The sequence below is a fragment of the Peribacillus saganii genome, assembly GCF_003429095.1.
GTDB lineage: Bacteria > Bacillota > Bacilli > Bacillales > DSM-1321 > Peribacillus > Peribacillus saganii.
This window is the reverse complement of the sequence record NZ_QVTE01000034.1, coordinates 1-57,671: the sequence shown is the minus strand read 5'-3', so window position 1 is coordinate 57,671 and position 57,671 is coordinate 1. Positions and strand designations below refer to the sequence as shown.

Sequence of the window (57,671 nt, the reverse complement as noted above, 5' to 3'; positions counted from 1 at the left end):
AACTGCAGGTGCAACTATCTATTACACAACCGATAACACGAATCCTACAACCAGCAGCCAGGTTTACGGAGGTCCAATTGAAATTTCGAAGGACACTGTAATAAAGGCCATTGCTGTAAAAGAAGGGCTAACCGCTACTGATGTTTCAACTTTCAATTATATCATTCAAAAGGATGTTGTCCGCATTCATGACATTCAGGCGGCTGCTCATTATTCTCCTTATGAAGGCATAAATGTAGCAGACATTGAGGGCGTTGTAACGAAGGTTGTAGATGCAAATAACTTCTATATGCAGGATACTCAGTCTGATAATGATGAAAAAACATCTGAAGGAATTTTAGTCTATAAAAGGCCTCATGGTGTAAAAGTGGGCGATGCAGTGAAAGTAAGCGGACAAGTGAAGGAGTATGTGCTGGAAGGCTATGCTGAAAAACAGCAAACTGATTTGCCGGTAACTGAAATTAATGCAACCGCCATTATGGCTACAGCCAGCGGACAGACGCTCCCTGCTCCGGTAGTGATTGGACAGGATCGGATTCCTCCTGCTGAGGTTATTGATAATGATGGGTTATCAACATTTGAACCCGAACAAGACGGAATCGACTTTTTTGAAAGTCTGGAAGGCATGCTGGTTCAAGTGGACAATGCAAAGATAGTAGCACCACAGAAATACGGAGAAGTCATTGTGGTTCCTGGAAATTTCGATACCAATACGGATGCAGGCGGCCTAAGGATTACCGAAACAGACTTCAACCCGGAACGGATTACGATTGATATGAATGATGAGAGCTTTGTGGCAAAAATGGGTGACAGTTTTGCGGGATCGATTAAGGGTGTTGTCAGCTATGGCTACAGCAACTTTAAGGTTCTCAGCAATAAAGCGGATCTGCCGCAGCTTGTGGAAGGTGCTAATACACGTGAGACAACGACAATTTCAGCAGCTGCTGATAAGCTGACGATCGCTTCTTATAACGTGGAGAATTTTTCAACGAAAACACCGGATGCCAAGGTAACCAATTTGGCTGAGGCCATTGTCAATAACCTGAAGCAGCCTGATATTATCGGACTGACGGAGGTTCAGGATAATGATGGCCAGACAGACAGCGGCAATACGGATGCAAGCCAAAGCTTTGAAACGTTAATTGCAAAAATTAAAGCGCTTGGCGGAGCAGATTACCTATATACGGATATAGCACCATTGGACAAGCAGGATGGCGGAGCACCGGGAGGAAATATCCGTGTTGGCTTCCTTTATAAACAGGACAGAGTAACACTTGTGCCTGGAAAAAAGGGAACAGCAACCGACGCAGTTAGTTTTGAAAATGGGAAGCTTACATTGAACCCGGGCCGAATCGATCCGACGAATGCCGCTTTCAATTCATCCCGCAAGCCTCTGGCAGCACAGTTCGAGTTTAATGGAAAGAATATTATCGTTGTTGCGAACCACTTTAACTCCAAAGGCGGTGACCAGCCGTTATTTGGGAAGGTTCAGCCGCCAGTGTTACAAAGTGAAGTACAGCGTATGAAGATTGCAGAAATCGTCAACAGCTTTGTAAAAGATGTAAAAGAAAAGGATCCAAATGCGAATATCGTTCTGCTCGGTGACTTTAATGACTTCGAATTCTCCAATCCTCTACAAACATTAAAAGGAAACGAACTAACAAATATGATTGAAAAAGTTCCGGCAGATCAGCGGTATACTTACAACTATCAAGGAAATGCCCAGGTACTGGATCATATTTTAGTATCAAATAACCTGGCAGCGAATACTGAAGTGGATATTGTTCATATCAACTCAGGGTTTATGGAAGAGCACGGACGGGCAAGCGACCATGACCCGGTACTGATTCAAATGAGCTTGAATAAAATCGAAGAACCAAAATACGACAAGGTGTACAATCTTAGTGGCTACACAGCTGGCAAATTAAAAATAAAAGAGGACAATGCATTAGTCAGCATGGACAGCACTTCAACTATAAAAGATGGCATCTATCTTATGAAATCAACAGCAGCATTGAAAGGGGAAGGGTTAAAGGATACTAGAGTCATTATTACCCCATCTTCAAAAAATTCTGTTATAGATTTCACCGGTGCCGAAGTGAAAGAAGTGGTGATTGAGAGCAAAAATGTAAAAGAAATAAGAGGTGCAGAAAACATACAGCTGTGGAAGGTGAAGAAAAACGTGGATACTTCTGCGATTACATTTTATAACTCTGAAGGTGAAGAAATGGATTCACCTTTTGCTTCTAAAAACAAGAAGTCTGCCTAATCGAAGGTGCCGGGATTCCCTATAATATGGGAATCCCGGCACTTTTTTCTTTTTCAATCAAACGATTGATTAAATCATACTAATCAATCGTTTGATTAAACAACAGGTTCTAGGCAGCATTGGCCGAAGAAGATTTAGTAAATACAAACGTGATTGTTTGCAAAACCCCTTCTAACCTTTTGAAGAACCCCATAAATTAGATATGAACTCCTGTAATTATGCGGTTTTGAAAGGGGGATAATGTTTGAAAAAAGTAAGAAAAGTAATTATTCCTGCGGCTGGGTTGGGAACACGTTTTTTGCCTGCGACGAAGGCAATGCCCAAGGAAATGCTCCCAATAGTGGATAAGCCGACAATTCAGTATATAGTCGAGGAGGCGGTTGCTTCCGGAATTGAAGACATCATCATTGTGACTGGAAAAGGAAAGCGCGCCATTGAGGATCATTTTGATCATGCTTTTGAATTGGAAGCCAACCTGATGGAGAACGAGAAGTTTGAAATTCTTGAAAAGGTAAAGGCATCTTCTTCTGTTGATATTCATTACATCCGCCAGAAGGAGCCGCTGGGTCTGGGGCATGCTGTTTGGTGTGCCCGAAAGTTTATTGGCGATGAACCGTTTGGGGTGTTATTGGGCGATGATATCGTAAAAAGCGAGAAGCCCTGTATGCTTCAGCTTATTGAGCAGTATAATGAAACCTTTTCAAGTATTATTGGCGTTCAGGAAATACCGATGGAAGAAACGTATCGTTATGGTGTCATTGATCCTGTCAGCACTTCATCACGCTTGATGCAAGTAAAGCAATTCGTTGAAAAGCCAAAGGTAAATGAAGCTCCTTCTAACTTGGGGATTGTAGGCCGCTACATTTTAACGCCAGAAATATTCCGTTATTTGGAGGAAAAGAAAAAAGGAAAAGGCGGAGAAATTCAACTAACGGATGCCATTGAACGTCTCAATACCATTCAGCGTGTTTTCGCATATAAATTTGAAGGAAATCGTTACGATGTGGGTGAAAAATTAGGCTTTATTGAAACCACGATTGATTTTGCTCTTGACCGTGAAGATTTGAGGGAGGGTGTCCTGCGCCTGCTCGAGAAACAATTATTCAATCATAAGAAACTGAAACCTGTAGAATGAAAAGGCTGCCTCCAATGCTGTGAGGCTTATCTAATCATAATATCCAAATCTGCTTTTTGAAAGTTTTAATAATCGGTGTTCCATATCATTACAAAAAAACTAAGGGAACTCTTGGCTATAAGCCCAAGATGATAGACTAATAAACTTCCTTTTATCATTCTCTTTTTGGAATAGTAAATAAAACCCAACATATATTTCTACTACTAATCATTCCTTTTAAACAATATGCTGAGGGGTTGAGTTTGTGGAGAAGTGTATGAAATATCTGTGGTTTTTAGGAATACTATTCATTTTATTTTGGCCAGAAAATGTGCAAGCCGCCCAAGCAGAAACAAAAGTGAGAGTTGCCGTTAATGATAGAATCTGTACTGACATAAAACATGGCTCCATGATAATGAATGGAAGGGCATATATCGCCTGGGATGATTTTGTCAAAATAACAGGGGCAATGATTCAGAATAACAGCATTTCTAAAACGGCCACGATTAAAAAGGGAAACATTACGGTTAGCATTGATTTATATAATGGTACCTTACAGTTAGGCAATAACAGCTTTAAGGGTGAGGTTGTAGAAAAAGACGAAATAACATATATTCCAATCAGACTGGTTTCCGAGTATCTGGGTTACAGAGTCTATTATCTTTCTGATGAAAGAATTGTCCGTCTGGTAGATGGAAACCACAAATATAGTAATGGTCAATTTATTAAGACACTCCATAAGGCTGCTGCAAAAAAGGTATATCTAACGTTTGATGATGGCCCAAGGGCGCATACAGCGAAGCTCCTGAAAATTTTAGCTGAAAAGAATGCGAAAGCAACTTTTTTTCTTGTTGAACCGAATATGAAACAATACCCTCAGTTTGTAAAACAGATTGTAAAGAGCGGGCATTATGTTGGGTTGCATAGTGTCAGCCATGATAAAAATAAATTGTATGGAAATCCGAAAAACGTTGTGGCGGAAATGGATCAAACACGAAAAACATTATATTCATTAACTAATTTGAACAGCCGTTTGGTGAGAGTTCCGTATGGAAGTAAACCATTTATGACTGCTCCGTTTCGGAACGGATTAGTTAGCAGCAATTTTAAAATGTGGGATTGGGATATTGACACACTGGATTGGAAATATCACAAAAATAACCCTAGTGAAATTATAAAAAAAGTGAAGTCTGGATTAGAAACATATAAAAACCAGGATCGAGTGGTTATTTTACTTCATGATGTAGAAGGAACCATTAATACATTGCCAATTATAATTGATGTAATCAAAAAAGCTGGCTATTCATTGGAAACCTATAACCCTGAGGAGCATTTTACGGTGAATTTCTGGAAGGATAAGAGATTATAGAAATTAAACATAGATATACAATAATGGAAAGAATTACTGTAGTTATTCTTACCTATAATAGCAGAAATATATGTTTATGGAAGCTTTTCCCCGGATATATAAGTAGGAGATTACTATATTTCAGGGGAGGATTTTTATAAATGGCCAAATCATATCGGAAGTTTACAGCTACCGCGGCAACGGCGGTATTAGTGGCAAGTGCGATTGCTCCTGCCGCATCAGCGGCAGGCTTTACAGATGTACCTGCCCGATACCAGGATGCGGTGGATTTCGTCGTTTCAAAAGGAGTCAATGGTTTAACAACAACTACTTTCGGGACCGGCGATGACATCAAGCGCGTGGATGCAGCGGTAATGATTGCGAAAGTGCTGGGGCTTTCCATTGACACAGCTCCACCATCAGGCTTTACCGATGTTCCTGAACGTGCCGCAAAATATGTTAACGCAATCAAAGCGGCGGGCATAACCAGCGGGAAAACAGCTACCAGCTTTGATTCAAACAGCAAAATTACCCGTGGCGAGCTGGCCATTTGGATTCAAAGAGGATTTGAACTTGAAGGATCAGGCCAATTGAAATTTACAGATGTGAGCGACCGTTACGAAACTGCAGTCAGGGCATTAGTAAGCAATAAAATCACAAACGGGGTTTCTGAAACCAAATTCGGAGTGGAACAATCCGCAAAGCGTGGAGACTATGCCATCTTCTTACATAGGGCTGCTAACGCTACAGCAACACCAGGTGTAGTCGAAATCTCAAGTGTAGAACCGACCAATGCGAAGACGATAACTGTGCATTTTAATGAGCCATTAGATCCTGAAACTTTATCAACGAATGATAATTTGAATCTTATTACATTGGATAGAGGCGAAGGAGCAGAAAACCCTGGTCAGGTATCACAGCAATTAAGTTCTGACGGCAAAACGCTAACATTCAAAGCAGCAACTTTTTTTAAAGGTGATTACACGGTCAGAATTCCATTTGAAACGGTAAAAGGAACTAACGGAGAATATGTTAGCCCTGCCAATCAAATCGTCACAGTAAATGACGTGGCTGGACCTGATCTTGTATCAGCTGATGCAATGGCAAGAGCTACAAATGAAACCATTAAAACTGTAACATTACATTTCGATGAAGAGGTAACTTCAATCGATAATGTAAAAATTAATAACGCAAATTATACTCCTTCAATTACCGGAAATACAGCAACCTTCACTGTCAACCTGGATGCGTCCCAGCCGTATGAAGTAACAGTAGTAAATGCAAAGGATGCTGCCGGAAACATCAAAGAGGTCCAAACAGCACCGCTGCGAATTGGTCTAGATAACACGGCACCATCAATTTCTGCCGTAGAAGCAACAAGTGAAAATACGGTGAAAGTCACACTTGATGAAGAACTGGAAGGCAACTTGCCGATTACTGGCAGGGTAGGTTCATTTACTGCCAATATTGTTACTGAGGTTAAGGTTAATCCGACAAATAACAGAGAATATTTTGTTACTTTAAACAGGGATTATTTATTCAGAAGCGGCAACACAGATACGGTTACATTAACGGTTGCAAAGGATGCGCTTGAGGACAGGTTTGGGAATACAAACGCTTCCGAGGTTACAAAAACAGTGACAGTTACCAGGGATACCGCTGCTCCTGCAGTAGCAAGAGTGGAAACAAACTCTACAAATGGTGATGTAACTGGATTTACTGTAACCTATAATAAAGAGGTTGAAGACCTGGACACCTCCAAGATTTCCGTTGTTAACTCCAGAGGTGAAATCCTGCCATTCGCCAATGTTATCCAAAGCGCGACCATTTCGGATACTAATCAAAATCAAGTCACATTTACACTTAAATCCGGTGTGGCAGCCGACCAATATGGTTTTAACTTTGCTGAAGGTGTTGTAACCGATAGATCGCTCTCTCCTAACCAAGCTGGGAATTATTCCTTTACAGTGGATGTTACGGATGCCGACACACCGGTTGAAACAAACTTTAAAATTGAGGATGCAACAGTTTCAGAGAATGTTATCACTGTCGATTTTGGTACGAAGGTTAAAGGATCAGGTACAGGTTCGGCCTTTAACCCGGCAGCCTACGAGATCAATGGTGCAAAACTGCCGGCCGACACTGACATAGAGTTTAGTCGCACTGGAGGAACGCTGGACCAAACAACAGTCAATATTACTCTTCCAGCCGGTTTTATTAGCGCGAATGATGAGAAAGCTGTATTCCGAGTTACTGGCGTTCAAAACCTGGATAACAAGGTAAACAACTCCTTCATTGCTTTATTGCCAGTTACAGACAATAAGGCACCAGAACCAGCATCATTTACAGCAACTGAATTAAATGAATTGACAGTCACTTATTCAGAACCAATCGTAGCTCTTGGGACAGGAGCAGATGTAACCGACGAATTAAAGCTTGTCAACAGCAATGGTGCATCACTTCCAATTACCGGAGCAACTGTAGAAGCAGGCAAACTAGTTCTCAACGTTGCTGATGCCTCAACCGTAAGCAGACTGACAACTCTGGAAGTGGCTTCCGGTTCAACTGCAGATATTAAAGATGCGGAAGATAACGTTCAAAGTACAGGTATAACTATTAATAAATAGTAAAAGGCAATAAGGAGGGGCAGAAAGCTGGTTAGCTTCCTGCCTCTTATTATGTAAGCCTATATCCCGACGGCCAAATAAATTCGAAAATGGCAAAATTAATTGCCACTTTGGCGAAATAAATTTTAAAACGGCGAAATGAATGGAGCTTTCGGCAAAATTAATTGGATAGCAGTTAGTTATCATGGTACATAAATTGTATTTTTAAGAGAAATTAGTGTTTAGTAAGTCGAATGCATATTTTTGATGAAAAATACTTGTCTAAATCTTAAAATATATGAGAAATTACATAAACAAAGGTAAAATTTACTCATATATCCAAACTAAAATTTTTGTTAAAATCACAGAGAAGATACGGTCAATGTATCCTCTATTTCTAAATATTAGGTTGCTATTAAAATATTAAAAACAAATCGTACATTAGAGGAGAAAAATTAAATGGCAAAGTCTTTTCAAAAGTTCTTAACTGTCAGCGCTACTGCTGCATTGGTTGCGACAGCTGTTGCACCGGCTGCTTCTGCAGAAGGCCATACTTTTACAGATGTAAATGACCGTTACGATGAAGCGGTTAGCTTTTTATATGCAAATGGAATGATTTCAGGGAAAACTTCTACAAAGTTTGGCACAGGCTTAAACCTTACTAGAGGTGATGCTGCCGTTATCCTTGCTAATGCGCTAGAGCTTGATACTGAAACTGCTCCAGATGCTGGATTTAAAGATTTAAACTCACGTGTTAAAGGTGCGGTCAATGCCTTGGCTGCAGAAGGGATCATTTCAGGCGTAACAAAGGATACCTTTGCACCTAATCAGCTTTTAACACGCGGGGCTATGGCAAAGTTTTTGGTAACAAGTTTTGGTCTGGAAGATTTTGCGGAAGAAACTCCATTTACTGATGTAGGCGGTGTTTTTGCTCCATATATTGAAGCTCTTTACGGAACAGGAATTACTTCAGGTAAAACACCTTCTAAATATGGAACTTACATTGAAATCACTCGCGGTGACTTTGCAAATCTTCTCTATAACACTATTATGTTCGTTGAGGAAAACATTTATTTTGCAGTGGCTGAATCTGCAGCCATTACAAATTCAAAAACGCTGACAGTAACGCTTGATGAAGCAGTACCTCAGGAATTTACCGCACAGGATGCAGCTGATACGCTATATCTTGGTGTCGAATATAAAGATGGTACTGTTGAAGAATTAATACCTTCAAAAGCAACTCTATCAAATGACCGGAAGACGTTAACCTTTGAGCATAAAGACTTGGCCGGTAAAGAAGGAACCCTTTGGATTGACGATGTGGAACTGGCGTTTGACCATGCTGCCCCAGTTGCAGGTGCAGGAACCATCACCCTTGAAGGCGGGTCTGCAGTAAACTTTGATTTTGCTGGCAAAAACACTGCTTCAGCTACCCTGCCTGCAACAAATGGTATAGCCAACTTAAATGGAATTGTATTAAATGTAGCGGACTCATCATTTACGGCTAACCAAACTGTGAATGTTATTCTTAAAAGCACAGATGTAGAGGCTGCCAAAAGCGCGGAGGGCAAACCGTGGGGAGTACTTGAACTGAAAAATGGTAAATGGAACCTTGTGGATAAAGAAATATACAATTTTATTCCAACAGGAAACTACACTTTTGAAGCCCAATTTAAGGATTCTAACAATAATGCAACGAATCTAACATTTGATTTTAAAGTTGGGGAATAATATGGAAGAAGATAGCTCTGATCCAATACGGATTGGGGCTATTTTTTATGTTCTAAAAAAGGGATTTAATTCTTATAAATATAAATAAGACATTTTATTTTCTATAAATTCCCAATTCTATTTATGGTACATTTTTACTTTTCTATCCAATTTTATATGCTATAATTCTCAAATAATAGTTCTAAAGAAATAGGAATAATGGTAGAAAATTAGATTGAAAGGAGAAACTTGAGTCATTCTATCACTTCCAAATATCAAGGCGGGGAAATGAAAAGTGCAAATATATATAAAGAGAATTATGCTGATTGTTACTGTTGTCCTGGGAATTTCTTTTATGCCAGAAGCTGCAAAGGCGGCAATCGTTAAGAACATAATGGCAGGACAGGATGCACCGGTATATAGTTTAAGCGGTAAAACTAAAGTAATGGTAGGTAATTTAGTAAAGGGACAGGAATATGCTCTCATAGGAGAGGATAGCGGAAACTACCATATTACATTTGGGAATGGACGGGCTTATGTCAGCAAGCGGAATATGGCTATTACTGCCAGGATGGCAAATCAAACAAACGAGTCCCGAATTGGAACAGTGAAATCAGGAGTCATCACACTACGAAAAACGGTAATCTATGATAAGACCGATAAAAGCAAAAAGGCTATTGCTGTCATAAACACAAATATAAGGTTTCCTGTACTTTCCAAAGCAGGTGAATGGTATAAAGTTGGTATTGGTAACAGGATTGGGTTTATTCCATCGGGAAATGTGAAGGACGATCAGGGAATCCCGGTTCTGATGTACCACCATATGCTGGAAAACCCGGCACTTACTCCTTTCAAGAATAATGATATGGTAATCACTGTTTCAGCTTTCGAGGAGCAAATGAATTTTCTGAAGGCGGATGGCTGGAAAGCGATTGATGGACAGGAATTAGAACGATATCTCAATTCTGAGCAAATTTTAACAGGAAAAGCAGTGTTGATAACCTTTGATGATGGATATACCTCGTCTCTTAAATATGCTTATCCAATCCTGAAAAGGAACGGATTAAAGGCAACTCAATTTGTAATTGGAGGACGTACCTATCCGGCCGCCAATCCCTGGGATGAGAACAAACTTCAATATATAGGTTACAAAGAAATGCTGGAGACGTCAGATATTTTTGACTATCAGCATCACACATTTGGCATGCATCTTCGCGAATCTGAGAGTCTCATACCATATTTAATCTCCAAAAACTATGAACAAATTAAAGCGGATGTTGAAAGAGGGAGACGGCACCTCGGGGAGGGAGTTCTTGATCCTGCCAGCATCAAATACTTAGCTTATCCATGGGGCCAGTATGATGAAGAAACAATGGCAGCTGTAAAGGATGCAGGCATAACAATGGCATTTACAACCGAGACCGGAAATGTCAAACTGGGTGACAATCCGCTTAAGCTAAAAAGGCAGGGTATCGCTCCAAGGCACAGCGTTGCTGATTTTGTTAATAAATTGAACGGAACATATGTTGACCCTAGGATAAAAGTGAATAAACCCGTTCAGAATGTTGTGGAGAATCCCCAGCAGAATGGCAAGACGCCAAGCAAAACTGGAGCAGCTTCCTCTAAAGGGAAGTAATGAATAAATAGCTTAATAAGTTCCTAAACATAAAACCGCCTTCAGGATTAGTATCCGGAAGGCGGTTTTACTAGCTAAGAATATAACCTTTTTTAACCAGCACGGATGTCTAGCTCGAGCGCCCAGCCTCGACGCACAGGACGTGCTAGTGCCGACGCTGCCACAGGACGTGGCGAACTTAGCCGACGCTTTCGCTTTTCTTAATTAGTTTCCAGTAACCGTCACTGGCGCAGCTGCTGCAACATCTATGATCCGTCCTTCGACCTTAGGATCGACTGTTGTTTGAGTCTTTAAATAGTCTCTGAACATTTCGTAGTCTACATATCCAGGTTCACTTACACGGCCTTCTTCATATGCTTTCTTGAATACTTCATAGCCGTCGCCGCCTTTAGCGGTAAATGTGTTGGTAGCTACAAAATACGAAGTTTCGTCATTGATAGGAGCAAAGCTGCCGTCAGCGCCTTTTACTTTTACTTCGAGAACCCTTTGGCCGGCTGGCTTGCTGCTGTCATATGTGAAGGTTAAGCCTGAAACCTGAAGGAATCCGCCAGAGGCTGCCGGAGCCTGGCTGACACTGTGCTCAAGTGCTGCTTTCACTTCAGAGCCCTTCAGGTTCATAATGCCAAGCGTATTTCCAAATGGCATCGTTGTTAAAATTTCGCCTAACGTAATATCTCCTGCTTCAATGGAAGCGCGGATTCCTCCACCGTTTGTTACGGCAATAACTGTATCAGGATTTACTGTTTTGGCTTTGGCTAGCATTCCATCCGTGATCAGGTTTCCTAGGTTCGTCTCTTTCGCGCGGACATTTTCCCTGACACCGTCTAAAACAGCTTTTGCTTCTACTCCAATAGACTGGCTTTGCAGCGCTGCAATTTTATCGCTGTATGGCTTGAGCATCTCAAGTACTGCTGGATCATCAGCTTTTTTAGTAATGTCAATAAGCTCGCCGGCATGGCCTATCACTTTTCCATTTTCATCGAATTCTACATCAAGAGTGCCAAGAGAATTGCTGTATTCACCGGTCTGGACGATTACAGTAGACTCATTGCCCGCTTCAACCACTGTAGGTGCTTTTAGAACCGTATGTGTATGGCCGCCGACAATGACATCGATCCCTTCGACCTTCTTAGCCAATTCCAGATCGTTATCAAATGCAATGCTATCATCATAGCCAAGGTGGGTTAGAGCAATGATTTTATTAATTCCCTGTTTTTCAAAAGCGTCCACCGCATTTTCTGCTTGTTCAAGATAATTACTAAACTCAATTTTTCCCGTACTTGAAATGGTCGGCGTTTCCTCGGTAGTTAAACCAAATATACCAATTTTCTCGCCATCAACCTCTTTGACAATCCCATTGTAGATATTGCCATCTTTAGGGGAGCTTGAAATGGTACCCTGGTACAGTCCGTTAAACAATGAATCTTTGGAGAAATCCACGTTCGCACTAACGAATGGGAATTCAGCTTTTTTCACGAAGTCGGCAAGCCCTTTATGGCCGTCGCTGCTTGAGCCAAGGTCAAATTCATGGTTTCCGAAGGTCATAGCATCATAGCCTAAATAATTCATGAATTCAAGATCCTGCTGTCCCTGGAATTCATTGAAGTAAAGTGTTCCGGAAAAAACATCCCCTGCATCAAGAAGGAGCGCATCAGGCTTCTGGCTTCGTACTTCCTTAATCGCTGTCGCACGCTTGGCAATTTTTTCGGTATGTGAATGAGTATCATTAGTGTGCATGATCGAAAGCTTGAAATCTTCATCTTTCTGGGCAAGTGATGCTTTATATAAAAATATCGCGAAATCCCCGCGCTTGGCAGGCTGGTTAACACCGAACTTTGTTTTGTTAACACCATTAGTGATATTATTGGCGACCATTGCTTTAACAGCAGCATCATAGCGTGCGTTCACATCCGTAAAGGCATGCTCGGCAGAACCTTCCAGCTTAAAGCCTTTTTGAAGCCAGATAGCTAATTCTCCACGGGTTACAGGGCTATTTGTTCCAAATGCTGTTGCGGTTTTGCCGGAAATGATTCCAGCAGCTTTAAGTGCGTTCACTGCACCTTGAGCCCGGGCGGGAACATCTTTAAAGCCTGAGGCTGGAGCATTCTTTGTATCCAAACCAAGGACATTGGCTAATAAAACAGCAGCATCAACACGCTTGATTGTCTGGTGTGTGCCAAAAGTCGTTGTATAGCCATTTGCGCCTTTTGAAACTAAAAAGTCTACAGCATCCTGATAATGAGGGGGTACATCTGTAAATTTGGCGGCAGCAGAAGCAGCAGGAACGGCAATAGAAGCAGTAATAGCAGCAGTTGCAGCAGTAGCAATAAACTTGCGGGAAACTTTTGAAAGGTAAGCCATCTGGTTCTTTTCCTCATTTCTTTTTAAAATTTTTTTATGTAATTAGTAAAATAATAGACTACCAAGTTATTATAACAAACATTGTTATTTCTCATTCTAGAAAAATAAAATTATTGCAATTATTTAACAACAATTTACATACCAGAATGCAGCAAGCATGGTATGCCAGTTCACAATCAGAATGACAAATAATTTACATTTTCTGAGTGATATCTTCACTAGTAATATGTTACTATTAAGTCGTCTTGCAATTCAAAAGAATTACATAGGGGGAAATATTTTGAAAAAGGTTATTACTAAAAAATCTTTAGCAAGTACAGTGCTGGCATTAGGAATTTTGGTGCCGCAGGCTGCTCCTTCCATTACATACGCTGAAGTGATGGATAAGGACGTTGTAAAGCTTCGTATTATGGAAACAACGGATACCCATACAAATCTGTTAAGCTATGATTATTTTAAGGGAACTGCAGCAGATAAAGTTGGACTGGTTAAGACTGCCCAATTAATCAAACAAGCGCGCCAGGAATCCAAAAACAGTGTTTTAGTCGATAACGGTGACACGATCCAGGGAACTCCGTTAGGAACATATATGGCAAAAATTAATCCATTGAAGGATGGACAAGTACATCCTGTCATTCGGATTATGAATGAAATGGGCTATGATATGGCGACTCTGGGCAACCACGAATTTAACTACGGTTTGGACTTTTTAGATGAGACATATGATGACGCTAATTTTGGCTATGTGAATGCCAATGTATACGTAGACGATAAAGATAATAACCCAGATAACGATCAAAATAAATTTACCCCATACAAAATCGTGGAAAAGAAAGTAGTAGACGAAAATGGTGTGGAACAAACAATCAAGATTGGTTATCTTGGCCTTGTTGCTCCTCAAATCACTGATTGGGATAAAGCCCATTTAGATGGAAAGGTTATCACGAAGGATATCGTGGCTACTGCAGAAAAATTTGTTCCTCAAATGAAGGCGGAAGGGGCAGACATCGTCATTGCGATGACTCACTCCGGCTTCAATGGTGCAGCTGAAGCGAATAAGAATGCTGAAGATGCAATTTATCCATTGAGCAAAGTTGCTGGAATCGATGCTATTACTTTCTCCCATACGCACAAAGTGTTCCCTGCCGCTGATGAAAAATCACTTGATGCACTATTTAAGGACAAAGATGGAAAAGTACTCCCAGGCGTTGATAATGTTAAAGGAACTATCAATGGTGTAGCAGCTGTTCAGGCTGGCTTTGGCGGAGAGAAACTGGGCCTGATCGATTTAACTTTGAAAAAAGAGGACGGTAAATGGAAGGTTCTTGATTCTCAATCATCTACAACGCAAATTTATGATGCGGCTGCAAAAAAACCTACTGTGGAAGCTGATCCAGCATTAACAGATTCCATCAAGGCTGAGCATGAAGCAACAATCGCATACACAATGGGTAAGTTGGGTACAACAACCGCTCCAATCCACAGCTATTTTGCTTTAGTCCAGGATGATCCATCTGTCCAAGTTGTGACTGCAGCTCAAAAATGGTATGTAGAAAAGTATGTGAATACGAATGCTCCTGAGTATAAAGATACTCCTATATTATCCGTTGGTGCGCCTTTTAAAGCAGGCCGCAACGGTGTAGAAGAATTCACTGAAATTAAACAGGGCGACCTTACAATCCGCAGTGCGGGTGACCTTTATTTATATGACAACACACTAAAAGCTATCCTTGTAAAGGGATCTGTAGTCAAGGAATGGCTTGAAATGTCAGCGGGTAAATTTAATCAAATCGATCCAGGCAAAAAGGAAGAGCAAGCATTACTTGACCCGTCCTTCCAGGTGTTCAACTTCGATGTTATTGATGGTGTTACTTACCAGGTTGATGTAACAAAGCCTGCTAAATACAAGCCGGACGGAACGATAAATAATGCGGATTCCAGCCGTATCGTAAACCTGCAATACAACGGAAAAGCGGTTGATCCTAACCAGGACTTCATCGTGGTTACAAACAACTATCGTGCCGGCGGCGGAGGTAACTTCCCTGGCGTGAAAGGAAGCAAGTATATCGTTGATTCAGCTGATGAAAACCGCCAAATTTTGATGGATTACATTGCTGAAAATAAGGAAATTAATCCGACTATCGATAAAAACTGGTCTATCGCGCCGATTAATGGCGATGTGAATGTAACGTTCACATCCAGTCCAAAAGCGGAAGAGTATGCGAAAATAACGGATAATATTTCTTATACTGGCAAAACGGATGACAAAGGCTTCGGTATCTTCACGCTTGATTTAAGCAAGGGGCAGAGCCCAGCATCAGGTCAGGACACACCGGAATTTACAGATGTAACTGATAATCATTGGGCAAAGAATTATATTGATTCCCTGGTAGGTAAAGGTGTTATTAAGGGGAAAACAGATACAACATTTAATCCCGAAGGCATCATCACTCGCGGACAATTTGCCGCATTGCTTGTACGCAGTCTTGGCCTCAGCGATGGCACACTTACTGTTGAAAAAGAAATTGAGCTGGCTTATAAAAATGGACTTACGACAATGTCTCCAGCCAAATTTGCTCCAAATGACGCAATCACAAGAGAGCAGATGGCATATATGACCGTTCGCGCATACGAAAAGAAGACTGGCAAACCATACAAAGCAACGAAGACAGTGACTTATAAAGACAGCAAGAACATTCACAAAGGTTTGGCTTATTCTGTAAGTGCCGCTAACGAACTGAAGCTGATGAACGGATACACGAATGGCAAGTTCGAACCGAAAACCTCAGCAACTCGTGCCCAAGCAGCAAGAGTAGTGTATGATTTTTTAAATAAATAAATTTCCTGCTTGATTGATTACCTCCACTGCGGAATGCGGTGGGGGATTTTTTATATTGAGATTGAATCCGTTATAAAAACTCAAAGGGAAGAGTGAACGGGGTTTGTGGAGACAGTTATTAGGCTTATAAAAAGGAAACACCATTCACCGGCATTATGATGAATGGTGTTTTTTAGCTATGTATTATTATTATCATAAATTGCCGACATACAATAATCATACGGAAAACATAAATCTTACAATCTCTTAAAACCAGCCAAACGCTGCTTGTAATAGGAGGTGCTTAAAGAGTTGATTTCAATTCCGTTACTGCTGCTGGCGTGGATAAATTGATTATTGCCCAAATAAAATCCCATATGTGTTATCAGAAATCTATTATCAGGGCTTGGGTTGAAAAAGACCATGTCGCCTGGCTTGGGATTGGATGTTGGTTTTCCCATGTCGAAGTATGTGGCGGAATTAACTCTGGCAATTTCATACCCGGCTTGTTTATAGACGTAATAAATAAATCCGCTGCAATCAAATCCGCTAGGAGAAGCTCCCGCCCATAAATACGGAACTCCGAGTAACGACTTTGCTGTCTCAACGACTGCATTTGCTTCTTTATTACCAGTGACGGAGGATTCTGCCGGAACTGGATTGGCAGCAGGTTCAGCAGGAGTTGCTGTCCCGGATATCTTTAGTGACTGGCCGACTAAAAGGGATTCACTCGTGAGATTATTCAGTCTGACTAATCCCTGAACAGACATGCCATACTGATTTGCTATTTTCCAGAGGCTGTCCCCTTTTTTAACAGTATGTTGATTTGAAAGAGGTTTTACTTTAGGTTTAGCCACCGGCTTTGCAGCAGGTTTAGATGGTTTTGTCTTCGGCAGTATTACCGTTGTGGTGTTTTGGGACATAGAGACTGTAAGCTTTTGTCCGGGATAGATCAGAGAGTCAGTCAGGCTGTTCCAGATTTTCAGTTCTGACAGGGTGATGCTGTGCTTATTTGCAATGTTAATCAAGGAATCTCCGGCAACAACTGTATAAGTAGAAGAATTTGTTTTCTCTATGGTGATTGTTTGAGGCATGGGGGCATGTTTTTTGTCATCAGAAATTTTTAGCACCTGGTTGACGAAAATAGCATCAGAGGTGAGGTTATTCAGCTTTTTTATGGCTTCTACCGTTGTAGAATGCAGTTTTGCGATAACTGTTAAATTGTCTCCGCTTTTAACGGTATGCGTGCTTGCAAAGGCGGGTGAAGCGATGGCAGCCGATACAATTAGGGCGCCAGACACAGTCATGACATTCTTATTCATATTATTTCCCCTCTTGGAATACTTTGTCATTATTTTACCAAGCAATTGCAGGATTTGTCATTGCAAATTTTAGTGTTTCCCTCCTAATACTAAAGTCCAATTTTTTAGTTAAGAGGTTTCTAACTTGCCTAAAGCGGATAAATTACCCAGAAAAGGTTTATTGATACAGGTTAAGGAAGAATCTAACTATCCAGGGGGATTACATGAAGAAGACCGCTTACTTGCTTATGCTAACACTATTCCTGGTTGGATTGCCGGTGATAAATGCCAGTGCAGAGCCAATGGTGGACGTTCAAGACCATTGGGCAAAAAATGAGATAAATGCTTTGCAGGAAAGAGGGATTATCAGCGGGTTTGAGGATGGAACCTTTCGTCCATATGCCCAAGTAACACGAGGCCAATTTGTTGCCTTTCTGGTACGGGCATTAGAGCTGCCTAAAGGAGACTCGGCATTTAGGGATGTACCTAAAACAAGCAAACTATATAATGATATATCCGCCGCAAAAAAAGCTGGACTGATCATGGGTACGGTGGAGGGATACGCAAAAGCCGATGAAAAGATAACTCGAACCGACGCTGCTGCATTGCTTGACAGGGCTGTTCAGCATGAAGGAGACTATCCCGAAAAAGCTCAGCTGGTTTATACAGATGCCAGGCTAATCTCTAAATATGCATATGAATCTGTTCAAAGGATGACCTATTATAAATTAATTTCCGGAACACAAGATAATAAGTTTCAGCCATTGAAAATTGCGAACCGCGGGGAGTCAGCAGCACTTATCTACCGGATGCTTTCTTTTATCGGCAAACTGGAAGGCTCTACACCAGTTAAGCCGGCCACCTCCAATCCCTCCATTACTTCCTTGGACCTGGGCGATGGAAACAAAGTGCAGATCCGATTGAATACAGCGGGTTTACCCTTACAATATATCAGGCAGGATTCTGTTACTCATATCCGGGCTACGGACAAAAACTATTATTATCATATCGGCAGTGCACAAAACTCTGAAGGAACGTTAAAGGTTACTTTAAGGAAACTGGATAACAGTGATACTTTTATTTACACACAATTCCAAAATAAAGGTAACAGTGCACATTCAGCCTCTATTATTCTTCCATTTGCAAATGCGACTTCCTATGATGTATCCCGAATCGATTCCTATGGAATGGTAGATCGTAAACACAACGATACATTTGGCATTGATCCTTCATCACACCCCATCGGTCTTTTATCTGTGAAAAACGGAGATCAGCCTGCGGGAAACGTTATGATGGGAAAAAACTACATTTCCTTAAAAAGGGAACATTCATATCCGAATGGCCAAAAGTCGGTATTGAGGGAATTCCTTGAAGAATATGAGAGCTATAAAATCCTGCAAAATAAAGAGTCCGCCTCTATGTCCATGGAGCTGGACATGAAGGTGCCGGCAAATGCGGTCTCTGAAAGCTGGGCTTTATTGTCGAATCAACAGCTATTTGAAAGTAAGGAAAATAAGGATCACTGGTTTAAGAGAAGCATAGAGGAATACACCACTATCAATTCCTGGCTAACGGCAGAAGGTGCTTATACGAAGCTGCCGTGGTCTGTTGAACCAGGCTATAAGATGGCGTTTGGCCGCAATCTCGGTAATATGCAGGGAGGCATTTACCTTGAGGAATTTCAGGGTTTGAAGGAGAGGTATTTTTATGACCTTGTCCTGAACTCTGTTGCTGATTTGAATATTTTTTCAAATGGTGCGCTCCGAACGGGAAATGTTCCTGTGTTTAAAACGGAATATACAAGTACGTGGCTGAAAAAAGAGTACGGAACGACTGCACCATATATTGATACCCGGCATAATGAAAACACGGCTTTATTTTTAAAACATACCGGGGAGGAATTTGGAATTGAGCAATTAGCGGCGGCTAATCGAAAGTATGCAGATTTTCTAGTGCAGCAAAAATCGGTAGGGAATATCATACAGGTAACCCCATCCAGCCATTTAATCGCGGATTATTATGCGCCTGGAAGCGAGAAAACACATGTATCCCTAAATCATGCGCTTGGAGAAATGCGCTTCCTGATAGAAACATATCAGCAAACAAAAGAAGAGAAGTATCATAAAACGGCCAGGGAGATACAAACGGCTATTGAGTTTTTACATCCCCGCTGGATCAGGGAGGATGGGGACTTATGGTACCAAGTAAATGGCAGGATGGAGTTTAATGGCCGTGATTACCCCTGGCTTACGCTCGCCGACCTGCTGTTAAGCCAAGAGCGCTTTGAGGAAATCGGGCAGGCGCGGAGTAAAGTTTTTGACGAAATGATACGTTCCAAAACAAAGTATTTAGTAGACACGAAGCAGCCAATAAAAGGAGAGATTGTTCAGATGCTGCGTGACCAAGGATTTGGCGATCTTGTGGAAGGTTATGGGTCAGTACGTACTGCAGACGCCCTTGAAAAGGACACCTTGGACTTATTGGCGGAATGATAGACAGAAGTAAATTCTTGCAGCCACAAACAGTCATTAGGTAATAATGGCTGTTTTTTCTTTTACAAAGCTACTTATGATCATAATCTGGTAAAATTACCAATGGATAACACAATATGGGAGGAGAAACTAGAAAACTATGAAAACCGCAAAAACAAAGCTAGGTTTGCTGCTGCTATCCGGGTCCTTGTTGCTTCATCCCGGTACATATTCAGCAACCCAAAACGCAGTTTCTCAAAATGGGAATCTTGTCGAAACTGAGCAGCCTGAAGGTGGGAATATTGCCGAAATTGAGCAGCAAACAGGCGTGAATAAAAACGCTATAGAGGCTGTTCAGACACAAAGCGGACAGGCTGTCAACCAAGGTGCAAGCGAGAATAACGTCAGCCAAGCTTCAACAAACCAAGTTAGCGCAGTGCAAACAGCTTCTGACCAATCTGAGGTCGTTTATTTTAAGGCGGCAAAACAGGAAACCCTCGTATATATTCGAAAAAATGACCGATTGGTTTCTATTGCAGCTTTACAGGGGAATCAGGAGTTTGTATCAAAACAGCAGATGGAAAATTGGCACATCATCCAGCTTGGTGATAAAGATGTATTTATCAAGAAAGAGGATACTGTCCTTTCCGATGGTTCTTCTATTACAAATACGATTTCTCTACCAAATTCAGCTGAAACAATAACTTTAGTAAATGAAGTTCCTGTCTATGAAAATGAAACAGGAAGCGTCCCTTTTGCAAAACTGTTTGCAGGAGATACATATCAGGTTATCAGCAGCACGGAAACAGGTTATTTTGTTAATGTTGGCGGCAGACCAGGCTTTATCAAAAAAACGGATTTAGTACGTGAATTCACGGATCAGGATAAATTTTTTACGATACTTAATGAAAAGCAGCCAGTTTATCTCAAACAAGGAAGCAAGATGATTCAGAAAGGCTTTCTTTTAAAAGGCAAAGAGTTTGTGAGATTAAAAGGTGACGAAAAGTGGCACTTTATTTCCTACGGCAGCCAGATTGGCTATGTGTCAAGGGAGGGAACGGTGCCTTCCACGGGAAAAACAATTGTTAAAGCTGAGCCAAGCAGCAGGGTTTCTTTGACTATTAAAAATGATGCATTCATTTATGAGGGCACTAGTTTGAACACAGCTCGAATTGCTACACTAGCTAAGGGTGAAAAGTATCCAATTGTTGCACGTGCAGGTGACTGGTTTAAGATCAGTTATGCTGGCCGTACCGGATATGTCCACCCACACTTGGCAAGCACGAACTATGCAGAAGTAGCAAACACGAAAGGTGTTTATACATATGCACAGCTCGGCACGGATGCCAAGACATTTGAAATTATGTATCCAGGGCTTGTGAAAACTGAGGTGATCGGCAAGTCTGTGGATGGAAGAAACCTTTATGCTATAAAGCTTGGGAAGGGTAAAAAGGAAATCTTCTTTAACGGCGCACATCACGCAAGGGAGCATATGACTACTAATGTATTGATGGAAATGGTAGACCAATATGCCTTATCCTACGCAAAGGGAAGTGTTTATGGAGGGTATAACACACGGCAGGTACTGAACAATGTGAGCATCTGGTTCGTACCAATGCTGAATCCCGACGGCGTGACGCTGGTTCAAAAAGGACATTTAAGTGCAAAGAATCCAGCCCAAGTGTTGAGACTTAATAATGGCAAAAAAGACTTTTCTGCCTGGAAAGCAAATATCCGCGGTGTGGATTTGAACCGCCAATATCCGGCGAACTGGGCTAAGATTGATTATGATGCCAAAAAACCTGGCCCTAAAAACTTTAAAGGCTATAAAGCGCTTAGTGAACCTGAAACAATTGCGATTGTGAATTTTGTGAAAGAGCATTCATTCAAAACGGCAGTTGCCTATCATTCTTCAGGGAACATCCTTTTCTGGCATTATGGCCAAACGGGAAGCAGATATACTAGAGACTATAACCTCGCGAAAAGGTATAGCAGCCTAACTGGATATAGTTTAGTAGCACCAAGCAAAAACCCGTCAAAAAGCGGCGGAGGTTTTAAAGACTGGTTTGTGATGCAAACAAAGATGCCAGGCTTTACTCCTGAAATATCAAAATATGTCGGGGAAAGACCAGTACCGGTGTCGTACTTCCCATCGGTCTGGAGTAAAAACTATAAAGCCGGGCTTATGCTGGCTAGTGAAGCATCTGGAAGATAGAAGCAAGAAGGCCCGATATGGCGGGGGCCTTCTTGTTTTTTATATAAATACGGCTCTGTCGGGATTTTGGAATAGTCGACGATAAAATCGGCGAGTCGCTGATAAAAATTGAAAGTTGATGATAAAATTTGAAAATTCGCTGATAAAATCGGAAAGTTGACGATAAATTAGCCAAGTCGCCGATAAATAGTTTTGTGAGCATTCCCCCTGGGGGTATAAAAGCCTTCTGAATGAGGATACCAATCGAAAAGTTGATGATATCCCTATTAAAAAACTACTTCATTTCTACAATAAAACCCTTCACAATCATTTGCAGAACAGAAATGTTAAAAATAAATAGAATTCCCCTTAAAAATGTACCTTATTAGTTATAAAAGACAGATCATTCTTAATGGAGATTGTATATACCCCCATGGCAGGCTAGATCCCGCACACCTCAAATCCCTCTTCGGTATGAGCTGCTTATCAATAGCTTTTTGTATTTAAACAGTTGGAGTAAAAACTATTATGCTGGGTGAAGAATAGGGCCTCCAGTATTGGTAGTCCTTCTTTTATAAATACCTTGGAAATTAGTTTGTTGGCGGATCCGAATCTGTCGAGAAACCGATATATTTGAAAAGTTGCCGATAAAATCGGCGAGTCGCTGATAAAAATCGAAAGTTGACGATAAAATTGGAAAGTCGCTGATAAAAATCGAAAGTTGACGATAAAATCGAAAGTCGCTGATAAAAATCGAAAGTTGACGATAAAATTGGAAAGTCGCTGATAAAAATCCGAAAGTCGACGATATATTTGCCAAGTCGCCGATAAAAAGTTTTGATAGCATTCCCCCTGGGGTATAAAAGCCTTCTGAATAAGGATACCAATTGAAAAGTTGATGATATCCCAATTAAAAACTACTTCATTCCTACAATAAAACCATTCACAATCATTTGCAGAACAGAAATGTTAAAAATTAATAGAATTTCCCTTAAAAATGGACCTTATTAGTAATAAAAGACAGATCATTCTTAGGGAAGATTGTATATACCCCCATGATGCAGGCTAGATTCCGCATAAATCCCTCTTCGGTATAAGCTGCGATTAAACGATTCTTTTAAAGAGTTGTGGAATACCACCTATATCCCATTTCGAAATTATTCCGGACTCCCCTCCCCCTGAAAACTTAGTTTATTGTCGAAAGATATCCCATTTTCAGGAACGGAATTTATTACCAATATAATCCTATTCTGTTAAACTTAACAAGTGGCATATAAAGAACTAAGGGGGAAGAGCATGAAAAAGCTGTACAAGCAAGCTGCTGCGATTGGCCTGACTGCCGGTTTACTAGCTTCAACCATATCGCCGGCGTCATTTTTAGCGGAGACTAAATCTATCAAAAAAGCTAAAATAGCGTCCATTCAAACAGGGAACTCACCTTTCCAGGATTATAAATCACGTGACAAACAAAACAATGTGAGTGACGACACATTAGTAGTTAAGTATAAAACACCTCTCACAGCCTCTGAGCATAGAATCGCGGGAGGTACTGTTGTTAAACAGTTCCCGGATCTACAGTATGCGGTAGTAAAGGTGAAGGATAAAAAGAATTTTCACAAAGCCATTCAAAATTACCAGCGGATCGGCAAAGTTGAATCTGTAGGGCCGACCGTATTTTATACCACCTATGGAGCTGTTGATCCAAAAGTGGCCGATCAATATCATTTATCGATGCTGAACATCGCAAAAGCGCATGGGTTAGCCGGTAAAAACAAGGTGACCGTTGCTGTCATTGACACAGGTATTGATTCCCGCCATCCAGATTTACAAAACGTCTTATTGCCTGGATATAATGCCGTAAGTCCGATGAACCAGCCGGCAGCTGATTTTCATGGAACGCATGTGGCCGGAATAATCGCAGCCAATAAAGAAAATGGGATTGGCGGTTATGGTGTTAGTCCAAATGTTAAAATCCTGCCTGTTGATGTATTTGATAGAGGGTGGGGGGCAAGTGACTACAGCATAGCCCAAGGAATTTTATATGCTGTTGAAAAGGGAGCCGATGTGATTAACATGAGTATTGGCGGACCATTTTCGTCTCCCATGATCGAAGACGCGGTAAAGAATGCTATTGACAAAGGGGTAGTGGTGGTGGCCGCTGCCGGAAATAACGGGGATGATTGGGTGAACTACCCGGCGGGCTATGAAGGGGTTATCAGCGTCGGTTCTGTGAACGAGAAGCGCAGCCTTTCCGAATATTCAAGTTTCGGAGTATCTGTAGATATTGTCGCTCCTGGCGAAGAAGTATATAGCACGATGTACGAAGCGGAGAAAAAGTCGAGTTTCAGGAAACTGAGCGGAACATCCATGGCGTCTCCTGTAGTAGCGGGGGCTGCGGCTCTATTGCTCTCAAAATATCCTAACCTTACCCCGGTCCAGGTTGAATACATCTTGGAACAGACGGCAAACGACATGGGAGAAACAGGATTTGATGGAAAGTTTGGAAACGGCCTTGTTAATATTGTTGCCGCTTTACAATACGACATTAAGAAAGTTCCTTCATTCATTAAAGAAACGTGGACTCAAAAAGAAATTTTGGCGCATGCAGAAGAGGTACAGGTTTCCGGTTCCTTGACGAAGAATGGTGAATTCACGAAACCATATGAGCAGAAGTGGATTAAGTTTCCGGTTAAGGAAGGCGATTACATCCAGGCAGTATTGGATGGATCTGCTCAATATGACTATAAATTAATGGTCCATCTGTATGGCGAAAAAGATACCCAGACAACGGAAGTGAACAATGTAACGGCCGGTAAACAGGAGGGTAAATTCATAAAGGCGCCATTTACAGGAACAGTCGCAATCGGCGTGAAGGATGTTCATAGCAGCTATGATTCTTCAGCTAAAAAACAATCAGCATATAAGCTGACTGTCAATAAAACGAACACATTAACTGCCGACGATTCCACTGTTGAAAAGATGGTTCCCATTGACCAATTGCCTTTCCAATCCAAAGACGGGTTCACCTTCATTGGCGAGGGCGGCGATAACGATTACTATACTTTTAAATCAGCAGCAGACCAACTGATTAATATCTCTACAACCGGGGTTCCAGGAGTTAACTCAAACCTGAGCGTCTATAGTATGGATGGAATCGTGCCGCCTGCAGACATTGAGTCAAGACCACCAGCCGCCGGGGACGGGAAGCTGACTGAAGAAGCAAAAGCACAGATGCTGAAAGAAATGCTCGAAGGAAAGCAGCCAATCGAGCCGATGTTCTATTCAAACAGCGGCGGAACAAGTGACGGAGACGTACTGACCTTTACGGCAGGTGCAGGCCAGGAGTATATTTTAAAAGTATCCAACAAACCGGATAACCGTTATGGTTTATTTGAATTTTTTATGATGGGTATGAGGTCACTAAGCACTGAGACGAAAGCTGAACAATCACTTATTCCATATCAGATCAAAATGGACAGCAAGGTGTTCCCTCCGGATGAAGATAAGTACCCAATGAATGAAGAAGAGGGCAAGGGGAACCCGGAAGCCACTAAAGAGGCATCAACGAAGCTTGCACAGCTAAGGGAAACTGTATATGCTGCGGCCGATCCTTATATTGAGGAACAAAATAGTTATATTGAAGGAATATTAAAGAACGCATTGCCCTATGAAGCAGGAAAGCAAGCAACAGCCTATCTGCAAAGTACAGCCGATGAAGATTGGTATGTTGTGAAGCCTTCTGAAACAGCGATTCTCGAAATGGAACTTACTAACAAAGAAAAGAAAATTCCATACATGGAAATCTTTCAGCTTGTTGAGGACAAAACAGAGGATGGAGAAAAAGTATTAAACCTGAATTATTTAGGAGAAAACATTAATTGGGGCATGGGTGCCATTACCACCAAGGAGAAGGTGTATACAGGGTTTAAGAAGGGAGAAACCTACCTGATCGCAATCAGGCCGAATTTCTTTAATGAAAGTGACAGCATTTCCTTTGAGCCATATGAGCTGAGCTCCAAAGTGGCAATCGTTAACCCGAGTGACCAATACGAGGATAATGACAAATTAGAAAACGTGAAGAATATTCCGGGTTCAGTTTTTACAGGTAATTTTTCAATGCCTGGAGACAGAGATATCTTCTATTATGAAGCGAAGGAGACAGTGATAAATGGCATTACCATTTCTGCCAACCAGAAATCAAGTGAGCTCGCCCACTACCCGAAGGAGCTGGTAAACGAATTTATGGGCTTGGCAGCAATCATCGAAGACCGAAACAACAATCGGAAAATTGATGATGAGGAATTCAATTATGCCCATTATATTCAAAAAGGTGGTCCTGGCTACACGCACGGATCAATCAAAATGGAAAAGGGAAAAAACTACTTTATCGCACTTGAAGCATATGTAAACGGACCTTTAACATTGACTCCTTATACATTCACAATGGGAGCTGCCAAGCTGAAGGATGAAGACGCAGGCTCCGTTGTAAAGAACAATATTCCTTCCAAGCCGCTAAAAATGAAGCAGATGAAAGCTCAGCTTCATAAAGCAACAGGTTACTTTAATACCGGAGTAGCAAATGGAGATGCCGATTGGTACGAGTACAGCCTAAACAGAGATACTTCAGGGGTCATTAAGCTGTCAGCCGAGAAAAATATTGATAGTATCATCAATGTTTATCAAAATGGCAAGCTGGTCGCCACTGCAGACTACTACCCTGAAGGTGATGAGGAAGCCTTATACCTCAGCCTGAAAAAAGGGAAATACCATATCGAGGTAAAAGAAGCGTATGGCAATGCCAGCCTTCAGCCATATACGCTACAGATATATATGAACTAAAATGAAAGAAAAAAGCGGTTTCCAGTGGAAGCCGCTTTTTTCGTATGGAGATTCAATTTTCATCTGATAGCATTCGTGCGAATTATTAGTGTCATTGAATTAATGTCTCCAGATCTTTTATTACTTACCCTCATTTGACTTTACAAGCTCAGCAGCTTTCTTCCTGATCATCTGTAAGTGTGCCGGAAGTTGTTCTTTTGTTACATACATTCCGAAATCTTTAGGAACATCGCCGGTTTCCCCGCTCAAGCGGTGGGCAATGAGTGTACCGGTTTCAGGATAAAAGTGGTGTCCGTCAAAGTAGTTGTTTATATCATTTGTCACTGTGTTTGGATACATGAAATTATGAACTCCGCCAAACACATCGGTTACATCTGTAAGCCAGCGTTCATATGCAGGCAGCCTGTTTTGGGCGACCAGCTCCTTGAATAATGGAGTGGAGATAGGTGTTGTAAAAATAATAAATTCTGTGTTCGGATTGTTCTTTTTCAGCTGCATCAATATATTTTTATACTGGGGATTGTATGCGTACGTTTTCCCGTAAAACATTTCCCTGAACTTTTCAATTTTTCCTTCTGTTTGCTGCTTTACTTTTTCCGGAGAGATCTTACGTGCCGATGCTGCATTTTCACGATTATAGTTACGCTCTTCTAAAACAGTGTTGTCTCTGGACATTTTATAGTTCTGATATGAGTACTCCAGCAAATCCCAGGATAATAGATTTTTGTATCGGTAAAAGCGTTCGTTGCTTTTTGTGATATAACGGTCCAGGGATAGCGTGGTTGTGCTTTGATCCCTGCTCGTTTTAAAGAAGTCGATTCCAAGAATGACTCTGTCGAATTCCTTGCCGCGTCTTTTTTTCGCATATTCAATAAAGGGATTATATTCACGAACTGACAAGTTGCTGGCTGAAAAATTATATACATTCATCCCTGAAAAATCATGCTGATTGATATATGTGCTGCGGCTGCTGCCAATCAGCAGGGTATCATATTCAAATGGCTGAAAGTGAATCGTATTGGTTTTCTGCTGCCTTTCATCAACGACAGTTTGGACATCGTTGTATGCATTCGCGTGCCCGAACGTCCACATCGGATCGATAAAATATATAAAGGATGCCGACGAAAGTACACAAGCGAGTACAATCGACATTACAGTGATTACAAAAGATTTATGTGACATAAGGATTCACCCTAAAAGTTGAAGTATAGGAATTCTGAAACCTGCTGCAGCTGGAATACTGAATATATCAGCAGTATCGCAATGTATAGAGCAGAAATAATATTTGGTTTCAGTTGATCCCTGAGCTGGATTGAGTTTTTTGCAAAAACAGAAATAATAAAGCCGATTAATAAAGCAATGGCCACCCATTGGAAGCTTTCTGCGATTGTAAAGTTATAATAAGGAAGATTCAGGCTGCTTAATACGGTGTTTTGAAAACCGGAAGGCAGACTAAAGCCATTCAAACCGACCATTCCCTTTAGAACATTTACAGCTGCGTCCACAGAAGGAGCTCTAAAGAAGACCCAGGCAGCATTGACGAATTGGAAGGTGATAAACCAGGCTAAAAGCTTTGGCATCTTAAATCCGGCCCTGCTCCAATAACGGTTAATCACACTGGCCGCTCCGTGCATAACGCCCCAGATGATAAATGTCCAGCCGGCACCATGCCAGATTCCGCTGATAAAGAATACAATGGCGATATTAATATAAGTCCTGCCGGGACCTACTCTATTCCCGCCAAGCGGGATATAGATGTACCTTGTTAAGAAGCTTGATAGCGTCATATGCCATCTTCTCCAGAAGTCCTGGATATTAAGCGCCTTGTATGGTGAATTGAAATTGATTGGCAATACAATATTGAAGAGTAATGCCGCGCCAATGGCCATATCTGAATATCCGCTGAAATCAAAGTAGAGCTGGAAAGTATATGACAGCGCGGTAACCCAAGAATCAATAAAGTTCAACTCACCGTTTGTGCTATACCCTTTATTTGCCCATTCGGCGAACGTATCAGCAATGCCGACCTTCTTAAAGAGGCCGATTCCGAAAATAAACAGCCCAGCTGCTATGTTGCGATAGTTGATTTTCCGGTTTTCTTTATTTAAAAATTGCGCCATGACATCATTATGCTGCACGATAGGACCGGCGATTAATTGCGGGAAGAAAGATACGAACAAACCGTAATTAAGGAAGTTGTATCCGCGGGTTTCCCCGTGATAAGAATCCACCAGGTAAGGGATCTTTTGAAACGTGTAAAAGCTGATCGCAAGGGGCAGGATGAGATTTAACACATTAAAATCGGTATTGAACGCAGCGTTTACATTGGAAATGAAAAAATCATAATACTTGAAATATCCAAGCAGCCCGACATTAAAAAGAATCCCTGCTGTCAAAAGCGCCTTTTTCTTTCGGCCAGCTTCCATTTTTCCAAGGGTTGTCCCTATGATAAAGTTAACGATTAAAGAAAAAAGAAGCAATGGCAAGTAGATCGGGTTCCACCAGCCATAAAAAAAGAGCGAGGCTGCCAGAAGCCATGCTTTTGATAAAGTGAAATTAATTTTATTTAAAATGAAATACACCACAAAAACGGTGGGAAGGAATAAAAAGATAAATTCAAAAGAATTAAAGATCAAAAGGCTCTCCTCCATTAGGAAAACTATCAAATATATAAATCATACTATACAATAATGAGAGATACAACTTAACGCTGATAATGGAAAATTGTTTTATAAAAAAACGAATAAAAAGAGGTTTTATTATAATAAAGACTGGGTAATAATATATAGGTAAGTTTCAATGTATGGAAAAAGGTGGGTTTATTAAATAAATTACCCAACATAGGAAAATTTACATAATTTTATCTTGTATTACATTGCCGATGTGATAAAATATTTATTGTAATAACACATTCCGTTTTGTATTGCATATTTGTTGGAAAATGGTTGGTCCTGGCTGAAAAAGCTGCCTGCTAAATATATATTTAGCAGGCAGCTTTTTTTTTGTCCGGGATTTTAGTAGAAAAAAATGCCAATAGCTAGTTTTCTCTTGGAATAAAATACTAGTAGTATATAATTTAGAAGATGAAACTGTTGCCTTTTAATAGATTAAAAAAGAAGAGAAAGGTTGTTTGTTCTTTGAAGAGATATACAAAAAGTATTGCGTTTGTATTAAGTTTTTTTGTTGCGGCACTATTATTTGAAAGCTCTGTGCTGGCTGCTCCTATTAATTTGACACCTGGTGTCCAATTAAATAAGACAAAGCCAATAGTCGCGAATAAAACTCAATCGGTAAACATATTAAATGTCAATTTGAATGATCCTTATACCACGATTGACCTCGGTGTTGCTTCACCCCTTACAAAATTAACTGCACTAACGAATCTAGCAAAGCAGCATACATATGAAAACCATCATGTGGTCGGTGCAGTAAATGCTTCTTTCTTTCATTTTGATACGGGCAATCCGTCCTTCTTGCTAGCCCGGAATAATCAAATTATGAATTTAGGCACCGGGGCGGAGGCGGACACGGGCTTTATGCATGTTCCGGCTGCCTTTGGGATAAATGAGAAGGGCCTAGGTTTAATAGACAGATATAACCTGAATATGTCGATTACCCATCACAATCAGACCTATACACTCAGCGGAGTTAATAGAAACCGTGAAGCAGATGAAAGCATTCTGTACACTTCAACCTGGCGTTATGACAATACCAGAACCAATTCAACCGGGATGGAGATTGTCGTAAAGAACCTTTCTAAAAATATCAATTCATCAGTAGGTTTTGGTGAATCCATTGAAGGGAAGGTTGCATCGATCAGGCCATATGGACAGACAACAAGTGCCACAATCCCTCCGGACGGTTATGTTATTTCTGCAGCTGGACTATCTGTAGATCAAATTCGAGCCCTGAAAATTGGTGACCCTATTTCATTGAAAATAGATGTTGATGCAAAATGGAAGAATGCTAAGTTTATCCTGGCAAGCGGCCCATTATTGGTCCAAGGCGGGAAAACAAATATGACCATTGCGCCAACAAGTCCACGTGCAACGGCCCGGACTGCTCGCACAGCGGTTGCGATTGATTCAACCGGCAGAAAGGTGTTTATGGTAACAGTAGACATTAAATCAGGTGTCAGCGGCGGCATGACAATGAAGGAGTTCGCCGATCATCTTGTAAAGCTCGGTGCTTACCAGGCGATTAACCTGGATGGCGGCGGATCTACCACCATGGCCGCAAGAATTCCTGGAGACCGTTATGCTTCTTTAGTCAATATGCCTTCCGGAGGTTCTCAGCGTTCCATTTCAGCTATATTAGAAGCTGTTAGCACGGCACCATATGGGGCACCTGTAAAAATATCAGCAAGAAAGACGACGGAAGGAAATATCATTCTCGGATCTTCAGCTCAGTTTGAAGTTACCTCTGCACTCGATAACTACAATAATCTTTTACCAATCAATAACCAAAATATTACTCTTGTGGCAGACAGCAGGATTGGAAGAATAGAAGGAAACAAGTTTATTGCAGAGAAGGTTGGCACGGGCAATGTAATCGTTAAATACGGAAATGTCCAAGCAGCAGTGCCTGTTACGGTAACATCATCCGTTGCCCGTTTAACAGCTTCACCTTCACCATTGTATATTGGAAAAGGCAAAAGCCAGAAGATTACTGTGAACGCATATGATGCAGGCGGAAAGAGTCTGGCAATTGATCAGGGATTAATTAATTGGAGCGTTCAAGGCAGTATCGGGACAATCCAGAATGGCATCTTCACTGCATCCGCTGCAGACGGTACAGGAACATTGGCAGCTGAATTTGGCGGGAAAAAGGTTTCGGTGCCAGTTACAGTTAGTGATAAACCAGTTACCATTCAATCGCTTGATTCCACAGGCGGATGGAGAGCGGAAAGCGCTAAGTCCAAAACAGCATTCTCGGTTATCCAGAATGGTACTCAAAAAGAAGGAAATGGTGCTGTTCAACTAAGCTATGATTTCTCAGGAACCGGAACGGGAACATCAGCATCCTACTTGGTTGCGCCAAATCGGATTGCTGTTCCAGGCCAGCCAATGAAAATTGGTGTTTGGGTACATGGCGATGGCAAGAAGCACTGGCTGAGAGGGAAGCTGTTTGATGCTGCAGGAAAAGCAGTTACAGTTGACTTTACAGTTCCAGGCGGTTTGAATTGGTATGGCTGGAGATATGTTGAAGCTGCAGTTCCATCAAATGTCACCTATCCATTATCACTGGAGAGAGTCTATTTTGCTGAAACGGTAGAAGTCAACAAAAACAAAGGTTCTATTTATCTGGACCGGCTGCAGGCTATTTACACGGATAATCACTCCGAACGGTATTTTACAGCTTCAAATCCACCGGCAGTAGCAGCAGAGAAGGAATGGACAGTCAAATTTAATATGGAAATGAATAAAGCATCCATCAATAACTCAACAGTCTATGTGGAGGATGAAACCGGCACACGCCAGCCTGTTAGTGTAAGTGTCACAAGCGACCTAAAAGCCGTAAAAGTGAGCGCACCGGCAGAAGGATATGAAGCAGGCAAAAACTATCAGCTAGTTATCACAAGACATGTTGCATCATCAAAAGGAAAACCGATGACAAAGGATGTTTATAAAGTCTTTACAGTTAAATAACATTTGCTAAATACGAAATTCAGCGTTTATCAAAGTGAAAAGCCCTTATCCAAGCGGATCAGGGCTTTTTACTGATTATTTTTACTGTACAGGCGCAACTTTCCACTTTGATAAATCAATCGTCTCTTCCAGAACCAGACTTTTAGGGAAAATAAACGTCCATGGTTTGGTAGTGTGAGCTTTGACTTCAAAGTTGTCTAACGTAAAGCCGCCTTTGGCAATTAACTTGTCAGTCGCATCGAACACTTCCAAGGGCAGCTGTTGGATTTGAATGTTCTTGTCGCTGCCATTTCTGATAAGTACGGTCACATGAAGGTCACCGGTCTCCGCTACAACAGCACGCAGCCCCATGAAGTTAACTTCGCCTTCTTTAGGAGGCTCCAGGCCATTAACAAGCTGTTCGAGCTTTGTTTTATCTTCTTGTTCAAGACTATTTTGCCAAGACTCATCCAGCTCCAGCCGGTGCTTTGGCTTTATCTCAAAAGCCAGCGTCCAGTCTTTAGTGGTGATATCTGTAGTTAACAGTGTTTCAGAAGGGAAAACAAACATCCATGGCCGGCTGCTTTTAGCTGGAATTTCTCCCAGCTCTGCGAAGTTAAAAGTGTGTCTGGCGATTGGTGTTTGATTTGAATCCAAGAGCAGTAGCTTAACGTCATCCATTTTAATTGGTTTGTTTAAGCTGTTCCTTACAAAGGCAATGACTGCAACACCATTGTTTTCCGGGCGCAGTTCAATGCCTGAAAGGGAAATTTGATTTGGTTTTAATGGTTCCAGTTCGTTATTTAAAAATCGGTACACATACTGCTGTTCACTTGGAATATCCCAGTCTGGATGCAGTGACAGTTCAGTATCTATATCCTCATCCTTAGATTCTTCCGATTCATTTAAAAGCTCTTCCGAGGAGATGGTACTGTCGTTTCCTTCTTTTTTTAATTTATCTTTATTCTTTCTGCGAAATATGGAAAGCATGGTCAGTCTCCTTTCGTTACATACCGTTTGTATGCGCTCTTACCAGCCGGGCCGTTTGCAGCGCGATATCTTTTTCTATTTTTCTGAATGCAATGGTAAACAGCTCCAGGCCTTCTCTTTGATATAGACGCATTGGATCTTCCTGCTGGTAGTGCCTTAAGCCGATTCCTTCTTTAAGCCGCGTCATATTTTCGAGGTGAAGTACCCAGTGTTTGTCTATCACAGCTGCCATTAAATACTTCAGTGATTTTTGCAATTCAGCATTATCGATAAGCTGTTCTAAGTCTGCAAGATAATTTTTCAAAATTGGACGAACTGCATTTTCAACGGCTTTCACGTTTTCTATATCGTTTGAAATTGCAGCTGTGTGGCCCGGCATTAGATCATCCAGCTGGGATTTAAGCCGATCAATTGTCCATTCTTCAGGATCCTTTTCTTCCGGACATGCATTATAGATGGCCTCATCCATTGAGGAAGAAATCATCGGCATGGCTAGTGTAAGCACATCATTCTCAGATAAGACGTTATTCCGCAGCTTATAAATAATTCCACGCTGTTCATTGATTACATCATCCAGCTTCAGGCTAAATTCACGCATGGAATAATTGGCACCCTCAACAATCCTCTGAACTCTATCAACAAACTCATCTACTTTGCTGTATTTTATAAGTCCGTTTTCCGCATATTGCAGCTTTTTGTTTAATTTCTCTAGATCATCCTTGGCAAATCGGCGGAACATATCGTCTTCCAGCGAGATAAAGAACTGGGAAGATCCCGGATCGCCCTGGCGTCCGGAGCGTCCGCGAAGCTGGTTATCAACCCGCCTGCTTTCATGCTTTTCGGTACCAATAACATGAAGGCCGCCAAGTTCAGCAACGCCTTCTCCCAGTAAAATATCCGTTCCTCGTCCAGCCATATTTGTCGCAATGGTAATCTGGCCTCGCTGGCCAGCAATGGAGATGAGCTCCACTTCCTGTTCAACGCTTTTAGCATTTAGAATTTCATAGGATAGGTTTTTTTCATCAAGGTATTCTGCAACTTTTTCAGATTGCAAAATCGATGTAGTTCCAACCAGTACAGGCTGTCCGGTAGAGTGTCTCTTTGCAACTTCTTCCGCTACTGCAGAGTATTTATCACTTACTGATTTGAAAACCAGATCAGGCATATCCACTCTAATTTTTTCTTTGTTAGTCGGTATCTGGATAACATCCATTCCGTATACCTGCTGAAATTCTTTTTCCTCGGTCTTGGCTGTTCCAGTCATACCCGAAAGTGTTGGATACATTCTGAAGTAGTTTTGGATAGTGATAGAGGCTTGAGTTTTATTTTCATCTGTGATTTCTAAGCCTTCTTTTGCTTCAATAGCCTGATGAAGACCATCACTCAGTGTACGTCCTTCCATAATTCTTCCTGTGAACATATCAACTAGCATAATTTTGCCATCTTTTACGATATAATCAACATCGCGTTCAAACATGACATGGGCACGTACAGCCTGAATCACATAATGGTATAATGTCTGGTGTTCCAGCTCATAGAGGTTTCCAACACCAAACGCTTTTTCAACTTTTTCAATTCCTTCGTCGGTAAGGCTTGTAGCCTTTGTTTCATCATCGAAAGAATAATCCGTATCTTTTTTAAATCGTTTAGCAAGGCGGGCTGCAATATAATGTAAATCGGCACTGGACTGCATTTTGCCAGCAATAATGAGCGGTGTTTTAGCTTCATCAATTAATACGCTGTCGACTTCATCAATAATGGCAAAATGGTACGGTCTTTGTACCTTGTCTTCATTGCTTCTTGCCATATTGTCTCGCAAATGATCAAAACCAAATTCTGTGCCTACACCGTATGTGATGTCGGCTTGGTAGGCAGATCTCTTTTCATCTGCTTGCATGAGCGGCAGATTCAACCCAACGGTTAAACCCAGAAATTCATGAATTTGGCCGATGATGTTTCGGTCTCTGTTCGCCAGATAGTCGTTGACCGTAATAACGTGAACGCCCTTACCCTCAAGGGCCCTTAAATAGCTCGGCAAAGAGGCCACAAGGGTCTTTCCTTCCCCGGTCGCCATTTCTGAAATATTTCCTTCAGATAAAACAAGGCCGCCAATTAATTGAACATCAAAATGCCTCATGCCCAGCACGCGCTTGGAAGCCTCGCGAACAACAGCGAAAGCATCGTTGCGGATATCCTGAACAGTTTTTCCATTGTTTAGTTCTTCCTTAAAGGAGACGGTCATATTCTTAATCTGGTCATCCGTATATTTTTCATATTTAGACTCGAGTGAGTTGATTGCTTCTACATCTTTGTAATACTTTTTTAGCCTTTTCTGATTGCTGTCTCCAAAGGTATTTTTGAGAAACGAAAACATGAATTAAACGCTCCTTAATGGCTTTCGCATTATTTCTATCATTATAATATCTTACCAAAACTCGTGTTTATTTACTATACTTTGGAGAACTAGAAAAATATGTAACATTAATATGGGTTAAGATGTCTTACATAGTGGGTATATTTTGTGTGTTACTAGTTCTAGGTAAGTGGGTAATATAATTTTGACGAAATTAGTAAAAAATAGTTTGAAAGAATGTGAGGTTTTAAGTAAAATAAGCTAGAATGATACGAAAATGTGGGCTGCCATTTTTTCAGTGCGGTCAGTTTAAACACGGTAAAAAGAACTTTGATGATAACTGCCACGGATTATGTCCCTAGGGATGGCCCCAGAAACTGGGGTGCTTGAATTGTTTTACCTAACTACTCTGTATGAAATCTGGTTATGATAATTCTTAGGAGGTACTTCATGGTTTACCTTACCTTGTTAATATGTTTTATCGCATCAATAATTATTACACCAATCGTAAAAAAATTCGCCATTAAAATCGGGGCAACTGATAAGCCGAACCATCGCAAGGTGCATCAAAAAATCATGCCGAGACTTGGCGGACTTGCCATATATATCAGCTTTATCATCGGGCTTCTTATTCTGAACCCGTATAATGCAAGTGCCATTCCCATCATAATCGGAAGTGTTATCATAATTGTTACAGGAGTGTTGGATGACCTATTCGAGCTCTCTGCAAAAATTAAGCTTCTGGGACAGGTTGCAGCTGCATTGGTAGTAGTTGTTGCTGGCGGAGTCCAGGTTGACTACATCAACCTTCCGTTTGACGGGCAGATCCATTTTGGGATTTTCAGCATACCGCTGACCATTATTTGGATCGTAGGGGTTACGAACGCAATTAACCTAATTGATGGATTGGACGGTCTGGCTGCCGGCGTTTCATCTATCGCGCTGATTACCATTTCCGCAATGGCGTTCCTAAAAGGGGATATATTCGTTTTAAGTGTTGCATTAATTGTGCTTGGAAGCACATTAGGGTTCCTTGTTTATAACTTCCATCCCGCGAAAATCTTTATGGGTGATACCGGAGCGTTATTCCTCGGATATATTATTGCAGTGTTATCACTGCTTGGCTTTAAAAGTACAACGATGATCTCGCTGATTGTACCAGTTATTATCCTCGGAGTTCCAATCTCTGATACATTCTTTGCGATCATTCGTCGAATTGTTCATAAAAAACCATTAGGTGCTCCTGATAAATCGCACTTGCATCACTGCTTGTTACGTGTTGGGTTCTCCCACAGACAAACCGTATTGCTGATTTATGCAATTGCCGCGTTGTTTGGTGTAGCAGCTGTGATATTCTCCATGGCAACCATCTGGGGCGCCATGATCATAATTGGTGTATTGGTGTTAATTATTGAAGTAACAGTAGAAAAAATCGGCCTTGTCGGTAAGGAATATCAACCACTCCTAAGGCTGTTAAGCGGTAAAAATGAGAATAACTAAAACGTCAATCCCCATCATATTTCTTGATGGGGATTCTTTTGGTTTAAACACGAGAAAGGGGTAAAATTGCATAGATGCTAGCTGCGGTTTCTATTAGAAGAAATTCAGCTTTAATGACTAGATCTGATCATGACAAGCTGTGCAGCTTTGTACTTTCCTCCGCATTATCCAGAGAGACTTTGGTTTGCTATTAGGGGAATTTTTGAAGTAGGGAAGTTCGTTTAAAAGCACGAGGTTGGGAAATCATAGTTAATTACTCATTTTTTCTATCCTGTAATGTACATATTTTTACAATGCCAGTAAATAATAAGATTTGTGCTCGGAATAAAATTTTTCACTTGATTTCGGTAAGCAAATCAAAATTTAATGCCCGGAATTAGCCTTTTTTGTAAATATCGGTAAGTAAAATAATATTTAGTGCCCGTAAATTGCTTATTGGCTTGAGATCGGTAAGCAAATCAAAATTTAATGCCCGGGATTAGCCTTTTTTGTAAATGCGGGTAAGTAAATCGTTAATTAGTGCCCGTAAATTGCTTATTGGCTTGAGATCGGTAAGTAAATCAAAAATTAATGCCCGGGATAAGCTTTTTCTGTAAATGTCGGTAAGTAAAATAATATTTAGTGCCCGAAAATTACGTGTTCCTAATGAAATCGGTAAGTAAATACATGATTAGCGCCCGCGAATTATATTTTTCAAGCATATCGGTAAGTAAAACATTATTAGTCATCCCGAATTAATATGTTTTTGGATTCCGTTAGTTTGGCGGAACTCCAGCCCGCAATTTACATCTACCGAAGAAAGCCGATCCGTAAATTGGTTTTGATCATTGCAAAAAAATTAAAACAAAAAAATGCCCTTCAGGAACTGTTAATTCCTTAAAAGGGCAGAATGCTTGGATTGGTGAATTGAATTTAGTTACTGTTGCTGTTCTAATGAGGTGGGTTCTTCTTGTGCCAAATCGGTAGAACTGTCTAGGTCTAAATGTTGTTTTAGTATCAATTGAGTCTCTTCCAGTTTTTCTTCATCCAGCTCGTAATAATAAACACCATCTATTCGTGAATCTTGACCTGCAAGCTGCAGGTTTTCAATGTTTTGAGCAGTACCAGCCATTGTGTATGCGACATAATCCTTCATCACTGAAAAGGTCATATTGGTTTTCATATTATCACCAACTGCTTCCATTACATCGGTATATTTTGAAATGGATGTTACGGAGGTAGCTTTACTCATAATTGCCTGGATAACTTCCTGCTGGCGTTTGCCGCGTTCTAGATCATTGTCCTTTTTTCTAGTCCTTGCAAAGGCCAGGGCTTCCTCACCGTTCAACAGCTGTCTGCCGGGCTCAAGGCGGATTGCATTCCGATTATCCTCCGTATCTTTTTCCCTTATCAAGTAGGGAACATCCACTTCCACACCATTTAAGGCATCAACTACATCAATAAAGGCATAAAAGTTCATCCTTACATAATAATTGACTGGTATGTCAAGAAGCTCCTCCACCGTTTTAACGGTCTCGCTCGGCCCGCCAATAGCATAAGCATGATTAATTTTTGTGTAAGTGTCATTGCCGGGAACATGTACATAAGAATCGCGTGGGATGCTTAAAAGCTTTACAGATTTTTCTTCTTCATTAAACGTGGCCAGCATAAGTGCGTCAGAACGGGTTCCTTCTTCAAAGCTCCGGGAATTGCTATCGTCAACTCCGATGAACAGGATAGAAGTGTTATTTACGTCTGGTTTGACAACTGCTTCCTTAGGTTTTTCGGAGGAGCCAATGTCTGTATCCATTTCTTCATATGAATCGGCAACAACATTCTCTGCCTTGTTATACAGAAAAGTTCCATAAACGGTTACAAACAATGCAAGCAGCAATAGTGGCGTTAACAGGAAAAAAGCTAACTTACTCTTCTTTTTCTTCTTTTTTATCACTCTGTTAGATCGTCGTGAATCATACATAAAGTTTCCCCTTTTATTTTTTCTTGGTGTATAGGGAAGTATCTGATTTTAGTCCAATCAGCATAAATTATAAGAATTAAAAATAGGTAAAGTTTACAAATCACACAAGCTATATTGTACATTTATTTATCAAGCTCGTAAATTAGAATTTTTTTATTAATACTAATCTTCTCACTACATTTTTTTGGAGTTGGCCGCCCGCGGAAAGCGAGTACTGGGGTGGAAATCCACAGGCAGTTTAACACAACCTTCATAAAAAAGAGGGTAATCCCAAAGCAAACTTTTGGGGTTACCCTCTTTTTTATTACTGTTCGTTCTGTGAATCAGATTCTTCGGTTTCATCTTCTTCAACAGGCATGTCGAGATGTTTTTTCAGCTCGTTTTGTACATTTTGCAAGCTTTCATCGGATGGAATGAAGTAAAATGCGCCGCCTATTCTGTCCTCGCCGCCTTCGAGTGTCAATGTTTCAATATCATCTGAGTTGAAGGTTTTATATTTATTTAAAAAGGCAATTCCTTCGCTCATTTTAATATTTGTTTCCACATTATCCCCGACGTGCTTTGCAATATCATCGATTTTTAACAAGTTTGCTGGTTTTACCATAGAATCAATTGAAGCTTTAATAATTTCTTTTTGCCTGTCGTTACGGCCGTAGTCACCTCTGTCATCACGCTTCCGCATTCTGGCATAAGCGAGTGCTTCTTCTCCGTCTAATGTAGCAGGGCCTTCTTCAAAATAGATTTTTTCCCTAGGGAAAGTATCAGTGTACTCCCAGAAATCAAATGGAACCTGGACTTCAACACCGCCCAGTTCATCAACTATTTCCTTAAATCCTTCGAAGTTAACGGTAGCATAATAATCGATTGGAATGTCTAACAGGTGTTCGACTGTATCAATAGTTGAATCTTTTCCTTCATTATATGCTCCGTTGATTTTGCCTTTTCTATCCTTTGCGGGAATATAAGTCCGTGTATCCCTTGGAATGCTTACCAGCTTCATCGTTTTCAAATCTGGATTAAAAGTACCCACGATGATGGAATCAGTACGCCCGGCTTCCCCTTTTGTGGAGTAATCCTCTACTCCCAGAAACAGGATGGAGACTGGATTCTTGCTTAAATGAACCTTTTCCTCCCGCAGGTCAGACTTTGTTCCTCTATCTAGGGCGCTAAATGAATCACTTGCCGCTGAATATGTTTGATAAAAAATATACCCGCCAAATCCTATGGCTAATAATAATACAATGGAAAGAAATGCTACGAATCTGCGCAGCCTCTTCTTTTTCTTTCTTACCCTATATACCCTTCTTGTTTTTTGTTCCATAAAATACTCCTTTATTGTAAATGCGCAATATCCGCATTTAAAAGTAGTGGTGAAATCTATCACATGCTGTTTTAATAATGGTAAACTATCAACTTATTTAGAAGTCTAACGTAAATTTTATTATATAGAGATGAAAAGAACAATTTTATTATTCCAGATAACAGTATTTGGATAAGTAACTACGAACCTTGTACATCTGTTTCCAAATACAGCATTTCACCCTCTTTAATATCGGCTTGCCCGTTCGTCATTTCAATCATCCAGTCAGTAAATGCCTGTTTCTGTCCTTCCTCAACGAAGGTATGGAGACTGACGTTATCCAGATATTCAATTTCTTTCAAGGCATAAATAGAAGACCGGAGTTCGTTCTCCAGCTTGCCAAGCCATGTATAATCAACCTTTGCTTGCATGACTCGCATAAGCTTCCGTTCTACAATTCCGGTTGCATTAATCCCTTCGGATGTAGAGCTGCTATATGCACGAATTAGACCGCCTGCCCCCAGTTTGATGCCGCCAAAATAACGGGTGATGACAACTACTGTGTCTTTCAGGCCTTTCTTTTTAAGAACCTCAAGAATCGGCACACCTGCCGTTCCGCTCGGTTCCCCATCATCATTGGCCTTTTGGATATGGTCATTTTCGCCAATCAAATAGGCAGAACAATTATGTGTCGCATTCCAATTTTTTTTCTTTATCATCTGAATAAATTCCTGGGCTTCTTCCTCCGTTTCAGCACGAGAAACGTAAGCAATAAAACGTGATTTCTGAATCACAATCTCATGCTCGCCATAGCCTTTTACGGTCCGGTAGCTTGGAAGCATATTGACCCTCCTCTATAAAAGTGCAAGCATCTTGCCGATAAATTTATATCTTCCTTCTCGGCATTCTCAGGGACCTGCAAAAATTCATTTATAAATGTTTTATAATCTTTTTGCGCCTATTACGCTGCAAATTAGTACTTTTTTCACTATTAAGGGATTTTACCCCTAAATATTCATTATACGATGTCATGACTGTCAGGACAATGGAAGAGTTAAGAAGTTTCAAGTGCAGATTATGCTATTTTCGCAACAACTTGTAATGAAAGTTTTAATAAGTAATAAAAGGGAAAGGAATGTAAAGGAATTTTAATATCACTCCTAATTTCCCATGTTATAATTTGCTTTGTCATACATATGGTTTGGAGTTTATATAGTAATACCCTTAATTTCCATAAAGTTTTTACCTAAGCAAAACGTCATAAGATAATTTTTTTGTTAAAATAGGTACATAGAGGTAGTGTTTAACGTTTGAAAAAATAGTATTTTATAACTTAAGAACATATTTTCCTGTAATTGCAAGTGTAAAAAAGCTATTTTGAAGCAATGAATGCTCCGCTAAATTTTTCCATCCTATTGTGATAGATTATTGATATTTTACCTTTCTGTTAAGATATTGGATAATCTATATATGGACTAGGCAGTAAACATCTAGGACTAAAGCGGAGGAATCTTTATGTCCATTAAAAAAGTTGATATCAAAGCGCTTGATAGAATCCTCGACACAATGGTCGAAACAGTAGACAGCAGCAAAAAAGAAATTTTTCAGATTGAAGAGCAGTGCCGCCAGGACTTTGAGGCTCTATCAAATGAATTAAAAGAGATTAAAGAGATGGTCTGCAAGGTAATTGCAGAAGGGGACAAGCTTGAAACAAACGCCCGAATGTCAAGAAAAAGACTGTCTGAAGTAAGCATGCATTTTAATAAGTTTTCCGAAAGCCAGGTCCGTGAGGCCTATGAAAAAGCGCATAATATGCAGGTCGAACTGCAAATGAACCGCCAGCTGGAAAAGGAGCTCCGGAACCGGCGGGATGATTTGGAGCGGCGTCTGAAAGGACTTCAGCAAACAATTGAGCGCGCGGAGCATTTGGTTTCCCAAATCACTGTTGTCCTTAATTATTTAACCAGCGACCTAAAGCAAATGGGTGAGGTGCTGGAGGACGCAAAACGGAAGCAGGATTTTGGCTTTAAAATCATTGAAGCCCAGGAAGAGGAACGCAAGAAGCTATCCCGGGAAATCCATGATGGTCCTGCACAGATGATGGCAAACGTGATGATGCGTTCAGATTTGATTGAGCGGATCTACCGTGAGCGCGGCGGGGATGAGGCTCTAAAAGAAATTAAGGACTTGAAGAAAATGGTCCGGAACGCTCTCTATGAAGTCCGCAGAATCATCTATGATCTCAGGCCAATGGCTCTGGATGATCTTGGTTTGATTCCTACTCTAAAAAAATACATGGCTACTCTCGAAGAATATAACAAGACGATCCAAATGAGGTTTGTTAACCTTGGAGAGGAAAAGAGGCTTCCGGCAAACATGGAGGTCGCTTTGTTCAGGCTGATACAGGAATCTGTCCAAAACGCCTTAAAACATGCTGAACCAAGACTGATCAGCGTAAAACTTGAATTGAAAAAGACTCATTTAATGGCTGTCATTAAAGATGATGGAAAAGGATTTGATGCGAGCATCCAGAAGGAGGGATCCTTTGGCTTGATCGGAATGTCCGAACGGGTCGAGCTGCTTGGCGGTGAGCTAACAATCGATTCAAACCCTGGAAAGGGCACACTTATCATAATCCAGGTTCCATTAAATGACTGAAAAACAAACTATAAAAAATATAAAAAAGACAAGGGAGGCGAAGGCGTTGAATACAAACATCGTTATTATTGACGACCATCAACTATTTCGCGAAGGGGTAAAACGAATCCTAGATTTTGAACAAACTTTCCAGGTAGTGGCAGAGGGAGATGACGGATCAGAAGCAATCAGCCTCGTTGAAGAATACAACCCCGATGTCGTAATCATGGACATTAACATGCCGCAAATAAACGGCGTGGAAGCTACTAAGCAATTAATTGAAAAACATCCGGAAACAAAGGTCATTATCCTATCCATCCATGATGATGAAAACTATGTCCAGCATGCGCTCCAAACTGGTGCTTCCGGTTATCTGTTAAAGGAAATGGATGCAGATGCATTGGTCGAGGCCGTAAAAGTAGTTGCAGACGGCGGATCATACCTGCATCCTAAGGTGACTCACAATCTAGTAAACGAATACCGCAGGCTGTCTTCTAATGGCAGCGGCGCAACCGGCGTTGCATTTGCCCCTGAAATCAGAAGGCCGCTTCATTTACTGACACGCCGCGAATGCGAAGTACTTCAGCTTCTGGCGGATGGAAAAAGTAACCGCGGTATTGGTGAAACACTGTATATTAGTGAAAAAACAGTCAAAAACCATGTCAGCAACATCCTGCAAAAAATGAACGTAAACGACCGTACTCAGGCAGTTGTCACTGCGATTAAAAACGGTTGGGTAGAAGTGCGATAAAAATCATTCAGCGTATGGCCGTTAAGGACCATGCGCTTTTTTAATTGTCTAGCTCCAGTTCCCAGTCTCGACGCACTTGATTTCCTAGTGCAGCGTCGCCGTAGTACGGAATAAGCTCCTGTCTTATCAGGGCGCTTTCCCGCTATTCTTAATGCATAATCCGGAATCTTCCTATAAAATGGGAATATAATGAAAGCAACAAAACTTATATAAGGCAGGTTTTATTTTATGAAAACGGCCATCGTCACGGATAGTACGGCCTATATCCCGAAAGAAATGCGAGACAAGCTTAACATACATATGGTTTCTCTTAACGTTATCTTTGGAACCGAAGCATACTTGGAAGAAGTAGATATAACCGCAACAGAATTTTATCAAGAGGTTAAAAACGCGGACAAGCTTCCCACCACTTCACAGCCCCCCATCGGCATGTTTGTTGAAAAATTTGAAGAGCTGGCTAAAGAATATGATGCTGTCATCACCATTCATCTATCAAGCGGTATCAGCGGGACGTACCAGGGAGCTCTTTCTGCCGGCGAAATGGTCGATGGTATTGAAGTATTCGGCTTTGACACCGAAATCAGCTGCATGATCCAGGGCTTTTATGTGATTGAAGCCGCAAAAATGGCCATGGACGGAAAAGAGCCTTTGGAGATCCTTGAACGCCTGTCTGAAATGAAAAAATCGGCGAGGGCCTATTTCATGGCCGACGATTTAGGCCATCTGCAGCTGGGCGGCCGCCTCAGTAGTGCAGCTGCCCTCATTGGGAGCCTGCTTCAGGTAAAACCGATCCTGGTGTTTGAAAATAAAGTTATTGTTCCTTTTGAAAAAATAAGAACTCGTAAAAAGGCGATGAAGCGTATCGTGGAACTGCTTGGAGAGGATGCAAACAGCGGAGGCAGCTATAAAGCAGCCATTATTCACGCGAACAGAGAGCAGGAAGCGGAAGAATGGAAGGCTGAACTAGAAGCTCAATTTCCGAATGTTGAGTTTGTGATCAGTTACTTCGGTCCCGTTATCGGCACTCATTTAGGTGAGGGAGCGATGGGGATGGGATGGTATAAGGTTTAAATTTGTGGGCATCATATCCTGATGGGGTGTGGTGCCTTTTATAGTTTCAATAGTCGTTGGAATTTTGAATGGTATTTTGCAGTGCGGATTGATATAGGTCTTGTTTGGTGAGTAAACTACCATTTTTGAAAAGTAAATAGGGTGCCGATATGGGGTTTTGTTTTATTGTTATTTGTGTTTGGCAAGTAAACTTGAGGCTGGACAGTATTTTGCCAGTTTTGGACAAAAAATGTTCTGTTTTGGCAATTAAATTACCGATTATGGACAGTAAATCTACCTGACAGGAAAAAATTAACCAGGCTTAAGTTTATTTTTCATAGTTTGGCAGGAAAAATCCCAAAACATGTCGAAAACGGTCAGGAATACTATGAAAGGAGCTACTATTTTGCAGAAATTTCTCCAAAAAATTCTCCGCTTTTCGAGCCATCCGTTAATTCCATCACCTGAACACAAGATCCTCGCTCAATCTTATTCCTTTTCACCCGAATTACAACATCATTTAAGCGGGAGAGCCCTTTTAGCCGAAGAAATTTCGTTTCCGGCTGATCTCCTCGATGAACACTTCCAGTGTGGCTATATTGGTCGCATACTGGGTGTAAGCCTGGAAGATTCAAAATTCCAATGTAATCGCTGCGGCAATCAAAATCAAAATCAGTTTTTTACATTTCCATGTAGCCGATGTAAAAAAGATTGTACATATTGCCGAAATTGCATCATGATGGGCCGAGTCAGCAGCTGCTCATATTTACATGTTTGGACTGGACCAGATGTTATTTTTGAGAGTGGCCCAAATCCGCTGGCATGGACAGGGAGCCTTTCGGAAGGCCAAAGCCATGCTTCCGACCGAGTAGTAGATGCAGTAACCAACAAGGAGCAACTCTTGGTATGGGCAGTATGCGGTGCGGGAAAAACAGAAGTACTTTTTAAAGGTATTGAAGCTGGCCTCCAGTCGAGCCAGCGAATTTGTATAGCGACACCAAGAAATGATGTGGTATTGGAGCTGGTCCCCCGTCTGAAAAAAGCCTTTCCCGATATAGCTGTAGCTTCGCTATATGGCGGAACCGTGGATCGCCATTTACTCGCTCCATTAACTGTTTCCACCACTCATCAGCTTTTCCGATTCTACAAAGCGTTTGATACGGTTATTATTGATGAGGTTGACGCGTTTCCATATTCAGCAGACAAGTCACTCCAGTTTGCTGTCGATAAAGCCCGAAAATCAGATTCCTCACTAATCTACCTAACAGCTACTCCCTCTGCGAAAATGCAGTTTTCCTTCACAAAAGGATCTCTAAAGGGGGTAACAATCCCAGCCCGCTTCCATCGAAAACCAATCCCCGTTCCGATCATGAAATGGTGTGGAAATTGGAACAAGTCCATTTCGCAAAATAAAACTATACCTCCAGCTATATCAGCATGGGTTAAAAAACGGCTCGAAAACAACACTCCAATACTGCTATTTTTCCCAAGTATAAAAATAATGGAAAATTCCCTACCAATATATCAAAAATTAAATCCGGATCTTGAAGCGGTTCACTCCGAGGATCCCGAGCGCAAAACAAAAGTATCGTTACTCAGAGAAAAACGAATACCAGGTTTGTTGACAACGACCATCTTAGAGCGTGGAGTAACAATCCCTAATCTCGAAGTCGCTGTAATTGGAGCGGACCATGATGTTTTTTCAGAAAGCGCACTTGTACAGATAGCTGGCCGGGTTGGCCGCAGCATTGAGAAACCTGATGGGAACGTTACTTTTTTTCATTACGGGAAAAGCAATGGAATGGTAAGGGCAGTTCGCCACATTGAAAGGATGAATGCTGAAGCAGAGAAAAGAGGGATGCTTGATGTTTAATATTGCATCAGGCCAAATCTGTGTTCTTTGTGACACTCCAATCCAAAACGACATTACCTGGAAAGCGCTGCTAAAAAAGGAGGGGGCTTCTCTTTGCAGGGATTGCGAGGGAAAACTTGAGAAAATTGAGGGGGACACGTGTAAGGGATGCAGCCGTCCCTTCGATGGCCTTTCCCTGGAATTCCGATTTGGCGACCTATGTTTCGACTGTGTAAGATGGGATGACAATCCAGACTGGAAGGGATACCTTACAAAAAATATTTCTCTCTATCTCTACAATGACTTTTTAAAGGAAACAATCGCAAAGTTTAAGTATCGTGGAGACTATGCAATTTCCCAGGCATTTAGCCAGCAGATTAAACAAAGGTTGAATAAATTAGAATTTGATCTAGTAGTTCCTATCCCCCTAAGCGTCGACCGATTACAGGAGCGGGGCTTTAATCAATCAGAAGCATTGATCCGGTCTGCGGGCCTATTGCCGGTGAATATCCTCTCGCGTCTGCACACAGAAAAACAATCAAAAAAATCCCGCCACGAGCGAATTTCCCTTCATCAGGTATTCCAAGTGGAAAAGCCGGAATCAGTCCAAGATAAAATAATCTTAATTATTGATGATATCTATACCACAGGATCAACGATAAGACACACCGCCAAAGGGTTGATCCAGTCGGGGGCCAGGCAAGTCATGTCGTTCACGGTCGCGCGCTAGCAATCATTCTTCAATAAATGTTCAGCGGTTATTCATATAAGCCTCCTACTTGTCGATATAATGAGTACAGAAAGATAAGCGGAGGAGCATAGCTATGAATGATTTATCTAACTGTCCAAATTGTGACACATTATTTGTCAGGACAAAATTTCGCGATGTTTGCGAAGTATGCTATAAAGAAGAGGAAAGGGAGTTTGAAAAGGTATACCAATACATTCGCAGACGGGAAAACCGCACAGCCAGCATGATTCAAGTTGTGGACAACACTGGTGTGCAAGAAAGCCTCATTGTAAAATTCATCAAAACGGGTAAGCTTAGAACCACACAATTTCCTAATTTGGGAGTAAAGTGTGAAAAATGCGGTGCCCCCGCGAAAGTTGGCCCGTTATGCAGCAGTTGCCAGGATAGCTTAAGGTCTCAATTAACGCAATTTGAATCTGATGAAGCACTCCGCAAGGAATTGGATGAAAGAGGAAAAAAAGGAGCGTACTACACACATAATGATAAATAAGTTTTACAAACCCGGGTCATAAATTTGTTCCGGGTCTCTCTTTGTATATAAACCTCTAATCATTCCTCATCGCTCTGCCTACCGACACAATTATTCATCTATTTGTCGAATTGTTTAATATTCTCAGAATTAAGCCTGCAAATTTTGTCAATTAAAAAATCATAATTTATAATAAAATAAACACCTCTTTTGCCGATAATAATGGCAGGGGAGAATTACGAACGGACAAAGGAGAGGATTAGAATGAAAATTAATAACTTTGGTCCTTCAGGGATCAACCCTTACAAAAGAGAACTCAACAAAATTGAAAACGTAAAAGGAACAGCAAAGAGTGCTTCAGATAAAATAGAAATTTCATCCACAGCCAAAGAAATGCAGCAGTCGTCTCAGATTCCGGCACAGCGCCAGGCGAAGGTCGATGAGCTAAGGATGCAGGTAGAAAACGGGACATATAAATTAAACCCCCGTGATACAGCGAAGAGTATTGTGGATTTTTATTTTAAAAAATAAGAGCGGACGGTGTTGAAAACCGTCCTTCTAACTGTTGGGGGAAAGGTATGTCTGTCGAACAGATACGATTAACACTAGAAAAACTGATTAAGCTTCATAAGGACCTGATCAGTTCAGCAGCTAGAAAAACAGAAATCGTTAAAAAAGGGGACACCCAAGCCCTCAATCAGCTGCTAATCGATGAGCAAAAGTATGTAAAAGCCATTGAGAACACGGAAAATGAACGGGAAAAGGCAGTCGAAGCCTTCCTGAAAAGCAAGGGGCAGCCAGAAGCGGCATCCTCAATCAATAGAATAATAGAACTGTCGTCTCCAACTGACGCTGAAGATTTAACTAAATTAAAAGATGAGTTATTGAATGAAGCATTAAAACTAAAAGAGCTAAATTATTTAAACCAACAGCTCATCTATCAATCACTGCAATTTGTAAATACGACACTCGATATGCTTCAGCCGCAAAACCAACAGTTTAACTACAATAATCCTATCAAGCAAAACCCGCAAGGTTCGAACAGCATGTTTGATTCACGGGCATAATTTGTTTTACTACTTTTAAGAGGACGGAGGAATCGCCATGCGTTCAACCTTTATGGGACTGGAAATAGCAAAAAGAGGCATGTTCACACAGCAGGGTGCTTTGTATACAACAGGGCATAACATTGCAAATGCCAATACTCCAGGATACACGCGCCAACGTATTAATTTTACGCAGACAGAACCTTACCCAGCAGCGTCTTTGAATCGACCGCAAATTCCTGGTCAGATGGGAACTGGTGTCGCAACAGAATCTGTTCAGCGTGTGCGAGAAGGGTTTTTGGATATCCAGTATCGCAATGAAAATAATAAGTTGGGATACTGGGAATCACGGTCGAAAGCTTTGAGTAAATTAGAAGACATAATGAATGAACCAACTCAAGACGGACTGGCTGCTGTAATGAATGAATTCTCTGCATCACTGCAAGACTTGGCAACTTACCCGGAAAAAGAAGGCACCCGTAAAGTTGTTTTGGAACGGGGACGCGCCATTGCAGATACCTTTCATTATCTTTCTGATTCACTGAACAGCATTAAGCGTGACTATGGAAACCAAATTAATGATGTTTCAATAAAAGAAGTCAACTCAATTTTAGAGGAAATAGCCGGAGTTAATAAACAAATTAGCGAGATTGAACCTCATGGCTATTTACCAAATGATTTATATGATCAGCGTGATCTTCTTATTGATCAAATATCATCTTATTTGAACATTACAGTAGAGAGAAGAGAATCAGGCGGAAATGACTTACCTGTTGCCGAGGGGATTTATGATGTTAAGATCTTAAATCAAGATGGTACAACTTCTACCTTAGTTGCTGGGGCGAAATATGGAAAGCTTGAAATCGGCAGCCCGCTTCCGGAGCATATTGCAGCAATAAAAGTTACAGATAGCGATCAGAATACTGTAGATGTCTCAGTGCCAAATTTCTCCCAAGGAAAACTGCGCGGTTTAGTGGAAGCTTATGGTTATGTTGATAACGGTAGTAAAGGGATATATACCCAAATGCTTTCCGATCTTGATAACTTGGCTACTGCATTTGCAGAAATGTTTAATACAAAACATAATGAGGGCTATATTTTAGACAAGGCTAATGCACCTACAACATTGCAGGGCGACGACTTCTTTGGATTTACCTCTGGGCTCAACCCAGCAAAGGGGTTACAGGTAATTATTTCTGATACAAATCAAATAGCAGCATCAAAGGACGGATATAGCGGAGATGGAAAGAATGCTCTTGAATTGGCCAGTATTCAAGGAAAACCTGCTGCTTTATTAGGAGATGCTACTATTAATTCTTTCTACGAAGGGATAATAGGCCAGCTAGGAGTTGATGCTCTTAAGGCTAACAGACTTACAAACAACAGTGAAATTTTGAGACAATCTGTTGAAGAAAAAAAATCGTCTGTTAGCTCGGTTTCGCTTGATGAAGAGATGACAAATATGATTAAGTTCCAGCATGCTTATAACGCGGCGGCGCGAAATATAACTATTGTAGATGAAATGCTAGATAAAATTATTAATGGCATGGGAACAGGTGGAAGATAAGGTGGGTAATAAACAATGCGTGTAACACAGTCGATGTTGTCGAATAATATGCTTCGGAATTTAAGTAACAGCTTTGAAAGAATCGGAAAACTGCAAGAGCAAATTTCAAGCCAAAAGAAAATCACCCGGCCATCTGATGATCCGGTTGTAGCGATGCAAGGAATCCTATATCGCCGCAACCTAGAGGAAGTCGAACAGTTTAAAAGAAATTATTCAGAGGCTTACAACTGGGTGGAAAACTCGGATACATCACTGGATAAAGCCGGCCATGCAATTGACCGAATTCGTGAATTGATGGTACAGGTTACTAACGATATGTACGACATTTCTCAACGTCAATCAACAATGGAAGAAATAGATCAGCTGAAAAATCATTTAGTGGACATCGCAAATACGAAATCTGGTGATAAATACCTTTTTAATGGAACGGACACACTAAATGCACCAGTTATCGATGGAAATCCTCCATCCTTTGCTACGCCGCGAAATAATAATAGTGTTGAACTAGAATTAGCGAAGGGTGTATATATACCGGTCAATGCGAAATCGGGAGAAGCGTTTAGCGATGATTTATTCACGGACATCCAAAAGGTAATCAGTGATCTACAGAATGGAAAACCTGGTAAAGAACTGAGCCAGCATTTAGACATTCTTGACAAACATAAAAGTAATTTAGTGAATGCACGCGCGGATTTGGGTGCTCGTGCCAATCGAATTGAATTGATGGCAGACCGTATTGATAATCAACATATCATGTCAGAAAAAATGCTTTCAGAGAACGAAGATATTGACATCGAAAAAGTGATTACGGAATTCACAACACAGGAAAGTGTCCATCGTGCCGCGTTGTCGATTGGCTCTAAGATAATTCAACCGACTTTAATGGACTTTCTAAGATGAGGCTATTCATATGAATAGCCTTTTTTACTAAATTATGTTAGTGGGGAATTAAATGCAATTACCTCAAATCAGAATGCAATCGCAGCAGGCACTTATTGGATTAAAGGCTCAAAGAGGGGTACAAAATATCAGCCAGTCTAATGCCGACCTTACAATAACACAGCCTATGGCAGAAATGACAATAAAGAGAATTCCCTCAAAGCTGACAATAGATCAAACTAAAGCAAGGGAAGATGTTGACTTAAAGTCGATTTCTAAAAGGATTGCGGAAGCGGCGCAAGCTGGAGTCCAAGAACTACTTAACGGAATAGCGCGAAGAAGCCAAGAAGGTAATGAATTAATGAGTATTGAGAATGGCGGTAATCCTATTGCTGGACAGGCAAAACGGAATAGTGCGAAGGACCAAGCTGGTTTTACTATTGGTTGGATACCGAAACATGGCAGCGTAGAAATTGATTATGATCCCGGTACAGTCAACATAGATGTCCAGGTAAACAAACCTCTCATCAATGCAAACGTCAATGAACCCCGTATCTCTTATACTCCCGGGTCAGTGGAGGTAAATTTAAAACAATCTCAATCATTAAAAATTGACTTTGATAATCTAAGATTTATCGGAGTTAATTATGAACAAACCATTTGAGGGTGATAATATATGAAGTTGTTAACTAAATACCATGGTGAAGTGGAATTTGATCAAAGTGAAATTATTACATTTGCAAAGGGGATTCCTGGATTTCCTGATGAAACTCAATTTATCATGTTTCCTTTGGCGCAAGACACTAACCTGCTCATTATGCAGTCTGTACAAACTTCACAGCTTGCCTTTGTAATTGTAAGCCCATTTGATTTTTATAAAGAATATGATTTTATTCTCGAACAATCCGTAGTCGATCAGCTTGAGCTCGAATCCCCCGAACAGGCCGAGGTATATGCTATTTTATCGATTAAAGATCCTTTTGAGCTGACAACAGCGAATCTGCAGGCTCCCGTTATCATTAATAAAACAACACTTCTGGCAAAACAAGTAATTTTGAATCATCCTTCATACAAAACAAAGCATTTCATCATTCCTAAAAAATCCAAACCGATAAAGGAGCGTTAAAATGCTGGTACTTACAAGAAAAAACGGTGAGAGCATAAAAATTGGTGAAGATATTGAAATAACCATTCTCACCTCTAAAAACGATCAAGTGAAGATTGGAATTAAAGCACCTGATAATATAGAAATCGTCAGGAAAGAATTATTTGAACAAATCCAACAGGAAAACAAAGAAGCATCAGATATTATGAATTTAATGGAAATAATTAAGAAAAATAAAGAAAAATAATTTAATACACTATTAAACACTTAACAGCGGTGTCGATAATATAGGTGTAAGAGTTAAATAGGGCGGCCGACCTATTTAACTCACAAAATTTTATACGGTTCACAAGGATGTGAACCTTACATTCAAGGAGGAAAACAAAATGCGTATTAATCACAATATCGCTGCTCTTAACACACACCGTCAGTTAAACAGTGCATCAGGTGCACAATCAAAATCAATGGAAAAACTATCTTCAGGTCTTCGTATCAACCGTGCTGGAGATGACGCAGCAGGTCTTGCAATCTCTGAAAAAATGCGGGGACAAATTCGTGGTTTAGATCAAGCGTCTCGTAATGCTCAAGATGGAATTTCTTTAATTCAAACTGCTGAAGGCGCATTAAACGAAACTCATGACATTCTTCAACGTATGCGTGAATTATCCGTTCAATCTGCAAACGACACGAATACTGCTGATGACCGTGCTGAATTACAAAAAGAAGTTCAACAGTTAAAAGATGAAGTTGATCGTATTGCTAATAACACTGAGTTTAATACTAAGAAACTTCTTAATGGAGACTTGGCTTCAGGTGCTCATAAAGAAGAGTCTGCAGTAATTACTAGTAAAACAGGCGATTTTACTGTTGATTTTGATACCGCCACTAAAACTGCTCTAGCTGATGGTGATTTAAGTAATGCTGGGCAAGTAACAGCTGATGACACTTATGTAGTGAAAATTACAAAGGTTGATTCATCATCTGGAAGTAATGTTTTTAGCTACACTATAACGCCAGAGTCAACTGGTACAACAGGTACTGAAACCGCTTTGGGTGGCTCGAGTAACCAAGAGAATATCGCACTTGGTGGTGGATTAGCAGTAGATATTGATTCTACTAAAATTAAAGTTGGGGATTCTTTTACAGTTGTTGCTAGACAAGAAGAAAATAAAACTGGTACTACATCAAAAGAGCTTGCATTCCAAATTGGTTCAAATTCAAACCAAACTCTAAATGTCGGAATCAATTCAATGAAGACTGCCGATCTTCATATAAATAATGTAGATGTATCGACTGCTGAAAGAGCTTCAGCTGCAATCTCTACACTTGATGATGCTATTAAAACTGTGTCTGCTGAGCGTTCTAAACTTGGTGCAGCCCAAAACCGTTTAGACCACACAATTAATAACTTAGGTACATCTTCTGAAAACTTAACAGCTGCTGAGTCTCGTGTACGTGACGTAGACATGGCGAAAGAAATGATGACTCAAACGAAGAACTCAATTCTTTCTCAAGCAGCTCAAGCTATGCTGGCTCAAGCTAACCAACAGCCACAAGGCGTACTTCAATTATTACGTTAATTAAACTAATTATAGTTGTTAAATGGAGAGAGGCTCTAGATTTTTCTAGAGTCTTTTCTGTGAGGCTTTATTAAAAATTTGGAAGAAATAGAGAATTGGTGAAGTCAACTTTTAAATAAGACATAAAATAAAAAGAATAAACTCTGATTTAAAGATTCTGATTGTTTAAATGAGATGTAATACACATTTCTTTTAAATACTTATTAGGAGATAGGTAAAAGTATTCATATATTTTTGTGAATATAGTATAATTTAACCATCCTGTACTCGATAAATTAACTATGAGGATAAAATTATATAAATATCCACGATAATAGCAAACTCTTACGAAAGTAGAGGACGCAAAGCCACGGATCTAAGGTAGTTATATACTATGGTAGCCGGGCTGCCGAATGGTCACCAATAAAAAATGGCTATTCTTTGATTATGCCATTTTTTTATTGAGATTTATAACTTACGAGGGTGATGAGAAGATGGATGTTTTACTAAATTGTATTACTAGATTAAGGAGGGATAAAAGATGAAATTAACTAAAAATATAATGAAGAAAGTAATGATTTTTCTGATAATTCTTATACTTCACACATCTTCTGTTTTGGCAACAGCAACGGAAGTAGTGATTGAAGGTCCTACACCTGATTCAACTCCTCCTATACTAAAGAGCTTAAGTGTATCCGGTACAGAAATGTCCCCTGATAAGTCAGTTAAAATAATAGCTGAGGCAAGTGACGATTTATCAGGAATTAGCAGCATATATATATCTTATGAAAAACCTAGTGGAGAAGGCAGAAGTGTTAGTCTTTATTTAAATACGGCAACTAGCAAGTATGAAGGAACAATTAATGTCGGAACTTATGATGAACCAGGTGAATGGAAGTTAAATAGTATAACTCTTACAGATAAAAAAGAGAATTCCAGGACTATTGTTGACACCAGCTATACCTGGGAATCTTATGAAAAAATGGACATGAGCCCTTATACAATTAAGGTTACCGGAGTCTTAGAACAAACAGACAAAACCTCACCAGTCTTAAATACTATCAGTATTTCAACACAGCAAACTAAACCGGGGGATACAGTAAAAGTAGTTGCGGATGTCACCGATAATGAATCTGGAGTTTCCAGCATTTCTGCAAGTTTTTCCAAGCCTAGCGGCAGGTCAGCTTATGCGTATCTTTACTATAACCAGACAACTGGTAAGTATGAAGGATCTATAACGATTGATCAATATGATGAATTAGGAGAATGGCAGTTATACTATGTTTCTATGTGGGATAAGGCTGAAAACCACGGCTATGTATATAACTCTTCATCTGTTCCCGTTGCGACTACAAACAAGATGGATTTTAGTAATTGTAAATTTGAAGTTAGCGAAACTAAACCAGACTTACTTGGTCCAATATTAGATAGTCTGTCAATTTCGCTGGAACAAGTAACAAATAATGGGGCAAGGGTAAAGCTTACTGCAGAGGGCAGCGATAATTTATCTGGAATGACTTCCCTTAGTGCCTACTACATTAAACCAAGTGGAAAATCTTATTATGTTAGCTTTGGATGGAATTCAACAATAGGTAAGTATGTAGCGTATATACCTATTGATAAATACGATGAACTAGGAACATGGAAATTATCCTCTATGTACTTATATGATTACAAAGACAATTCAAAGTATGTATACGATAATGAAGAAAATGGAGATTTCAGTTTATTTCATTTTACAGTTAGGGGAGCTATAACTATTCCACCGGCATCTCCATTTAGCATTGGAATGTCCCCTAAATCTATAACATTAGAACCTGGGCAGAGTCAACAATTAAAGACAATTTTAAATATGACTGATGCTACAACAAAAGATATAACTCTTCAGCCTAGTGGAACGGTTTACACTAGTTCAAACCCTTCTGCGGTTAAAGTTGACGAAAATGGATTAATTACAGTTGAACCGAATGCAGCTGCAGGTACTACATATATACAGGCTGCAAACAGCGGTTTATATCAACAAATTGAAGTGACTATTTCGGGTGGAATTTCGAAAGATTCTCTCCGTATAAGTCCTTTGAAAGTGAACTTAGCATCCGGACAAACAAAGCAATTAAATGTTGTAGCATCATTAGCTGACGGTACAGAAAAGGATGTTACGTCAGGGTCAACTGGCACCCAATATTCAAGCTTAGATGAAACTATCGTTAGTGTTGATAAAAATGGCTTGATCCGTGTTTCTGCTGATGCCAAACAAGGTGAGGTTAAGATTCAAGCTAACCACAATGGAATCATTAGTGACATGGTTGTTGCGGTTACTGGACCCCCTGTGATTAAAAGTTTAGCAATGACACCGGACAGTGCAAAGGTATTTAAAGGTGAAACTGTACAGTTAAGTACCAGAGCAACATTATCAGATGGAAGTACCAAAGATGTAACCGCCGGAAGTTTGGGAACAACTTATAAAAGTAGTACAACATCGGTGGCCACAGTAGATTCTAACGGACTAGTTACCGTTTCTCCTGAAGCAACAAAAGGAGCTAGTACTTTAATAACAGCTACTAATGAAGGGGTAAGTAAGAGCGTTACAGTCATAGCTGACGAAGATCCAAGCAAGACTGTTTCGGAGTTGAGTGTAGATCCAACTAGCTTAACCTTAGTAGCTAGTAATACGAAACAATTAAAAGTAATAGCAACAATGGGAGATGGGAAAACGAAAGAAGTTACTCTGGGTAGTGTAGGTACAAAATATACAAGCAGTGACACAAACGTAGCTATGGTTGGGGCAGATGGCTTAATTAGTGTCCCAAGTGAAGCGCCGATAAATAATAAAAGCACCATTACTGTAGAGTTTGGTGGTAAAAAAGTTAATGTGGTAGTTACAGTAGGGACTGACCCGAAAGAAACACTGGAAACAATCGAACCAGACCAGACAGCGGTGATCCTGTCTTCGGGCAAAACCCATCAATTGGCCATCACGGCGACCATGGGGGATGGAAGCACGAAGGACGTAACACTGGGAAGCACAGGCACGAAGTATACAAGCAGTGCGACAAATGTGGCGACGGTTGGGGCAGATGGACTAATTACGGTTCCAAGCAATGCACCAGAAAACTATAAGAGTACGATTACGGTAGAACAGAGCGGCAAGAAAACATACGTGACAGTGACCGTGGGATCGAATCCAGGCGATACGTTGGGAAGTATTGCACCAGACCAGACAGCGGTGACCCTGTCCCCGGGCAAAACCCATCAATTGGCCATCACGGCGACCATGGGGGATGGAAGCACGAAGGACGTAACACTGGGAAGCACAGGCACGAAGTATACAAGCAGTGCGACAAATGTGGCGACGGTTGGGGCAGATGGACTGATTACGGTTCCAAGCAATGCGCCGTTAAACTATAAGAGTACGATTACGGTAGAACATGAAGGCAAGAAAGCGTATTTAACTGTGACTGTAGGGGCTGCAAATCCGGCAGATATATTGGAAAAAGTCACACCAGACCAGACAGCGGTGACCCTGTCCCCGGGCAAAACCCATCAATTGGCCATCACGGCGACGATGGGGGATGGAAGCACGAAGGACGTAACACTGGGAAGCACAGGCA

General features: G+C 40.8%; 36 protein-coding genes and 1 riboswitch (1 of these 37 running past the window's edge). Of the genes, 27 read left to right on the top strand and 9 right to left on the bottom strand.

Features of this window, described 5'->3' with window-relative positions:
- From D0469_RS12510 to D0469_RS12485, 6 genes are all read left to right on the top strand, one after another.
- Positions 1–2,269, top strand: the 3' portion of a protein-coding gene (locus tag D0469_RS12510) for a chitobiase/beta-hexosaminidase C-terminal domain-containing protein (protein WP_325048952.1). 1,286 nt of this gene lie to the left of the window's left edge; the window shows 2,269 of its 3,555 coding nt (coding positions 1,287–3,555); its start codon lies beyond the left edge, outside the window; it ends in the stop codon at positions 2,267–2,269.
- A 244-nt stretch (positions 2,270–2,513) separates the two neighbouring features.
- On the top strand, positions 2,514–3,404 hold the full coding sequence (gene galU / locus D0469_RS12505) for a UTP--glucose-1-phosphate uridylyltransferase GalU (RefSeq protein ID WP_117327076.1): 891 nt from the start codon (positions 2,514–2,516) through the stop codon (positions 3,402–3,404).
- Positions 3,405–3,660: 256 nt separating this feature from the next.
- Entirely contained in the window at positions 3,661–4,752 is a 1,092-nt protein-coding gene (locus D0469_RS12500; protein WP_117327075.1) for a polysaccharide deacetylase, read from the top strand.
- A gap of 140 nt (positions 4,753–4,892) precedes the next feature.
- Entirely contained in the window at positions 4,893–7,358 is a 2,466-nt protein-coding gene (locus D0469_RS12495) for an S-layer homology domain-containing protein (RefSeq protein ID WP_117327074.1), read from the top strand.
- A gap of 438 nt (positions 7,359–7,796) precedes the next feature.
- Complete coding sequence (locus D0469_RS12490) at positions 7,797–9,068, top strand: S-layer homology domain-containing protein (protein ID WP_117327073.1); 1,272 nt, start codon at positions 7,797–7,799, stop codon at positions 9,066–9,068.
- 274 nt (positions 9,069–9,342) lie between these two features.
- Entirely contained in the window at positions 9,343–10,683 is a 1,341-nt protein-coding gene (locus D0469_RS12485; protein WP_117327072.1) for a polysaccharide deacetylase family protein, read from the top strand.
- Positions 10,684–10,887: 204 nt separating this feature from the next.
- Here the strand turns inward: D0469_RS12485 and D0469_RS12480 are convergent, their stop codons facing one another.
- Positions 10,888–13,044 carry a 5'-nucleotidase C-terminal domain-containing protein gene (locus D0469_RS12480; RefSeq protein WP_117327071.1) on the bottom strand — a complete coding sequence of 719 codons (2,157 nt, stop codon included), beginning with the start codon at positions 13,042–13,044 and terminating at the stop codon, positions 10,888–10,890.
- Between the two features lie 379 nt (positions 13,045–13,423).
- Between D0469_RS12480 and D0469_RS12475 the strand changes: the two genes are divergently transcribed.
- Entirely contained in the window at positions 13,424–15,883 is a 2,460-nt protein-coding gene (locus D0469_RS12475; RefSeq protein WP_233523044.1) for a bifunctional 2',3'-cyclic-nucleotide 2'-phosphodiesterase/3'-nucleotidase, read from the top strand.
- A 236-nt stretch (positions 15,884–16,119) separates the two neighbouring features.
- On the opposite strand, the gene D0469_RS12470 is transcribed toward D0469_RS12475, so the two are convergent.
- Complete coding sequence (locus tag D0469_RS12470; RefSeq protein ID WP_158553450.1) at positions 16,120–17,184, bottom strand: C40 family peptidase; 1,065 nt, start codon at positions 17,182–17,184, stop codon at positions 16,120–16,122.
- Between the two features lie 203 nt (positions 17,185–17,387).
- On the opposite strand from D0469_RS12470, the gene D0469_RS12465 reads away from it, so the two are divergent.
- The 3 genes from D0469_RS12465 (at position 17,388) to D0469_RS12455 (ending at position 26,667) form a co-directional block, all read left to right on the top strand.
- Positions 17,388–19,655 (top strand): S-layer homology domain-containing protein, encoded by a 2,268-nt coding sequence (locus D0469_RS12465; RefSeq protein WP_117327069.1) that lies wholly within the window; start codon positions 17,388–17,390, stop codon positions 19,653–19,655.
- A gap of 139 nt (positions 19,656–19,794) precedes the next feature.
- Positions 19,795–21,849: a M14 family metallocarboxypeptidase gene (locus tag D0469_RS12460; RefSeq protein ID WP_117327068.1), complete on the top strand. Its 2,055-nt coding sequence runs from the start codon at positions 19,795–19,797 to the stop codon at positions 21,847–21,849.
- 1,275 nt (positions 21,850–23,124) lie between these two features.
- The gene (locus tag D0469_RS12455) at positions 23,125–26,667 is read left to right on the top strand and encodes a S8 family peptidase (RefSeq protein WP_117327067.1); all 3,543 of its coding nucleotides are present in this window, start codon (positions 23,125–23,127) and stop codon (positions 26,665–26,667) included.
- Positions 26,668–26,787: 120 nt separating this feature from the next.
- Here the strand turns inward: D0469_RS12455 and D0469_RS12450 are convergent, their stop codons facing one another.
- The gene (locus tag D0469_RS12450; RefSeq protein WP_117327066.1) at positions 26,788–27,849 is read right to left on the bottom strand and encodes a hypothetical protein; all 1,062 of its coding nucleotides are present in this window, start codon (positions 27,847–27,849) and stop codon (positions 26,788–26,790) included.
- A gap of 11 nt (positions 27,850–27,860) precedes the next feature.
- Positions 27,861–29,303: an MBOAT family O-acyltransferase gene (locus D0469_RS12445; protein ID WP_117327065.1), complete on the bottom strand. Its 1,443-nt coding sequence runs from the start codon at positions 29,301–29,303 to the stop codon at positions 27,861–27,863.
- A 501-nt stretch (positions 29,304–29,804) separates the two neighbouring features.
- Here D0469_RS12445 and D0469_RS12440 point away from each other — a divergent pair.
- Positions 29,805–32,315 carry a phosphodiester glycosidase family protein gene (locus tag D0469_RS12440; RefSeq protein WP_158553448.1) on the top strand — a complete coding sequence of 837 codons (2,511 nt, stop codon included), beginning with the start codon at positions 29,805–29,807 and terminating at the stop codon, positions 32,313–32,315.
- An 81-nt stretch (positions 32,316–32,396) separates the two neighbouring features.
- Here D0469_RS12440 and D0469_RS12435 read toward each other — a convergent pair whose 3' ends face one another.
- Together D0469_RS12435 and secA2 are read right to left on the bottom strand one after the other, a co-directional pair.
- Positions 32,397–33,284 carry an accessory Sec system S-layer assembly protein gene (locus tag D0469_RS12435; protein ID WP_117327063.1) on the bottom strand — a complete coding sequence of 296 codons (888 nt, stop codon included), beginning with the start codon at positions 33,282–33,284 and terminating at the stop codon, positions 32,397–32,399.
- A 16-nt stretch (positions 33,285–33,300) separates the two neighbouring features.
- Positions 33,301–35,658 (bottom strand): accessory Sec system translocase SecA2, encoded by a 2,358-nt coding sequence (gene secA2 / locus D0469_RS12430; protein ID WP_117327062.1) that lies wholly within the window; start codon positions 35,656–35,658, stop codon positions 33,301–33,303.
- Positions 35,659–36,087: 429 nt separating this feature from the next.
- Here secA2 and D0469_RS12425 point away from each other — a divergent pair, with 429 nt between their 5' ends.
- Positions 36,088–37,137, top strand: coding sequence for a glycosyltransferase family 4 protein (locus D0469_RS12425; RefSeq protein ID WP_117327061.1), 1,050 nt, complete (start codon positions 36,088–36,090; stop codon positions 37,135–37,137).
- A gap of 916 nt (positions 37,138–38,053) precedes the next feature.
- Here D0469_RS12425 and D0469_RS12420 read toward each other — a convergent pair.
- From D0469_RS12420 to D0469_RS12410, 3 genes are all read right to left on the bottom strand, one after another.
- Entirely contained in the window at positions 38,054–39,094 is a 1,041-nt protein-coding gene (locus D0469_RS12420; RefSeq protein WP_117327060.1) for an LCP family protein, read from the bottom strand.
- A gap of 304 nt (positions 39,095–39,398) precedes the next feature.
- Positions 39,399–40,415 carry an LCP family protein gene (locus D0469_RS12415; protein WP_117327059.1) on the bottom strand — a complete coding sequence of 339 codons (1,017 nt, stop codon included), beginning with the start codon at positions 40,413–40,415 and terminating at the stop codon, positions 39,399–39,401.
- A gap of 179 nt (positions 40,416–40,594) precedes the next feature.
- Complete coding sequence (locus D0469_RS12410; protein ID WP_117327058.1) at positions 40,595–41,236, bottom strand: YigZ family protein; 642 nt, start codon at positions 41,234–41,236, stop codon at positions 40,595–40,597.
- 673 nt (positions 41,237–41,909) lie between these two features.
- Here D0469_RS12410 and D0469_RS12405 point away from each other — a divergent pair.
- The 15 genes from D0469_RS12405 to D0469_RS12335 form a co-directional block, all read left to right on the top strand.
- Complete coding sequence (locus D0469_RS12405) at positions 41,910–43,052, top strand: sensor histidine kinase (protein WP_117327057.1); 1,143 nt, start codon at positions 41,910–41,912, stop codon at positions 43,050–43,052.
- Positions 43,053–43,098: 46 nt separating this feature from the next.
- Positions 43,099–43,782 carry a response regulator gene (locus D0469_RS12400; protein ID WP_233523041.1) on the top strand — a complete coding sequence of 228 codons (684 nt, stop codon included), beginning with the start codon at positions 43,099–43,101 and terminating at the stop codon, positions 43,780–43,782.
- 228 nt (positions 43,783–44,010) lie between these two features.
- Entirely contained in the window at positions 44,011–44,853 is an 843-nt protein-coding gene (locus D0469_RS12395; RefSeq protein WP_117327055.1) for a DegV family protein, read from the top strand.
- A 385-nt stretch (positions 44,854–45,238) separates the two neighbouring features.
- On the top strand, positions 45,239–46,705 hold the full coding sequence (locus tag D0469_RS12390; RefSeq protein WP_233523040.1) for a DEAD/DEAH box helicase: 1,467 nt from the start codon (positions 45,239–45,241) through the stop codon (positions 46,703–46,705).
- Positions 46,698–47,414: a ComF family protein gene (locus D0469_RS12385; protein WP_117327054.1), complete on the top strand. Its 717-nt coding sequence runs from the start codon at positions 46,698–46,700 to the stop codon at positions 47,412–47,414. The genes D0469_RS12390 and D0469_RS12385 overlap by 8 nt, the downstream gene beginning before the upstream one ends.
- Positions 47,415–47,508: 94 nt before the next feature.
- The gene (locus D0469_RS12380; RefSeq protein ID WP_117327053.1) at positions 47,509–47,925 is read left to right on the top strand and encodes a TIGR03826 family flagellar region protein; all 417 of its coding nucleotides are present in this window, start codon (positions 47,509–47,511) and stop codon (positions 47,923–47,925) included.
- Positions 47,926–48,168: 243 nt separating this feature from the next.
- Positions 48,169–48,435: a flagellar biosynthesis anti-sigma factor FlgM gene (flgM, locus tag D0469_RS12375; protein WP_117327052.1), complete on the top strand. Its 267-nt coding sequence runs from the start codon at positions 48,169–48,171 to the stop codon at positions 48,433–48,435.
- Between the two features lie 47 nt (positions 48,436–48,482).
- Positions 48,483–48,971, top strand: coding sequence for a flagellar protein FlgN (locus D0469_RS12370; protein ID WP_117327051.1), 489 nt, complete (start codon positions 48,483–48,485; stop codon positions 48,969–48,971).
- Between the two features lie 37 nt (positions 48,972–49,008).
- Positions 49,009–50,517, top strand: a complete 1,509-nt coding sequence (gene flgK, locus D0469_RS12365; protein ID WP_117327050.1) for a flagellar hook-associated protein FlgK — start codon at positions 49,009–49,011, stop codon at positions 50,515–50,517.
- 15 nt (positions 50,518–50,532) lie between these two features.
- On the top strand, positions 50,533–51,417 hold the full coding sequence (gene flgL / locus D0469_RS12360; RefSeq protein ID WP_117327049.1) for a flagellar hook-associated protein FlgL: 885 nt from the start codon (positions 50,533–50,535) through the stop codon (positions 51,415–51,417).
- 52 nt (positions 51,418–51,469) lie between these two features.
- Positions 51,470–52,060 carry a DUF6470 family protein gene (locus D0469_RS12355; RefSeq protein ID WP_117327048.1) on the top strand — a complete coding sequence of 197 codons (591 nt, stop codon included), beginning with the start codon at positions 51,470–51,472 and terminating at the stop codon, positions 52,058–52,060.
- A gap of 12 nt (positions 52,061–52,072) precedes the next feature.
- Complete coding sequence (gene fliW, locus D0469_RS12350; RefSeq protein ID WP_117327047.1) at positions 52,073–52,522, top strand: flagellar assembly protein FliW; 450 nt, start codon at positions 52,073–52,075, stop codon at positions 52,520–52,522.
- 1 nt (position 52,523) lies between these two features.
- Positions 52,524–52,748 carry a carbon storage regulator CsrA gene (csrA, locus tag D0469_RS12345; protein ID WP_117327046.1) on the top strand — a complete coding sequence of 75 codons (225 nt, stop codon included), beginning with the start codon at positions 52,524–52,526 and terminating at the stop codon, positions 52,746–52,748.
- Between the two features lie 139 nt (positions 52,749–52,887).
- The gene (locus tag D0469_RS12340) at positions 52,888–54,081 is read left to right on the top strand and encodes a flagellin N-terminal helical domain-containing protein (RefSeq protein ID WP_117327045.1); all 1,194 of its coding nucleotides are present in this window, start codon (positions 52,888–52,890) and stop codon (positions 54,079–54,081) included.
- A 305-nt stretch (positions 54,082–54,386) separates the two neighbouring features.
- Positions 54,387–54,474, top strand: a riboswitch (cyclic di-GMP riboswitch).
- A gap of 127 nt (positions 54,475–54,601) precedes the next feature.
- Positions 54,602–57,671 (top strand): Ig-like domain-containing protein (locus D0469_RS12335; RefSeq protein WP_142919185.1); only part of this gene is annotated, 3,070 nt, incomplete at its 3' end.

Coding starts and splice junctions, on each gene's coding strand:
- flgL (WP_117327049.1), top strand. CDS start 50,533: ATGCGTGTAACACAGTCGATGTTGTCGAATAATATGCTTCGGAATTTA.
- D0469_RS12495 (WP_117327074.1), top strand. CDS start 4,893: ATGGCCAAATCATATCGGAAGTTTACAGCTACCGCGGCAACGGCGGTA.
- D0469_RS12460 (WP_117327068.1), top strand. CDS start 19,795: ATGAAAACCGCAAAAACAAAGCTAGGTTTGCTGCTGCTATCCGGGTCC.
- flgK (WP_117327050.1), top strand. CDS start 49,009: ATGCGTTCAACCTTTATGGGACTGGAAATAGCAAAAAGAGGCATGTTC.
- csrA (WP_117327046.1), top strand. CDS start 52,524: ATGCTGGTACTTACAAGAAAAAACGGTGAGAGCATAAAAATTGGTGAA.
- D0469_RS12395 (WP_117327055.1), top strand. CDS start 44,011: ATGAAAACGGCCATCGTCACGGATAGTACGGCCTATATCCCGAAAGAA.
- D0469_RS12465 (WP_117327069.1), top strand. CDS start 17,388: ATGAAGAAGACCGCTTACTTGCTTATGCTAACACTATTCCTGGTTGGA.
- D0469_RS12480 (WP_117327071.1), bottom strand. CDS start 13,044: ATGGCTTACCTTTCAAAAGTTTCCCGCAAGTTTATTGCTACTGCTGCA.
- D0469_RS12405 (WP_117327057.1), top strand. CDS start 41,910: ATGTCCATTAAAAAAGTTGATATCAAAGCGCTTGATAGAATCCTCGAC.
- D0469_RS12415 (WP_117327059.1), bottom strand. CDS start 40,415: ATGGAACAAAAAACAAGAAGGGTATATAGGGTAAGAAAGAAAAAGAAG.
- D0469_RS12370 (WP_117327051.1), top strand. CDS start 48,483: ATGTCTGTCGAACAGATACGATTAACACTAGAAAAACTGATTAAGCTT.
- flgM (WP_117327052.1), top strand. CDS start 48,169: ATGAAAATTAATAACTTTGGTCCTTCAGGGATCAACCCTTACAAAAGA.
- D0469_RS12425 (WP_117327061.1), top strand. CDS start 36,088: ATGGTTTACCTTACCTTGTTAATATGTTTTATCGCATCAATAATTATT.
- D0469_RS12500 (WP_117327075.1), top strand. CDS start 3,661: ATGAAATATCTGTGGTTTTTAGGAATACTATTCATTTTATTTTGGCCA.
- D0469_RS12420 (WP_117327060.1), bottom strand. CDS start 39,094: ATGTATGATTCACGACGATCTAACAGAGTGATAAAAAAGAAGAAAAAG.
- D0469_RS12450 (WP_117327066.1), bottom strand. CDS start 27,849: ATGTCACATAAATCTTTTGTAATCACTGTAATGTCGATTGTACTCGCT.
- D0469_RS12340 (WP_117327045.1), top strand. CDS start 52,888: ATGCGTATTAATCACAATATCGCTGCTCTTAACACACACCGTCAGTTA.
- D0469_RS12385 (WP_117327054.1), top strand. CDS start 46,698: ATGTTTAATATTGCATCAGGCCAAATCTGTGTTCTTTGTGACACTCCA.
- D0469_RS12490 (WP_117327073.1), top strand. CDS start 7,797: ATGGCAAAGTCTTTTCAAAAGTTCTTAACTGTCAGCGCTACTGCTGCA.
- D0469_RS12475 (WP_233523044.1), top strand. CDS start 13,424: ATGGATAAGGACGTTGTAAAGCTTCGTATTATGGAAACAACGGATACC.
- D0469_RS12435 (WP_117327063.1), bottom strand. CDS start 33,284: ATGCTTTCCATATTTCGCAGAAAGAATAAAGATAAATTAAAAAAAGAA.
- D0469_RS12455 (WP_117327067.1), top strand. CDS start 23,125: ATGAAAAAGCTGTACAAGCAAGCTGCTGCGATTGGCCTGACTGCCGGT.
- D0469_RS12470 (WP_158553450.1), bottom strand. CDS start 17,184: ATGAATAAGAATGTCATGACTGTGTCTGGCGCCCTAATTGTATCGGCT.
- D0469_RS12410 (WP_117327058.1), bottom strand. CDS start 41,236: ATGCTTCCAAGCTACCGGACCGTAAAAGGCTATGGCGAGCATGAGATT.
- D0469_RS12380 (WP_117327053.1), top strand. CDS start 47,509: ATGAATGATTTATCTAACTGTCCAAATTGTGACACATTATTTGTCAGG.
- fliW (WP_117327047.1), top strand. CDS start 52,073: ATGAAGTTGTTAACTAAATACCATGGTGAAGTGGAATTTGATCAAAGT.
- D0469_RS12355 (WP_117327048.1), top strand. CDS start 51,470: ATGCAATTACCTCAAATCAGAATGCAATCGCAGCAGGCACTTATTGGA.
- secA2 (WP_117327062.1), bottom strand. CDS start 35,658: ATGTTTTCGTTTCTCAAAAATACCTTTGGAGACAGCAATCAGAAAAGG.